Consider the following 57,487-nt stretch of genomic DNA (forward strand, 5'->3'; position numbering starts at 1 on the left):
GCCATCCACTCGATCGTCTTCGGCGGGTTCTCTCCCGATAGCCTGCAGAACCGTATTGAAGACGCGGGTTCGAAGTTCATCATCACCGCTGACGAAGGGGTGCGCGGCGGCAAGCCCGTAGCTCTCAAGAAAAACGCCGACGCCGCGCTCGCGAAATGCGCAGGCGATGAGAAGGTGCTTGTCGTTCGCCGCACAGGCAATCCCGTTCCCTGGACGCCAGGCCGCGATTTCTGGCTTCACGAAGAACTCATAACCGTGCCCGCCGAATGCGAGCCGGAAGAGATGCGGGCGGAAGATCCACTCTTCATTCTTTACACATCCGGTTCGACGGGAAAACCGAAAGGCGTCGTACACACGACAGGCGGTTATCTCGTTTACGCCTCTATGACCCACCAATACGTCTTCGACTGCCGCGACGACGACGTCTATTGGTGCACCGCCGACGTGGGTTGGGTAACGGGACACAGCTACATCGTCTACGGTCCGCTGGCCAACGGCGCGACGACACTGATGTTCGAAGGCATCCCGACATATCCATCCGCGTCGCGCTTCTGGGACGTCGTCGACAAATGGAAGGTGTCGATTTTCTATACCGCTCCGACCGCTATCCGCTCGCTCATGGGCGCGGGCGACTCGCTGGTCAAAAAATCGAGCCGCGCCTCGCTCCGTCTGTTGGGCTCGGTCGGCGAACCGATCAATCCGGAAGCCTGGGAATGGTATCACAACGTCGTTGGCGAAGGTCGCTGCCCGATCGTCGACACATGGTGGCAGACGGAAACAGGCGGCATCCTGATCTCACCGCTTCCCGGCGCCACGACGTTGAAACCCGGTTCGGCGACCAAGCCGTTCTTCGGCGTGCAGCCCGCGCTCGTCGATGACAAAGGCAAGATCCTCGAGGGCGATACGCAAGGCAACTTGGTGATTCTCGACAGCTGGCCAGGTCAATCTCGCACGGTCTATGGCGATCACGACCGCTTCGTTCAGACCTACTTTTCGGCGTACCCAGGCATGTATTTCACCGGCGACGGCTGTCGTCGCGACGCCGACGGCTATTACTGGATCACCGGGCGCGTCGATGACGTGATCAACGTCTCCGGTCACAGAATGGGTACGGCGGAGGTCGAGAGCGCTCTTGTCTCCCATCCTAAGGTCGCCGAAGCCGCAGTGGTCGGCTATCCGCACGACCTCAAGGGCCAAGGCATCTATTGCTACGTGACATTGAACTCTGGCGAAGATGGCAGTGACGCCTTGAAAAAGGATCTCGTCGCTCACGTCAGACGGGAAATCGGGCCGATCGCTTCGCCCGATCTGATCCAGTTCTCGCCCGGTTTGCCCAAGACCCGTTCCGGCAAGATCATGCGCCGTATCCTTCGCAAGATCGCCGAAGACGATTTTGGCAGCCTGGGTGATACGTCTACCCTCGCGGATCCCGCGGTGGTGGACGATCTGATCACCAACCGGCAGAACCGGCGAGCGATCTAAGGATCAGCGATCTCTGCTGGCAACGGCGCCGACAATATCGGCCGGCGCCGTTCCTGCCGTATATGTCGCGGGCACGGAGATTTCGCTGACGCCGCTAAGGCGGCTAACCGTCATCGCCACGACTCCCTTTGCGGTGACGGTGACTGAGGGAACCGTCCGATCGATGACAATCGCCGGCGTCTCGATTGTCCCAACTTGACGAGCGAACACCGAACTCTTGTCGAATTGGGACAACCCGAGTGTCCTGATTTGGTCATCCGACAGGCGACGGTCGTCAAGCGCGCGGAGCGCGACTTCCGAAGCACTACGCACGCCTTGATCGAGGCCCTCGCGCATGTTCACGACCCGCGCAAAATCGACCGCAGCGCCCGCTGCCAAGAGAAGGGCGATGGTCATCGCCACAAAGATACCTGTCGCTGAAAAGCGTTCATCACACCAGAAAGGCGCTTGAGTCAGCGTTCGCCGCTTGAGCATCCGTCCCTCCATGAAACACCCCGTTTCCTGTGAGAGACGCCATGCAACTCGGATGCCGAAAGCGTGTCATTCCGATGACCGAAAATCCGGCGAAAGATCTCCAGGTCCCTCGCGGGCTAGTCTAGAAATCGGACGTCAGCCCGCCCTTTTCCCAGTCGCCAAATCGAGTTGGTTCGGGTCCATCGCGTCCACCAACTTCAGTCGGTCGCACCGATTTATCGTTAAGGCGCTTCCGCCTCGCCTCAGCTTCCGCCAGTGCCCGTTGCGCTTCGGGCGTCAGAGCGCGCGCTTCCCCGGGTCCCGCAGTATCGTCGCTCATCATCCGATAGCATTCCGCAGCGATAAGAAGTCAGGGCTGAATTTTCGCCCCTCACCTTTATGATCTTTCAGGACACCATATATACGCGGCTGTAAGGTAGGTTGCCAGATGACGGACCACGTGTCGCGAGTACGCCCATGCCTCTGAACTATCTCAAAACAGCGATGCTCCTGGCATTGCTTACCGGCATTTTCCTCGTGCTCGGCGCTCTCGTCGGCGGCAAGACGGGCTTGGTGTTCGCGTTCTTCATCGCCCTCGCGATGAACGCGTTCAGCCTATGGAAATCCGATAGCGTTGTCCTTCACATGTTCAACGCCCACGAAGTAACGGATGCGACCGCGCCGGAACTGGTCGGCATCGTCCGCGACTTGGCGCGGCAGGCGGACCTGCCGATGCCCCGCGTCTACGTCATGAATAATCCGCAACCGAACGCGTTCGCGACAGGCCGCAGTCCTTCGCACGCTGCTGTTTGCGCCTCCACCGGTTTGCTCGATGCGCTCAACGCCCAAGAGGTCGCAGGCGTGATGGCCCACGAGCTTGCACACATCAAGAACCGTGACACGCTGACAATGGCTGTCGCCGCCACGATCGGCGGCGCGGTCTCTATGTTCGCGCAATATATGCAGTTCGGTATGCTGTTTGGCGGCAACCGTGACGGTGACCGCGGCGGGCTCGGCATTATCGGCACACTGGCTGCCGTCATAGTAGCGCCGTTGGCGGCTGGCCTCGTACAGATGGCGATCAGCCGTTCGCGGGAGTATCAGGCTGATCGCATGGGTGCGATGGTATGCGGCAATCCGATCTGGCTTGCGTCCGCACTTCGCAAGATCGATAGATCCGCACGACAGATCCCCAACGAAGAGGCCGAAGCCGTGCCGGCAGCAGCGCACATGTTCATTATCAATCCGCTGAACGGCCACGGCGTCGACAACCTTTTCTCCACCCACCCGAACGTCGAGAACCGCATCGCAGCTCTTGAAGCGCTAGCCCGCGAGATGAGCGTGAGCGGTGGGAGCATGGATCAACAGATGCCATCTCGGTCGAGCAGCGCACCGGGCGAAGTCTGGATTGGCGGACGAAATTACACGAAGCCCCCGAGCCCCTGGGGCTGATGTGCAAGACCATCGAAACCCGGTGAGATCCTCACCCCGGTCAGCCAAGTCCAATTCGAAAACTTCTGCTCCAGGCAAGCGGCCAGCGGGGCGGCGTCCCGTACCCGTGATCGAAGGGCTTAAGACCCGCGATGTGGCCGTCTCAGCCCTTTACACCGTGCTTGTCGAGCACCGGCCGTTCGACGACGCATTTGCGCGCGCTGCGGCGTCGAGAGATCTGCCGGCTCGCGACCGAGCGTTTGCTCGGCTTATTGCGACCACGGCGCTGCGATATCGCGGAGCGCTTCAGGCGGTCCTAAGCACCTATATCGCCAAGCCCTTGCCGGAGCGCATGGGCCGCCTCGACGAAATCCTTCTCGCCGCAGCGGCACAGCTTCTCCTGCTCGGCACCCCGCCGCACGCGGCGATCTCCTTGGCCGTCGACCAGTGCCGCGCAGACACGGCCGCAAAGCGATTTGCCAATCTTGCAAATGCCGTCCTTCGTCGTGTCAGCGAAAGCGGCCAGGGCCGGTTTGCGGATCTCGACAACGTCGCGTTGACGTTCCCGGGCTGGATACTCTCCCGCTGGACCGAAACCTACGGCGCAGGCGCTGCACGTCAGATCGCGCGCGCATCTCTTGTCGAACCCGCGCTCGATCTAACTGTAAAATCGAACCCCGAAGAATGGGCGTCGCGCATCGGTGCGGTGGTCCTGCCAACAGGCTCTATCCGATGCGCCGAGGCCGGGCGCGTCGATGAATTGCCGGGCTTTGTCGAAGGCGCTTGGTGGGTGCAAGACGCAGCCGCGGCGATTCCAGTGAAGATGCTGGGCGACGTCCGCGGGCTCTCCGTCGTGGATCTCTGCGCCGCGCCCGGCGGGAAGACCGCCCAACTCGCAGCCGCAGGCGCCGATGTCACTGCGGTCGATAAATCAGCCGGCCGGCTTTCACGCCTGAGCGAGAATCTGGCTCGCCTTAGCCTCACCGCCAGGACCGTCGTTTCGGATGCGCTGACATTCCGCCCCGAAACTCAATACGATGCCGTCCTGCTCGATGCACCCTGCACCGCGACCGGCACCATCCGCCGTCATCCCGATATACTTTATTTGAAGCGCCCTGAGGACGTCGCCGCACTGGCCGCCCTTCAGAAAAACCTACTTGAGAGTGCAGCCGAACTTTTAAAGCCGGGCGGCGTCCTGGTTTACTGCACCTGCTCGCTTGAACCGGAAGAAGGCGAGAGGCAAGTCTCGGCTTTCCTGGATCGTCATCAAGACTTCACGCGCCGTCCGATCATGCTGGACCAAGATACTGTCCCCATGTCCTGGCGCACACCCGAGGGCGATCTGCGTACCCTGCCAAGCCATTTCGCCGATCTGCCCGAGGGACTTCGAGGTCTTGATGGCTTTTTTGCCGCTTCACTTGTGAAGTCCTGTTGAGCGAACGGGCTATGGCGGGAGCTTGCCTTGTTTTGGCGCGTCTCGACCGCTAGTCATCCTGTAATGGCGGCATGCCGAAGGATGGGGAACTGGGCTTGAGCCTCAATGTCTCGGAACGGCTAAAAATTCGCTCGCTCTCCGTCGAACGATTGCGACGTCGCGCCGTGACGCTTACGCTATCGTCTCCGCTACTGCGCTGGCGCTACGCCGGCAACGGCGCCGATCAAATCCTCATCGTTCCGCAGGAATTGCGTGCTGCCGATCCGAGCTTTTGGACCGAGGTGGCTCACGGGCATTTCGGCCTCGCTTCGCAGATTGCCGATCTCAAGGGCGCATCCGCGTTCCGCATCACGCCGCCAAGCGTCGCGTGGGAACGCGAATTGCATGGCTTCGGCTGGCTGCGCCATCTCGCAGCGACCGAAGAACCCGAAGCCGCAGCCGTGGCCCGAGAGCTGGTTCTCGAATGGATCTCGCTCAAGAAGATTTCACAGGGTATCGCCTACGAGCCGGACGTCATCGGCCGCCGACTGATCTCCTGGATTTCGCAAGCCAACATGCTGCTGGATGAGCTCGATGCCCGCTCCTACACGCAGATCATGTCGAGCATCGGCCAGCAGATCGTCGCGTTGCGCACGACATGGCGCAATGCTCCCGACGGCGTGCCACGGATGGTTTGCCTGATCGCGCTCGTCCTCTCTGGGCTTTCCGTTTCCGGACACGACAAACAATTGAAAGAAGCCGAGGGCGCGCTCGTTGCCGAGTTGAAGCGGCAAATCCTCGACGATGGCGGTCATATCAGTCGTAGCGCAAGCGTACTGTCCGATCTTGTTCTCGATCTTCTCCCGCTCGGTCAATGTTTCGGCTCGCGAGCCCTGGCCGCGCCCGAGGAGATCAACATCGCGATCCGCAAATCCCTGAGTTTCCTTCGCTACATGCGCCTTGGCGATGGCATGCTGGCCCGCTTCAATGGTGTCAGCACGGGATCTCCAGCCGCGCTTGCGACTGTGCTCGGATACGCGAACGATGATCTCGACGTTATGCCAGCGGCCGAGGCCTCTCGCTATACGCGGCTGGAGCGCGGCCGGACGATCGTGATCGCCGACGTTGGCTCTCCGCCTCCGTTGGAGCTTTCGACGGAAGCGCAGGCTGGCGCTCTTTCCTTCGAAATGACGGTTCGTCAGTACCTGATGCTGGCGAACGGAGGCTTCCCTGGCCCTGCCGATCACGATTGGGATTCTGTCGCTCGTGCAACGGCCAGTCACAACACCCTCTGCCTAGCGGAAACCTCTTCATCGCGTTTGATCCGTCACGACCAGCTCGAAACGATGGTCGACGGCTTGCCTATCCGCGGGCCCGATACCGTCACGGCCGAATTCAACGATAGCGCGGCGCACGCCGAGTTGACCGCCGCCCACGACGGCTATCTCAAGCGCTTCGGATTGATCCACGGCCGCAAGCTCGTGCTGTCAACCGACGGCGAAAAGTTGGAGGGTGTCGACACCCTGGAGCCGCCCAAGGGTACCCTGCGTTTGAAGCAGGACCTTCCCTTCGCCATTCATTTCCACCTGCATCCTGACTGCCGCTGTCGCTCTGCCGGAACCGGGATCTGCCGGATCACACTTCCCGACGGACAGACGTGGCTCTTCACGTCCAACGAAGAGGCGCAACTGTCCATCGAAGAGAGCCTTTACTTCGTCGATAGCGCCGGACCACGGCCGAGCCTTCAGATCGTGTTGCGCGGGACCACCTTCGGCCAGACATCGGTTCAATGGTCGATCAGCGCTGAAAAGCCCGAAAAGGCTGAGATCCAGAGGCTTCCGGGCTAAGCGCGCGTCAGAATCGCGCGTTGCTGCCCTCGCGGGATGGCCACGGCGGATTGAGCATGATAACGGCCACAGCAAGAAAGCTGGGGTGAATATGGCTGACCAAAAAATCCGTCGCGCATTGCTCTCCGTCTCGGACAAGACGGGGCTAATCGATTTCGCATCCGCGCTTAAAGGCTACGGAATTGAGCTTGTGTCGACCGGGGGAACGGCCGCTGCTCTGAAGCAGGCCGGCCTGTCCGTCATGGATGTCTCCGAGCTGACCGGCTTTCCCGAGATGATGGATGGACGGGTAAAAACCCTGCATCCGAAAGTCCATGGCGGTCTTCTCGCCATCCGCGGCAACGACGTTCACGACAGCGCGGCCCGCGAGCACGGCATCCTGCCGATCGACCTTCTCGTCGTGAATCTCTACCCCTTTGAGGAAACCGTCGCTAAAGGCGCCTCATATGATGATTGCGTAGAGAATATCGATGTCGGCGGTCCCGCAATGATCCGGGGCGCGGCGAAGAATCACGACAGCGTCACCGTCGTCGTCGAGCCCTCCGATTACGAGCGCGTTCTGGCGGAACTCGCGTCGAACAATGCAGCGACGACGCTGGCCACGCGCAAATCCCTGGCCGCCAAAGCGTTCGCACGAACTGCGGCCTATGATGCGGCAATCAGCAATTGGTTTGCGCGCGAACTTCACACCTCCGCTCCGGAGTGGAGAGCATTCGGCGGTCATTTGGGCCAGGCGCTGCGCTACGGCGAAAATGCGCATCAGACGGCTGCGCTTTATCTAACCGCCGATGCGCGCGTCGGCGTTGCCACCGCCAAGCAACTCCAAGGCAAAGAACTCTCGTACAACAACATCAACGATACCGATGCAGCCTTTGAACTCGTCTCCGAGTTCGATCCCAAAGCACCCGCGGTCGCCATCATCAAGCACGCCAATCCCTGTGGCGTGGCCGTCAACGTCTCCCTGGCCGAAGCCTATCGTCAGGCCCTCGCCTGTGATCCCGTGAGCGCGTTCGGCGGTATCATTGCTTTGAACCGGACAATCGACGCCGCAACCGCGGAGGAGATGACGAAGATCTTCACCGAAGTTGTCATTGCTCCTGACGCGACGGACCAGGCCAAGGCAATTTTCGCAACCAAGAAGAACCTGCGTCTCCTGCTGACGTGCGGTCTCGCCGATTCGCGCGCCTCTGGGCTGAATTTCAAATCCGTCGCCGGAGGTTTTCTTGTGCAATCGCGCGACGCCAGCAACGCCGATGATCTCGACCTGAAGATCGTCACCAAGCGAGCACCGACGGAAGCGGAGCTGAAGGATTTGCGCTTCGCCTTCAAGGTGGCGAAGCATGTCAAATCCAATGCGATCGTCTACGCCAAGAACGAAGCGACGGTTGGCGTCGGCGCCGGACAGATGAGCCGCGTCGAATCTTCCCGCATCGCCGCCTGGAAAGCCGCAGAAGCAGCCAAAGCTTTAGGACGCGACAAGTCACTCACAATAGGCTCGGTCGTCGCTTCCGACGCCTTCTTTCCGTTCGCCGATGGCTTGATCACCGCAGCCGAAGCAGGAGTTACTGCGGTCATTCAGCCGGGCGGATCAATGCGAGACGAAGACGTGATCAAAGCCGCTGACGAGCGCGGTCTGGCCATGGTCTTCACCGGCGTTCGCCATTTCCGGCACTGAGAACCTTGAGCGGCCGCGTTACGAAGCGGACCGCGTGCGCACGAACAACATCATGACCACGCCTATTGCCAGGAACGCCAGAATGGCTCCCATGCCCATGCGCTGACTACCGGTCTCCTGCGTAATGAGCGCCACGCAGAACGGTGCAAGAAACGCCGTGACCTTACCGGAGAAGGCAAACAGACCAAAAAATTGCGTGATCTTATCGGCCGGCGCAAGCCGCGCGAGCAAGGACCGGCTCGCGGCCTGCACAGGCGCCGACACGACGCCGACGAGAATAGCGAAGGCCAGGAATACCTGCTCTCCGGGCGACGAGAAGGGTTTCGAGCCGACGACCTTTTCGACGACCTCCGTCGTGAAAAAAACGTGCGTCTTGTCGACGGAAAGAATTCCGACAGCTCCGACGATGAGCGCCAGAAGCGCGAGGATGATCACGGTCTTCGGCCCGATCGTATCGTCGAGCCAACCGCCGAAAAGCGCGCCGAACGCACCGACGAGCGTGAGAATGATACCGAACATGCCCAGTTCCAGTGGCCCCCAGCCGAACACGGATGCTCCGTAAATTCCACCGAAGGCAAAAATTGCCGACAGCCCGTCGGTGTAGAGCATTCTTGCTAGCATGAAGACCAAGAGGCTCGGCATCGACGGCAGCGACCTGATCGTATCCCATAGCTCCGCTACCGCAGATCGATCCGGATGGGTTGTCGATGCCCGATGCCGGTCGGGTACGAAAAGGAAGAACGGGATGATGAAGATCACAAACCAGATGGCCGCAAACGGCCCGGTGATACGGTCGCCTTCATGCGCAACGCCATTGAGCTTCAACAGCGGATCGAGCCCAAGGAGTGTCTTGGCCTCCCCGGGGATCGGAACCAGCAGACCGGCAACGAGAGCGAGGCTCACAAGCCCACCGAAATAGCCAACGGCCCACCCTGTGCCGGAAAGCCGCCCAAGTTCCTGCTTTGGCACGAGACCGGTCATGATTGCATTCGAGAAGACCGCCATCAGCTCCGCCGCCAAGGTCGCTGCGATGAACCCGCCAAGCACGATCAGGATCGTCGTCAAGTTGGCATCTGGAACGCCAAGCCAGAGGGTCGTGAGGCCTGCGAGAAAGACAAGCGACAGGCAGGCCATCCACGGCTTGCGCGAACCCCGACCATCGGCTGCGGCGCCCAGCAGCGGACTGAGAATGGCAATGAGCAGCCCCGCGATTGCGGCGGCATATCCCCATAGAGACTGACCGCAGGCCGCTTTCTCGCTTCCCTCCGCAATCATCGAGCCGCAGACCGAATTTTGCACGACGGCATTGGCGAAGTATGGCCCGAACAGAAAAGTCTGAACGAGCGTGTAGTGCGGCTGCACCGACCAATCGAAGAGCATCCACGATACGCGGGCTCGTAGCGGTGCGCGACCGCAAGCTCCATCGCTGGCCGCGGCTGACGCGTTTCCCTCGCCGAGTTCCAACGTCGACATGGCTTTCCCCCGTTTGACCGCGTTTACCGGTCAGTTCATCAGCTTCGTAAGACGATAAGATGATCGGGCAGCTCGTTGGGATCGACAGCACCCGGGGGAAAGTGCCGCGCTAGGTGTTCGCCAATGCGAGCGATGGCGCGCTCGAAACCTTCGACCGTATGCCCAGCGCTGATCTCCGCGGTGAAATCATCGACGATCTTCTGCCACGTGCCCTTCTCAACCAATGCGTCGATACCGCTATCCGCTATGATTTCGACCCGTTGCTCCGCCACCGAGACAAAAATGAGAACGCCTGTGCGACCGGTCGTCGTGTGCAGATTCTGGGCCAGGAACTGCTCACTCGCCCGCCGCCGCGTGTTCGCACGAAGGATGGCCTTCGGCACCAGCGACATGCGCACCTTCGGATGCCATGAAACTGCCAGAAGCCCCAGAAACACGAGCAGTTGGATCAGGAAGATCAACTGCACGTTCATCCAGGTGAAGTGAATGAGCGGCCACGGGATGATGAGCGCAAGCAGCGCCGCCCACATGAATGGGATGTGCTGATAGCGGCTGCTTTGATCGGCGACGACCGCGACGATCTCGCCGGACGTGCCCCGCTCGGCCTGCGTTATCGCAGCGGAAACACGCTCCGCATCTTTTGCGCTGATGAAGCTCATGTCCCGGTGTCACCTGCCTGCATTGCTGACTTCATAGCTACCAGCTTCCCGAGGCGCCGCCACCGCCGAAGTCGCCGCCGCCACCGGACCACCCTCCGCCGCCGCTGTCACTGCTGCCGCTCGACCAGCCGCCACCACCCCAATCGCTCGATCCTCCCGGAATGACGACAACCCCGCCGCGCCGCCGTGGACCGCCCGGCCCGCCGGCGCGCATCGCTTGCGCGTTTCGGTAATTGATCCAGATGATGAATGCGAAGATGAGGAGGAAAAGGATGATGTGAATGATCACCGTCGGATCGTTCTCCGGAGTTCGTGGTCCCCCTGCCCGCCGCTTCACCGCTTCCGCATCGCCGAGCAGCACGGTCTTGATATCGCGCACGCCATCCTTGATGCCGCCTGCATAATCGCCCCGCCGAAATTTCGGCAGGATGGCATTCTGAATGATCAGTGCCGACATGGTGTCGGTCATGAAGGGCTCGAGACGGCGTCCCACCTCGATCCGAACTTTGCGATCGTTCGGCGCCACGATTAAAAGGATGCCGTTGTCCTTGCCTTTTTGGCCGATGCCCCACTTGCGCGCGAGGCCGATGCCGTAGTCTTCGATGGAATACCCCTGCAGGGATTTCACCGTCACCACGGCAATCTGGTCCGTCGAGGTTTGTTCGAGCGACGCAAGATCGGCCGCGATGTCGGTCTTCTCGGCAGGCGTCAACAAACCCGCTTCATCGGTGATGCGTCCCTGAAGCTCGGGATAGGCGGGATCTGCCTTGGCAACCCCGCCAATCACCACGCAGATGAAAGCCAGAAAAAACGCGAAAAAGCGCAGCAAAGTTTGCACCTCGCTGCGCGGTGTAGAGAACCGAGCGGCGTTTGACGCGCCAAGCATCGGAGAAACTCCTGCCAGGATCAAGGCCGTGCTCAGGGCTTGCTGAAGTCGACCTTCGGAACCTTCTGCTCCTCGGGCGAGATGTCGAAGGTCGCCATGTCTTTCGCCTGCGGATAGAGCGCCATCTTCCATAGGCGACCCGGGAATGTATTGATCTCGGTGTTGTAAGCCTGGACCGCTGAAATGTAATCGCGACGCGCAATGGCAATGCGGTTTTCGGTGCCTGCAAGCTCGCTCTGGAGAGCCAGGAAGTTCTGTCCCGACTTGATGTCCGGATAGCGCTCGACCACCGCCATCAACCGCCCGAGCGCGCCAGAGAGCGTGGCCTGCGCATCCTGAAATTTCTTCATCGCATCAGGATTGGTCAGGATATCCGCGGGCAACTGCACGTTCGTTGTCTGCTCGCGCGCCTTGGTAACTTCCGTGAGCACACTCTTTTCCTGGTCGGCGAAACCTTTCACCGTCTCCACAAGATTGGGAATGAGATCCGAACGCCGCTTGTACTGGTTCAGGACCTCGCTCCAGGCGGCTTTCGCTTGCTGCTCCCTCGTCGGGATCGTGTTGACCCCGCAGCCCGCCAGCGACAGCGCCGCGGCTATGGCCGCGAGGAACATCATTGGACGGACGAAGAGCTTGGACGTTGTTGCGATCATGACGCGTATGCACCCTCGTGGCTGAACCAGACATCTTGCTAGACGGGAGCGGCCCCCAAAGGCCAGCCCTTGAACGATCCGTGCTATGATTTTCTTTTCGCCCGTTCAAGCGACGACGAAGTATTCCCGGGACTGGCACACACGAATTGGCCCGGCTGATCTGCTCTGCCGGATCGCGGCCGACCTCCCATGCCGGCTCCATTTCGAGACATTAGCCGCAAGTTTCTTAGCTTGATCTCGATCATCTGCTTACGCGTCCCAGATATGCGTAGATGTCAGCGAATTCTTGGAAACGGCGTTCATTACTCCCAAGTTATGTTTCGCCGGCAGTCGCAGAAAATAAGCGATACGGTTCTGATGGAGCTCAACATGAACAAATGGAAAAAAGCGCTTGCCGGAGCCGCCGCGGCGGTTGCCGCCCTTGGCTTCTCGGCGGTCGCAGAAGCCGGTCATCATGGCGGTGGCTTCCATGGAGGCGGCGGCTTCCACGGCGGTGGTTTTCACGGCGGATGGCACGGCGGTGGCGGCTGGCATGGGGGCGGTGGCTGGCGAGGCGGCCACTACGCCTACGGCGGTCATGGCTGGCACGGCCGCGGATGGCATGGCCATCGCGGCTGGCGCTATTATGGATGGGGACCAGGATTTTATTACGGTGGTCCTTACTATGCGTACTGGGGTGACTACGACGACGGCTACCTTTGTGACGATTACTATTATCGCCGGCGCCATCCCTACTGCTACTACTGAGATACGCGATGCCGGCCCCTCGCGGGGCCGGTTTTTCGTTCGAGTCCCGGCATCCTCAAAGCGCGTTATTGGCGCTGCCCCAATGCTCGCTGAGAAAACGAGCCGGATTGAGAACTGAGATGTCGAGATGGATCGGCGCGGCTGCCATGACGGCTGGAATACTGAAGATCAGGACCACCAGGAGCCCGCAGACGAGCGACGCTTGAAGAAACTGCACGAAGCGTTTCAAGAGAGTTGCACCCTTTCAAAGCCCAGCCCGGTGCATTTATCCTCCCTCTCGATGGCTTGGCGGAGTCCGAACCGAGTCGCCCCCGCGAAAGAAATACGGCGCCACCTGGGCGCCGTACCTGAGGCTTACCAGTAGCGGCAGTGGCGATAGCCATGGCGCCACCAGCAGTGGCGATGACGCCAATGACGCCAGTAGACGTGCTGCGCCGCCGGCGACTGTTCAGAGATGAGCTTAAGCGAATGAACATCACCGCTCACGGTCGCTGCGTTGGCGAGGCCAGCGCCGAGAACCATGAGCGTAGCGGCGAGCACCGCTCTCAAAGTCATTTTCATGAAGTATCTCCCCTGTTCGAGCGTCGTTTTGACGCCAAGTGAGGGGGCTAGCTATAATCGTGAGGAAACGGGCCTCGTCCATACGGTTTGGTAAAGCGCAGGCCTGCGCCCTAATATTCCGGCCGAGTGTTACTTGAGAGGTTCGTGCTGGCAGGCTCCACGTTGGGAAAGCCCGAAAGCATGATTTCAGGAGGTATGGCTGAAATCTTATGTGCCTGGAGCGGGCGAAGGGATTCGAACCCTCGACCCCGACCTTGGCAAGGTCGTGCTCTACCCCTGAGCTACACCCGCATGTCCAGATGCTTACGCCGCCTTGCGGCGGCGGAAGACCCGCCTTATGGCGCAAGTGCTCGACCAATGCAAGCCCTGTCTCAAGGCAGCAAAACCGGGCGTCCGGCACCATATATCGTGGCCCTAGCTACGGCTGGAGTACGGTGTGGATCAAAACCCAGTCGGAGAGTGTTTCAGCCAATGCCCGCGACCCGCGACCAACTATTCTCGACCCTGGCGGATCTTAAAATCGAGACGCAGACCATCGACCATCCAGCGGTGTTCACCGTGGCCGAAAGCGAAGACGTCAAGATCGACCTTCCCGGAGCGCATACGAAGAATTTGTTTCTGAAGGACGACAAAGGCGCACTTTTCCTCGTCGTCGCCAATACCGAGACGCGCGTTGACCTCAAGGCGCTATCGAAGCGATTGGGCGCCGGACGGTTCTCTTTCGGCAAGCCCGAGTTATTGATGGAAGCACTTGGCGTGACACCCGGCGCGGTGACCGCATTTTCCGCCATGAATGACACCAACAATCGTGTGAAGATCATCTTCGACGAAGCATTGATGACGGAAGACACGATCAACTGTCATCCGCTTGAAAATACGGCGACCACAAACATTGCACGCGACGATCTTTTGCGGTTCATTCGCGCCACCGGCCATGAACCCCGCGTCATGGTGTTGACGCAGCCTGAGGTCTGAGCGGGAGGAGATTGGCTCAAATGGAATTTGGCGCAAAAGGCACAGAGTTCGGCGCTCCCGGTGCCGCCGAGATGATCAAGGACGCCACGACGGCGACTTTCAAGGCGGACGTTATCGAAGCGTCTAAATCCGTGCCCGTGATCGTCGATTTCTGGGCGGCTTGGTGCGGCCCGTGCAAGCAGCTCACGCCCGTGATCGAGAAGGTCGTGCGCAGTTACGGTGGCAAGGTTCGTCTCGTCAAAGTGAACGTCGACGAAAACCAGGCGATCTCCGCCCAGCTTCGTATCCAATCGCTGCCGACGGTCTACGCGTTTCGCGATGGGCAGCCGATCGACGGCTTTGTCGGCGTCCAGCCGGAGAGCGCGGTCAAATCGTTCATCGATCGGCTCGTCGCCGATGACGCCGAGATCAGCATCGCCGACATTCTGAAAACCGGCGAAGAGTTGCTTGAACAGAACGATCTCCAGGGCGCCGCCGAAGTCTTTGCGAGCGTGCTCCAGGAAGATCGCACCAATGCCGAGGCACTAGCGGGCCTCGCCTCCTGCTACATGAAGAGCGGTGATGTCGAACGAGCCGGCCAGACCCTGGAGTTGGTGCCTCCGGATAAACGGGAACTTCCGGTGGTCAAAAGCGTCGAAGCCGCGATCCTCCTGGCTCAAAAAGGCGCCGATACCAGCGAATTGGCGCAACTGAGACAGCGCGTCGCGCAGAACCCTCAGGATTACCAGGCAACGCTAGACCTCGCCGTCGGACTGGGGGCTACAGGCGATCGGCAGGATGCCCTTGAACTTCTTCTTGATCTCGTCAGGATGGATCGCAAATGGAACGATGAGGCTGCGCGTAAGCAGCTCCTGCAGCTTTTCGACGCCTGGGGCCCGAAAGAGCCGCTAGTCGCCGAGGGGCGCCGCAGGCTATCATCGATCCTGTTCAGTTGATCTTACCGTTGTCTCGCGGAGACGATCGCTCTTGACGCTCACGGACCGCTACCGCCGCCCTGCGGACCTACCATCGAGGATCCCGGTCTTTCCGCTCCGCGGCGCCATCCTGCTGCCGCGTGCGACCCTGCCTCTCAATATCTTCGAGCCGCGCTATCTCGAGATGATCGACAACGTGATGTCGGGAGCGCGGATCATCGGCATCCTGCAACCGCTTCTCTCCAGCGATGACGAACAGGAAAGCCCGACGGAAAAATCCGCGGAGTTGCGCGCCGTGGGATGCGTCGGCCGGGTGACGTCTTATCAGGAACTCGACGATGGCCGCCTGATCATAACGCTGACAGGAATCACCCGCTTCCAGTGCGTCGGCGAAGCCGAAAGCGAAATGCCCTATCGCATCATGAGCGTCAGCTACGACAAGTTCGCGAGCGACTTGACGGAGGGCCTCGGCGAAGAAATGGTCGACCGGCCAAACTTGCTGCGTGTCCTGCGAACCTATCTCGAAGCCAATCGCCTCAAAACAGACTGGTCGACGATCCAGCGTGCTTCGAACGAGTTTCTAATCAATGCACTTTCGGTGATGTGCCCGTATGGGCCTGAAGAGAAGCAGGCTCTTCTCGAAGCGAAGGACCTCAGGTCCCGAGCCGAAGTCCTCGTCGCCCTTGCCGAGATCGACTTAGCGTCGAACGGCAGCAGTGGCACCACGCTGCAGTAACGGGCGGGAGCAAGCGGTGACCGAGGACATCGACGATACCCCGGCTGAGGACGCGACCGCGGTCGATCCGAAGTTGCTTGAGCTTCTGGTCTGCCCGTTCACAAAGACTCGGCTCGTCTACGATGCGGGCTCGCGCGAACTGTTGAGCAAAGCAGCTGGGCTCGCGTTCCCCATTCGCCATGGCGTACCCCTCATGATCGAGGAAGCCGCGCGAAAACTGACCGACGCGGATCTGCGCCGCCTGTAGTCGCCGAGGTGCGCAACATTTCAGACAAACGTGCACAGCGCCATCGTCTGGCGTCAGAGTCGCGCTTAACCAAGTCTCTTTAGACTCCGTAAAAGTACATTGGCCGACTGTCGCCCCGGGATTTGAGGGGCACGATGTTGTTAGGAAGAAAGACCAGCGCGCAGCCTGTTGCGACCGGTCATGACCGGGCGTCGCCAGATCAACGCGGCATGGGAAAAGTCACCAGACGGGCTATTGCGGCATTCGCTGCTGCAATCGGACTGCTGCTCGCATGTGTCGGCATCGCGCGAACCGGAGCCACCATCGATGCGGGAGTCGTTGTCGCGGTAGTTGGCGCAGCTCTGGCGGCCGCTGGAGTGAATTCCTTATTCCAGCGACCAAGCGCGAGGGGAGCCGATATCTCGACAAAAAGCCCCGCGGGTTATGGGATCGACGCCAGCATCGAGAACCTGAGAGATGCTCAATGGCGATTGGCCGACAGCGCCGCGCGCTATCGCCAGCTTCTCGATGCGCAAGCCGATTTCATCGTCCGCTATTCGCGTGAGGGCCGCGTGGTGTTTGCCAACACCGCATTCCTGGAAGCATTCCGTCTCCCCCTTGAGGAGGTGCTCGGTTCGCCATTCCGGCCCCGGGCAACACGGACCGAAACAACCGCCGGTTCGCCCGGCTCGCCCCGAAGAATTCTCGAGCTTCTCCCGATGTATAAGGGCAAGCGCTGGATTGCGTGGGACGAAACGGAAGTAATGACGCCCGAGGGCCGAATTGAACTCCAGCGCGTCGGACGCGACGTTACTTTGGACCGCGAAATCGGCGAGCAACTCCGCGCAGCGAGGGAAAGTGCAGAAACGGCCAGCCGAGAGAAATCGCGATTTCTCGCTGCTATGAGCCACGAGATACGTACGCCGATGAACGGTATCATTGGTATGATAAGCCTTCTGCGCGATACCGAACTTGATGCCGAACAGAGAAACCTCGCTCGCGTCGCCGACGATTCCGCCCGGGCCTTGATGGGCCTTCTCGACGGCATTCTCGACTTCTCGAAAATCGAAGCCGGCAAGCTCGAACTTGCAAGCGAAGTTTTTTCGCTGCGGGACTGCATCGCCCAGATGATGCAATTGATGGCGCCAGAGGCGGCCGCCAAAAATCTATCGTTCACCTCTTCGGTTTCTGAGAAGCTTCCCGAGTGGGTGCAGGGCGATAAAATGCGGCTCCGGCAGATCATCCTCAACCTGCTCTCGAACGCGATCAAATTCACCGATGCAGGCAGCGTCGCACTTCGAATAGACCTCGCAGACAGCCAAACGACAGCCGCCGGCGTTGCGCGCGTAGCGATCGAAGTCTCCGATTCAGGCATTGGCTTTTCGCCGGAGGCAGCATGCCTGCTTTTCGAAGAGTTCGAACAGGATCTGACCGCCGAGCATCGGAGCCGCGGCGGTGCGGGGCTCGGTCTCGCAATCTCGAAGCGGCTAGCCCAAGCCATGTCGGGCGAGCTTGTAGCCTCCGCAAGTGGTCCTCATAGAGGTGCTGTGTTTACCGCCATGCTGGAACTCCGGGTCGCCTCTGCGCCGAAGCATATCTCCGCCGAGCGAGCGGGCTCTCTTCCAAGCGATGCGGGAGAAACAGCGCGGCGACGGACCGGCGTTCCGAGGTTCAGTGCGCTGGTGGCCGAGGACAATCAGATCAGCGCCCTCCTGGCAACTAAGATCATCGAGCGGGCAGGCGGGCAGGCAACCGTGGTGCCAAACGGCAGATCCGCGATAACGGCAATATGGGAAACGCTAGAACGCAAGCGCCCCGCCTTCGACCTCATCCTTATGGATCTGCTGATGCCCGAGATCGATGGGCTGACAGCCACCAAGTCGATAAAGGCCCTCTTTGCCCGACGTCCGGATTCCAGCATGGCCTGCCCGCCGATCATTGCACTGACGGCAAACGCCTTCGCTGAGGATCGTGAACGCTGCCTGGCGGCGGGAATGGATGATTACCTCTCCAAGCCCTTTGAGCCGGACCAATTGCACGAGCTTCTGCTACGCTGGACGGCGCACCGAGTGGGGGCCGCGCCGCCCGCTGCCTGACGTTTGGATCTAAAAACTGTCACGGAATCGTGGTAGCCGCGTGCTTTGGAGCTCTGTTGGGATTTCCATCGATGTGGCAGGCAATCGCGGACCGCAGCAAACGTAAAGCAGGGGGACTGGGAAAGCTCCCGGCCGGCTTGGCGGCTTTCGAGGCGCTACGGGCGCCGGGTCGTCGGCTGAAAGCCATGACGCGCGAAATCGAGCCGAAAGTCTACGGTCGCGTAGGCAATCTCGAAGTGCGCTTGGCACGCACATGGTCCGAGATCAAACTCGCTCAGCGGCTGCGCTACCAGGTCTTCTTCGAAGAGATGTCCGCGGTCCCGAGCCGCCTCGCCCAATTTCGCCGTCGCGACGAAGACGCCTACGACGCCCTTTGCGATCACCTCCTCGTTGTCGATCTCGACAAAACCAAGCCGGGCCGACCAGGCAGGCCGGAGCGGCCCGCGGTCATCGGCACCTACCGCATCCTTCGCCAGGAAGTTGCTGAGCGCGGTCCAGGTTTCTATTCGGCCAGCGAGTACGACATTGCCCCTCTCTTGAAGCGCAAAGCTTCAACGCTCAGGTTCATGGAACTTGGCCGTTCGTGCGTGTTGGCCCCATACCGCAGCAAGCGCTCTGTCGAACTGCTCTGGCATGGACTTTGGACTTACGTTCGCGAAAACCGCATCGACGTCATGATCGGCTGCGCCAGCTTCGAAGGCGTCGATCTCGACGAACACAAAATGGCGCTGAGCTATCTGCACCATAAAGCGCTTGCGCCTGAGGAATGGCGCTGTCGGGCCCGCGAGCCGTTTGGCGTATCAATGGATTTGATGCCCCCCTCGGAGATTGATCAGAAGGCGGCGTTGAAGGCCATGCCTCCCTTGATCAAAGCCTATTTGCGCCTTGGCGCCTACTTCGGCGAGGGCGCCGTGATCGACAGGCAGTTCGGCACGACGGACGTGCTGGTGATCATGCCCGTCGCCAACATCGATCCCCGCTATTTTGAGCACTATGGCGCGCCCGCCGAAACGAAGAGCCGTATCGCCGTCGACGCTTAAGCGATCTTCTTTTATTCGCGGCCGGCGCCGTAGGCGGCGAGCGCCGCCATATTCACGATGTCTGCGTCGGTCGCTCCGAACGTGCAGATTTGCACCGGATGCGAAAGCCCCACGACGATCGGACCGATGAGCGTTGCGCCTCCCAATTCCTTGATCATCTTGGTGGAGATCGAGGCAGCGTGGAATGCCGGCATCACCAGCACATTCGCCGTGTCCGATAGACGGCAGAATGGATAATGTTCCATCAGCCGCCGGTTGAGCGCGACATCGGCCGCCATATCACCATCGTACTCGAAGTCGACGAGCCGCTCATCGAGGAGCCGCACCGCCTGACGCACCTGCTCGGAGCGCTCGCTTTTCGGCTGCCCGAACGTCGAATAGGCGAGCAGCGCCACGCGCGGCTCAATGCCGAATGCCCGCGCTGCCCGCGCGGCCTCAACTGCGATATTCGCCAGCTGTTCGCCCGTCGGAAGATCGTGAATGCTGGTATCGGCGATGAGCACCGCCCGGCCGCGGCTCAAAAGCAAAGAAACACCGATCACGTGGCGACCCGGCTTCTCGTCCAGAACGCGATGCACATCGGAATAGACGCTCGTCCAATTGCGCGTCACGCCCGAGACCAGTGCGTCGGCATAGCCGTGCGCCACCATCAATGCCCCGAATACATTTCGCTCGTTGGTCACCAGCCGTTCGCAATCCCGCTTCAGGTATCCGCGCCGCTGTAGGCGCGAATAAAGGAACTCTGAAAATTCCTCCAGGAACGGCGACTCGCTCGTATCGATCAGCTCGAACTCTGGACGCAACGGAATGCCGAGTTCGCGGAAATGATCGGCGACGACCTTCTTGCGGCCGATCAAGATCGGCTGACCGAACCCCTGCTGATAGAATGTATTCGCGGCACGAATGACGGCCGGCTCCTCGCCTTCGGCGAAGACAACGCGCTTCGGATCGTTGCGGACGGCGTCGAAAGTCGACTGCAGCCACCCCGCAACAGGATCGAGGCGAGCCGTCAGCCTCGCGACGTAACCTTCCATATCGACGATCGGATTGCGAGCAACGCCGGAGTCCATCGCGGCCTTGGCGACCGCCGATGAAACGTGCGGCAAGAGACGCGGGTCGAACGGCGCGGGGATAATGTAGCCGGGGCCGAAGGTCGGGCGTTCGCCAAGAAAGGCCGCCGCCACCTGATCGGGAACTTCCGCGCGCGCGAGCGCCGCGATCGCTTCCGCTGCGGCGATCTTCATCGCGTCGTTGATCGTGGTGGCGTGAACGTCGAGCGCTCCGCGGAAAATGAAGGGAAAGCAAAGAACGTTGTTGATCTGGTTTGGATAGTCCGATCGCCCGGTCGCCATCACCGCATCCGGGCGAACGGCCTTCACGTCTTCCGGCGTGATTTCCGGATCGGGATTTGCCATCGCGAAGATAAGTGGCCTCGGCCCCATCTGCGCAACCATCTCCCGCGACAGCACGCCGGCGGCGGACAGACCGAGGAAGATATCCGCGCCCCCGATGACCTCGGCAAGTGTCCGCGCGTTGGTCTTCTGCGCGAACGGCGCCTTGTAGGGGTCCATCAGCTCCTTGCGGCCTTCATACACAACGCCCTTGATGTCGCTGACGTAGATGTTTTCGCGCTTGATCCCGATTTTTACGAGCAGGTTGAGGCACGCGAGCGCCGCCGCACCCGCCCCCGCGCACACGAGCTTGACCTCGCCGATGTCCTTCTCGACGACGCGCAATCCATTGAGGACACCAGCCGCAACAACGATCGCGGTGCCGTGCTGATCATCGTGAAAAACGGGGATGTCCAGTAGCCCCTTCAGCGTTTCCTCGATGACGAAGCAATCCGGAGATTTGATATCCTCCAGATTGATCCCGCCAAAGGACGGCCCCAGATAGCGGACCGAATTGATAAACGCGTCAGGATCAGGCGTATCGACGAGCAGGTCTATTGCGTCGATGTCTGCAAATCGCTTGAAGAGCGCCGCCTTGCCTTCCATCACCGGCTTGGCCGCGAGCGCCCCGAGATTGCCGAGCCCAAGGATCGCCGTCCCGTTCGACACCACGGCCACGAAATTGCCCTTGCTCGTATAAACATAGGCGTCCCGGGGATTTTCCGCGATCGCCTGAACCGGAATGGCCACACCCGGAGAATAGGCGAGCGCCAGGTCGCGCTGAGTCGTCAAAGGCTTCGTCGGCGTGATTTCGAGCTTGCCGGGTTTGCCATTGGCATGAAAAGCAAGCGCTTCTTGAGCCGTCACGTGGGCTGCGCGGTGGAGGGATGGCATGTTGCTGACCGTTCAGGATACGTGTGCTCAGGCTGTGATTCCAAACCACACATCAGGGGATAAGGGCCGGCACGATAGGTTGCGAGAGCCGGGACGGCAACCTATGCATATCCGGCGCTGGTGAGGGGACGACGAGGCGCTCCAGATCGCATCATCCTTAAGGCCGAACGGGGCAATTTGAAACGCAATCTCTTGATGTCTAGATCCGACGAGCTGCGCAAGGGCAGGGTAGCCAAGCCGGAGCCCACCGCTCCGGCCGAAGTGTCGCACGACGGCGACGCTCCCTCAGCGATCGTCGAAGCGACCCCGTCGATGGCGCAATATCTCGAAATCAAGGCGGCAAATCCGGATAGCCTTCTTTGGTACCGGATGGGCGACTTCTATGAGCTCTTTTTCCAGGATGCGGTAACCGCCTCCGAAGCCCTGTCCATCGTCCTCACGAAGCGCGGCAAGCACAAAGGCGAGGACATCCCGATGTGCGGCGTACCCGTGCATCGCGCCGACGAATACCTCCAGCGCCTGATTAAGCAAGGCCATCGCGTCGCTGTTTGTGAACAGCTTGAGGACCCGGCTGAAGCGCGAAAGCGCGGTGCCAAAGCAGTCGTGAAACGCGACGTCGTTCGCCTTGTCACGCCCGGCACGCTCACCGAAGAAGCATTACTGGACGCCAAAGCCCGCAATTTTCTCACTGCCGTGTTTCTTGCGACCCCTGCCGAGATTGACCTCTCATCGTCTCAGTCGCGCGTTGCCCTCGCGTCTGTCGACATCTCAACAGGCGAGTTCGAGTTGTCGGAGCTCGCCGGCGCTGATCTGTCAGGCGAATTGATCCGCTTATCTTCGAGCGAAGTGCTCGCTGCGGATAATCTTCTCGGCAATGAGACTTTCGTGCGGGCGGTGGAATATTCCGGCGGCAAGACGACGCCCGTTCCGTCAGCTTACTTCGATCAAACGTCCGGCGCGCGCGATCTGAAGGCGTGCCTTGGCGTCGCCGACCTTTCGGGCTTCGGCACGTTCACACGCGGCGAACTTTCAGCCGCCGCCGCAGTGCTGAAGTACATCGACCTCACGCAAATGGGTCGAAAGCCGCTGCTTCGCGCTCCGCGCCGCGCGGGCGGTGGGTCGCTCTTTATCGATGCGGCCAGCCGCGCGAGCCTGGAACTCGTCAAGTCGACGTCGGGCGACAAGTCATCAACTCTTCTTGCCGCCATTGATAGGACGGTGACCGGCGCAGGCGCACGCGAGCTCCAGGCGCGCATTTCGAGCCCGCTTATCGCGCCGGCCGCGATCGAAGCCCGTTTGGACGCCATCGCTTGCCTTCTCGATAATCGCGGCCTGATGGACGATATGCGCTTCTGCCTGCGGGGAACGCCGGACCTCGCTCGCGCGCTCCCAAGGCTTACCTTCGGGCGTGGCGGGCCGCGCGATCTGGCCTCTGTGCGCGACGCTGTCGAAGCGGCCGGCGATGCGGCTCGCATGTTGAAGAGCGTCAGCCAGCCCCTACCGCTTCCGCCCGAGTTGCAATCGGTTTGCGAGCGCCTTGAAAGCGTACCGCAGAGCCTCGCGACAGCCCTCAAGAGCGCGCTCGTTGATGATCCCCCGCTCCTGCGCCGCGAAGGCGGCTTCATTCGCGAAGGCTTCAATCCCGATCTCGATGCGGCACGCGCAATGCGTAACGACAGCCGCCGCGTGATGGCCGAACTCGAGGCCCGCTATATCGAGGAAACCGGCGTCAAAACGCTGCGGGTCCGCCACAACAACATCCTGGGTTTCTTCATTGAGGTCACGCAGCTCAACGCCAAGCCCCTGCTCTCTCCACCGCTGTCGGAACGCTTCCGCCACCGTCAGACGATGGCCAACGCGGTTCGCTTCGCAACGGCCGAACTCCTGGAGACCGAAGGCCAGATCGCCTCGGCAAACGAACGCGCGCTGAATCTCGAACAAGAGATATTCACCACGCTGACAGAGGAGATTGCCGCCGCCACAGAGGCTTTGACCGCGGCTGCGGCAGCACTCGCCGAACTTGACGTCTATACGAGCCTCGCATCGCTTGCCCTCGAGCAAGGCTATGTCCGCCCAATCATCGATGATGCCGCGGTGTTCGAAATCCGGGGCGGTCGCCACCCTGTCGTCCAGCAGGCGCTTGGGCGGCAAGCTGCCGGACCGTTCATCGAAAATGACTGCGTTCTTGGCCGCGGCCCGTCCTCAGGCACAGCTGCACAAGAAGATGGCCTGCCGGATGCCCGCATCTGGCTCGTCACGGGCCCGAACATGGCGGGTAAATCCACGTTTCTTCGGCAGAATGCGCTGATTGCGGTGATGGCGCAGATGGGATCCTACGTGCCCGCTCGTTCTGCCCATATCGGCGTGGTCGATCGCTTGTTTTCGCGAGTCGGCGCCTCCGACGACTTGGCACGCGGCCGTTCGACCTTCATGGTCGAGATGGTGGAAACCGCGGCCATCCTCAATCAGGCGACGGAGCGATCGCTGGTCATTCTCGATGAGATCGGCCGGGGCACCGCTACCTTCGACGGTCTCTCGATCGCCTGGGCGACTGTTGAGTACCTGCATGGAGTAACCAAAGCGCGCGCGTTGTTCGCCACCCATTACCACGAACTGACGGCACTCGCCCGCCGGCTCGACGGCATCGCCAACGTCACTATGGAGGTGGCCGAATGGCAGGATAGCATCGTTTTCCTGCACAAAGTTAAGGCTGGAGCCGCCGACCGCTCCTATGGCATTCAGGTCGCGAAGCTCGCCGGCCTGCCTGAACCGGTCGTCGATCGGGCCCGCCAAGTGCTTGCCCGCCTCGAAAAGGCCGATCGCCGACCCAAGGCTGGCGACGAAAGTATCGATGATCTGCCGCTGTTCTCCGCAGCGCGGCCGAGAGGCGCATCGGCCACAGAGTCTCCTTCAGTCGTTGAAAAGCTGCTTCGAGATATGCATCCTGACGATCTCTCGCCGAAGGCAGCGCTCGAGAAGCTTTATGAACTCAAGGCTCTGGCCGAAAATCTGAAGAAGATGAAGCCTTGAACGACGAAACAGAGAACGTCCTTACACCGCCGCCCTACTTCGATCGCCTCGCAGCCCGCCGCGAGCTGACCGCGCTGTTCAACGAGAGCAACGCCACGCCCGCTGACGCTCGCCCAAAGGTGCTCGAAAGCCTGAAGTCGTTGGTCAAGACAGCGCGCGCGTCGGCACGCACGGCGCTCGACGTTGATGGCAATGGCCGTCGTTGCGCAGCGGGCCTCAGCCTCTTCCAGGACGAACTCATACGCCTGATCTACGATTACACCGTTGCGCACGTCTATCGAGCGACCAACCCGTCAGACGCAGAGCGCATGGCGATCGTCGCAACCGGCGGCTATGGCCGGGGTCTCTTGGCGCCGGGCTCGGACATCGATCTTCTCTTCCTGCTCCCCTACAAGCAGACGCCATGGGGAGAGAGCGTCGCCGAATACATGCTCTATCTGCTTTGGGATCTCGGGTTCAAAGTCGGCCACGCCACCCGCACCGTCGATCAATGCGTCAAGCTCGGCTACGCCGACATTACGATTCGCACGGCCCTTCTCGATTCTCGCCTCATTCTGGGCGATACCCAGCTGTTCGCCGAGTTCGAAGATCGCTTTCGGTCTGAAGTCGTCGCCGGCACCGCGCGTCAATTCATCGATGCCAAAATGGCCGAACGAGACGATCGCACGCGACGCGCCGGCGAAAGCCGCTACAAGGTCGAACCCAATATAAAGGATGGCAAGGGCGGTCTGCGCGACCTGCATACATTGCAGTGGCTGTCGAAATACATCTTCAATCAGGAAGTGGGTGCGGCGGCGGTCGAGGCCGGCATCTTCACGCCTGAGGAAGTTCAGACCTTCCGGAGGTGTGAGGACTTTCTCTGGCGCGTTCGCTGCTTCCTGCATTTCATGACGGGTCGCGCCGAGGAAGTGCTGTCGTTCGAAGTCCAGCCGGCGATGGCGAAAAACCTTGGCTATACGTCACGCGAAGGCCTGCGCGCCGTCGAGCGCTTCATGAAGCATTACTTCCTCATCGCCAAGGACGTCGGCGATCTGACGACGATTCTCTGCGGCGCTCTCGAGATGCAGCAGCTCAAGACGTCGCCGGGCTACAAGCGTCTGCTCAGTCCATTGAGCTGGAAGACGCGGCGCGAAGTGCGGGAGAAGACGGATTTCCGCATCGATAACGATCGTTTGAACGTCACCGACGCGCAGGTCTTTGCACGCGACCCCGTGAACCTGATCCGCTTTTTCGCGCAGGCCGCCAACACCGGCGCCTACCTGCATCCGGACGCCATTCGCTTGCTGCGCAGCTCGCTCCGCCTCATCGACGACAAGCTTCGCCACGACCCGGAAGCCAATGCCATCTTCCTTTCACTACTTACGGCGAAAGGAAACCCGGAAGCCTCGCTTCGTCACATGAACGACGCAGGCGTGCTCGGCCGCTTTATTCCGGAATTCGGTCGCATCGTCGCGATGATGCAGTTCAACATGTATCATCACTACACGGTCGATGAGCATCTCCTGCGTACTCTCGGGAATATCGTTGCCATTGAGCGCGGCGATCTCGCTTCCGAACTGCCGCTGTCGACAGCCATCTTCTCGTCGATCCAGAATCGACGGGCATTGCTCGTCGCAGCCTTCATTCACGATATCGGCAAGGGACGAAAGGAAAGTCACTCGCTGGTCGGTGCGCGCATCGCTCGCAAGCTTTGTCCGCGTCTCGGCATGACGCCGGCCGAAACAGAACTCGTCGCGTGGCTGATTGAAGAACATCTGACGATGAGCAATTTCGCCCACTCGCGCGACATCTCCGATCCCGACACCATTCGCGCCTTCGCCAATATCGTGCAAAGCCCGGAGCGTCTGAAGCTGCTGCTCCTCCTCACCTGCGCGGATATCCGAGCTGTCGGTCCGGGCGTGTGGAATGGCTGGAAAGGCCAGCTTCTGCGTACGCTCTATCACGAAACCGAACCGCTCGTAGCCGGCGGACACACACAGGTCGCGCGCGATGAGCGCATCGATAACGCTCAGGCGGCGCTGCGTCAGGCCCTCTCCGACTGGCCCGAAGATCGCATCGACGCCTTCATCGAGCGCCACTATCCCAACTACTGGCTTCGCACCGATCTCGCGACGCAACTCGTTCACGCGAACGTCGTGAACGAAGCCATGAATTCGCGCGCGAAGTTCGCAACCAACGTCAAGACGGATCAATTTACGGCCATCACCGAACTAACGGTCTTCGCGCCGAACCACGCGCGCCTGCTATCGCTCTTTGCAGGAGCTTGCGCGGCTGCCGGCGCCAACATCGCCGGCGCACACATCACGACCACGCGTGACGGCTATGCACTCGACACGTTCCTGCTCAACCGCGAATTTGCCAACGATGACGACGAGCTTCGTCGCGCACGGCGCATCACCGACACCATCGAGCGACTGCTGAACGGCAAGGAGCAGATTGCGGCGCTGCTCAAAAAGCGGCGCGTCGGGACGCGCGGTGTCGAGGCGTTCATCGTTGAGCCCGAGATCGTCATCAATAACGCACTGTCGGATCGCCTCACCGTCCTGGAAGTTTCCGGCCGAGACCGCCCCGGCCTCCTTTATGAGTTGACGTCAGCCCTTTCCGATCTGTCGCTCGACATCACCTCCGCACACGTGACGACGTTTGGAGAAAAGGCCGTCGACGTTTTCTACGTCACGGATCTCGTCGGCAAACAGATCGTCAACGAGACGCGTCAGGCCACACTGCGTTCGCGCCTGCAATCGATCTTGGACCCCGGGCGGCCTAAGGCGACCCCCGAAGCGGTCCGCGCATGATGAAATAGGCGTTCCTCACAAATTGGTATGGAAAACGGCGCCAAATCGAGTTCGCCGCGCCGTGACATCGCGGCCACGACCCACAAGACAGGCAAGAGCGACATCAAATTGCCGGATGTGTGCGGCCTCAACCCGGTCTATGAGGGCAATCTATTTCTGGGTCGAAATGCGAGCCGCAACCCGTCCATCCAATGAAGCTTTATAAATCATTCGCCACCGTCGGTGGTTTGACGCTGCTGAGCCGCGTGTTCGGCTTCATGCGCGATATCTTGATCGCCGCGACATTGGGGTCCGGGTGGGTCGCCGACGCCTTCGTTGTCGCATTTCGCTTTCCCAATCTGTTTCGCCGGCTCTTTGGCGAAGGCGCCTTCAATTCCGCGTTTGTCCCTATTTTCGCGAAGAAGCTTGAAGGCGATGGCCCCGAAGCGGCGCGTAAGTTCGCCGAAGACGCGATGGCCGGCCTGCTTTTCATCTTGTTGATCGTGACCATAGTCGCCGAACTAGCAATGCCGTTCCTGATGTACGGCCTCGCTCCGGGATTCGACGTCGTTCCGCAGAAGTTTGATCTGTCCGTTCTGCTGACGCGCATAACGATGCCCTACCTGCTCTGCATGTCGATCGTCGCGCTCATGTCGGGCGCGCTGAATTCGGTGGGCCGGTTTGCCGAAAGCGCCTCTGTCTCGATCGTCCTCAACGGCGTGATGATGATCGCGACGCTGATCTCGATGTGGATTGGCTACAAGGCCGAGCCAGAAGCGGGCATCATCCAGGCCTGGGCCGTCTTCGTCGCCGGCTTTCTGCAGCTTTTGCTGCTGATGTGGGGCATGCGTCGCGCTGGAATGCACCTTGGCATTCGCCGGCCGAGATGGACGCCCGATGTTCGTCACCTAGTGCGGCTCGGCGTGCCGGGCGTGATTTCCGGCGGCGTGACCCAGCTCAACATCGCCATCGGGACCATCATCGCATCGCTCCAACCTGGAGCTGTCTCGCACTTGTATTATGCCGATCGTGTTTATGAGCTCCCGCTCGCCATAGTCGGCATTGCTGTAGGCATTGTCTTACTGCCCGACGTCGCCCGCCAACTTCGCGCCGGCAATACGGCAGCGGTCATGGATAGCCAAAATCGCTCGCTCGAATTTGCACTGCTGCTGACGATCCCCGCGGCGCTGGCGCTTGCCGTGATCCCGACGGATATCGTGCGTGTTCTATTCGAGCGCGGCGCTTTCGGTCCGGCCGACACGCACGTCACCGCATCTGTCCTTGCGATGTTCGCGCTCGGACTTCCCGCCTTCGTGATGATCAAGGTGTTTTCCCCGGCCTACTACGCCCGCGAAGACACCAAAACACCGATGCGCTACGCCACGATCAGCCTAACCGCCAACACAGCAGGCTCGATCGGCCTCTTCTTCCTGCTTCGGCATATGGGAATGATGCCCCAGCTTGGCATCGCAATCGCCACCGCGCTCGGCGGTTGGCTCAACGCCTATCTGCTGTGGGCGACCTTGAGCAAGCAAGGCGACTTTGTTGCCGACAGTCGCCTGAAGCGGAACATTCCTCTGATCCTGCTGGCGAGCGCCGCGATGGTCGCCGCTTTGTTGGCAACAAGCCACGTGCTCTCACCCTATTACGATCACCATAGCGGCTTCTTCATCAAGGCTTCGATCCTGGGTCTCGAGATCGGCGTGGGCTTGACTGTATTTACCGTACTCATCCTGCTGACCGGCGTCATGAGCTTGGGCCAACTCGGCAGGTTGACCCGCCGACAACGGTAACGCCGGGGCTGCGGCCCTCCGGACTTGCGCCGCGGCCTTTCGCACGCGATAAGGCCGCAAATCTTTCCAACACGGACAGTCCAATGAAAATCACGCCACGCGTTTTTTCCGGCATGCAGCCGACCGGCAGCCTGCATCTCGGCAACTATCTTGGCGCGATGGTGAACTGGATCAAGATGCAGGATACGCACGAGTGCATCTACTGCGTCGTCGACCTTCACGCGATCACGGTCGCCCAGGACCCTGCCGAACTCCGCACCGCGATCCGCCAGGTCACGGCCGCTTATATCGCCGCTGGCCTTGACCCGAAGAAGAGCATTCTCTTCAATCAGAGCCAGGTTTCAGCCCACGCCGAACTTGCCTGGATCTTCAACTGTGTCGCACGGCTTGGCTGGTTGAACCGCATGACCCAATTCAAGGAAAAAGCCGGCAAGGACCGCGAGCAGGCGTCCGTGGGGCTGTACGCCTATCCGAACTTGATGGCTGCGGACATCCTGGCCTATCGCGCGACGCACGTGCCCGTCGGCGAGGACCAGAAACAGCACCTCGAACTCGCGCGCGACATCGCTCAGAAGTTCAACAATGATTTTGCCGCCTCGATCGTCGCCAACGGCTTTGAAGACGGAATCTTCTTCCCCCAGCCGGAGCCCGTCATCACCGGCTCATCGACGCGCGTCATGAGCCTACGCGACGGCACGAAGAAGATGTCCAAATCCGATCCGTCCGATCTTTCCCGCATCAACATGACGGATGATGCCGACACGATCGCCAAGAAAGTGCAGAAAGCCAAGACTGATCCCGAGCCTCTCCCAGGCGACGAGAAAGGCTTCGAGGGCCGTCCTGAAGCTGAAAACTTGATCGGCATCTACGCCACCATCGTCGATAAGCCCGTCGAGGCGGTTCTTGCCGAGTTTGGCGGGCAGCAGTTTTCAGCCTTCAAGAAAGTGCTGGCCGACGCGCTCGTCGCCCGCATCGAGCCGATCGCGAACGAGATCAAGCGGCTCTCGTCGGACCCCGCCGAGATCGACCGTATCCTCGGTGATGGTTCTGCGCGGGCGCGGGAGATCGCCTCGCCGATCATGGATAAGGTGAAGGACATCGTCGGCTTTATCCGCAGCTGATCGGGCGCAAACGAAATACGGGTTGCATCCGCCAGCCACCGCTTGCGGCCATTGCGAGCGCGCCCGCGGAATGGCAGCATCGTCTCCCATGAAGCCACGACGCTCATTCGAAGAAGGCCATCGCCGCAAGTTCCTGATCGTCGTGGACGAGAGTCAGGAAGTTGAGAGCGCACTCTACTATGCCGCAAGCCGGGTCCAGCGCTCATCAGGCCTCATCGTCATGCTCTACGTGATCGAGCCGAGCGAGCTTCAGAACTGGGCTGGCGTACGCCAGGTGCAGATCGAGGAAGAGACGACCAAAGCAAAGGCGCTGTTCCGACTTTTCCGCCGCAAGCTCGGCCATGCGGGTTTTGAGGTCGTCGAAACCGAAGACGTCATCCGCGAGGGGCGCACGGGCGAAGAAGTTAATAAGCTGATCGCCGAAGACGAGGACATCGCCATCCTCGTTCTCGGCGCTTCGAACGACGCAGCCGGCCCCGGACCACTGGTGGCTTCACTCGCCACGGCAAGGGCATCCGGAGGTTTTGCTGTACCCGTGACCGTCGTGCCTGGCCAACTATCCCTCGCTGAAATCAAGGCACTGGCCTAAATTGCCTCACGATTAGTACATGGCCCGCTCCTCGACATGGCGGGGACGAGAACCTATATCTGAGGCCTCCTGATCACCCCAGCGCGGGCGGTGCGCGCCAAGCACCGAGCACGAAGTGAGGCACCATGTTCATTCAGACGGAAGCGACGCCCAATCCGGCAACGCTGAAGTTCATCCCCGGGCGCGATGTTCTCGCTGACGGCACGGCCGACTTCCGCTCGAAGACGGACGCAGCCGTTTCCCCGCTCGCGACCCGCCTATTTGCTATCGACGGTGTCGATGGCGTGTTTCTGGGGTCCGACTTCATCTCCGTGACCAAGGGCGACATCGAGTGGCAGCACCTGAAGCCGATGATCCTTGGCGCCATCATGGATCATTACATGTCCGGCGCGCCTGCCACGGGCGCGGAAGATGCCAACGATGTCGCGACAGAAAGCTACGATCCCGGAGATGAATCGATCGTCGCGACGATCAAGGAGCTTCTTGAGACACGCGTCCGCCCGGCTGTTGCGCAGGACGGCGGCGACATCACCTTTGCGAGCTTCCGCGATGGCGTGGTCTATCTCCACATGCGGGGCGCCTGCTCTGGCTGCCCGAGTTCGACGGCCACGCTTCGCCACGGCATCGAGAATCTGCTGAAGCACTTCCTCCCCGAAGTGCAGGCGGTCCAGGCGGCGTGACGTAGATTTCCCACCTTTGAACCCCGCCTCGGCGGGGTTCTTCGTTTCTGGGCTCAAACATCATGGAAGCCGAAATGAACCAGCCTCTCGATCAAGCCGCGCTCGACCAGTTATTCGATAAGGCCCGCACCAACAACAAATGGCAGCCACGAGAGGTGCCAGACACGCTGCTGAAGCAGATCGTGGAGCATATGAGGTGGGGCCCGACGAGCGCCAACTGCTCGCCGGCGCGGATCGTGTTCGTCAAATCGGCGGAAGCGAAGGCGCGGCTGAAGCCCCACCTCAGCGCCGGCAATGTCGAAAAGACAATGGCGGCCCCCGCCACGGCAATCATCGGCTACGACCTGAATTTCTACGAGTACCTGCCCCGGCTCTATCCGCCGGCCGATGCAAAGAGCTGGTTTGTTGGCAAGAAGGCGCACGCCGACACGACGGCCTTCCGCAACGGCAGCCTCCAAGGAGGTTATTTCATTTTGGCGGCAAGGGCCCTTGGTCTGGATTGTGGCCCGATGTCTGGCTTCGACAACGCTGCCGTCGACGCTGAATTCTTTGCGGGCACTGAGATTAGGTCCAATTTCCTGTGCAATTTGGGTTTTGGTGACCCGGAAGGGGTTTATCCGCGTTCGCCACGATTTAGCTTCGACGAAATGGCTACGATCGTTTAAAAGCTGCGCCCGGAATGAATATTCTTTCTTTCGACACCTGTTTCGACGCTTGTTCAGTAGCTGCGGGCCGCGGACTGCGTTCGCTTACGCCGAGCATATCGTTCGCGTACGAACCGATGCAGAAAGGTCATGCCGAACGCCTCATGCCCATGATTGAGGCTGTGATGGCCGAGGTTGGTCTCGAGTTTACAGCTCTCGACCGGATAGCAGTCACCTTTGGTCCAGGAACGTTCACGGGTACGCGCATTTCGGTATCGGCCGCCCGCGCCTTTGCGCTCGCAACGGGAGCCGAATTCGTCGCGCTCTCGAGCTTGAGGCTGATGGCGATGAGCGCTCGTATTCCGGCCGCGCCCACTCCGTTGGTTGCGATCGCCACCGATGCGCGGCGGGACGAAGTCTATCTTGAGGTCTTTGACCGGCATACGCTGAGAACGGTCGTTCCGCCTCAATGCCTCCCCATCGCTGACGCCGCCCGTATGCTGGGCTCGGGCCCAATCGTCATTGCGGGGTCGGGAGGCCCTGCGCTTGCCGCCGCCGCAAAGATGGAAGGCGTCGACGCCGAGGCAATTCTCCCTGACCTTTTGCCCGATGCCCTCAATGTGCTGTTTCCAGCATGCGAAATGGCTGTGACCGACACGTTGCGGCCGCTTTACCTGCGCGCGCCCGATGCCAAGCCGCCCCCTCCAAGTCCCTTCATCGGAGCCGGCGCATGACGAATGTCACGCCGTTCCGGAACGTAAAGCACGCGAGCATGCTCTGGGCCTCCCCTGACCGCGCGGAAGAGATCGCGGCACTCCATGCAAAATTATTCAGTCCCGCCTGGGACGCCGCTGCCATCCAATCCTTCCTCGAACATCCCGCCGCGACATCCCTGATCGCTGTCGCCGGTGGACAAAAGAAGACCGTCATCGGCTTCTTGATCGGACAGCTCGCCGCCGACGAAGCAGAAATCTTATCGATTGGCGTTTCGCCCGATTGGCAGCGTGTAGGCCTCGCAACCGGCTTGCTGGAAGGCTTGACGCGGGCCGCTCGCCGAGGCGACGCAAAGCGGATCTTTCTGGAAGTTGCAGAGGACAACACAGCGGGGCTCGCGCTCTACCGCAAGCTGGGATTCACCGAGGCCGGCCGCCGAAAACGCTACTATGAGCGGCCGGGAAGCGCTGCCGTTGACGCGCTGACCCTTGTTCTCGACCTCGATTTGCCGAACCAGGCCGGCTGATATGGACGCGGAGCCTTGTCACTGCCTATAAGGCCGCCATACTCGGGCGACGCGAAATCGTCCTCAGCAAAGCTTCATCGTCATGACCGCACCTTCGGGGAAATCCGAAACATCCATCGAAATGCGATGCGCGGAGTGCGGCCTCAGGATGACCGGGCAAAGACGCGTTATCGCGCAGGTTCTGTCGGCCGCGAAAGACCATCCGGATGTCGACGAAGTCCACCGCCGCGCCCACGCAGTCGATTCCCGGATTTCTCTTTCGACGGTCTATCGAACGCTCAAGCTTTTCTCTGAGAAAGGCATCCTGGAGCGGCACGATTTCGGCCATGGTCGCGGCCGATATGAACCCGCGCCAAGAGAACATCACGATCATCTGGTCGATATCGAAACCGGTCGCGTGATCGAGTTCTCGAATTCGGATATCGAAGCGCTGCAGGAGCGGGTCGCCAAGGATCTCGGGTTCGAACTCGTCGGGCATCGGCTAGAACTTTACGGCGTGCCGTTGACGAAGAAGAGATCTTCCGGCCGGAAAGGCTGATTGACACGATGGCAAACGGATCGCTTCGCGCTTCGGCGGTTCTGGCAGGCTTCTTCGCCTTCACTCTGCCATTGATGCCGGTCCAGGCGCTGCTGCTGAAGACCGCGCAGAAATCCGCCCGCCGGTTTCCGAACTGGTACCACAAGAATGTGTGCCGAATTCTGGGCATCACGCTGAAGATCGAGGGCCAGGTTGTCGAGAACAAGCCGGTGCTGCTTGTTTGCAATCACACATCTTGGCTCGACATCCCGGTGCTTTCGGCCCTGGCGCCGGTGTCTTTTGTTGCCAAGCTCGAGGTTGGAAGCTGGCCGTTCGTATCCGCGCTCGCGCGTCTTCAGCGCTCCGTTTTCGTCGATCGCACGCGGCGGCACGCGACCGGCGAGGCCGCCACCGCGATCACCTCACGTTTGAAGCAAGGCGACACGATCGTTCTATTCGCTGAAGGCACATCGAGCGACGGCAATCGCGTGCTGCCGTTCAAGACCTCTCTGTTCGGCGCTGTCGCGAGCCAGGATGGAGCAGCCAGGACCGATATCGTCGTACAGACGGCAGCCGTCGTCTACACGCACGTCCGGGGCGTCCCTTTGACCCGTGCCGATCGCCCGCGCATCGGCTGGTACGGCGACATGGAAATGACGTCTCACGCCTGGGGCGTTCTGCGCTCCGGCCCGATCACCGTCACGATCAAAGTTGATCCGCCCGTGCCGTTGTCCGAGTTCAAGGACCGCAAGGATCTAGCCCTCAGGACCGAACGCGCTGTCCGCACCGCTGTGCTCGGCATTTTGCGCGGACGCCCCGGCGATCCGAGGCTCGTCCCCGTTGAGCCAAGCCCCGAAGTTCGCCGCCAGAAAGTCGCCGTGGCCCTCGCCCGCAGCGAGAAATGGACATAAAAGCCACATTCTGTGCTATGCGCATGCCGGCAAAATGCCTTGAGCGAAACCCCTTATTTGACCGGCCGAGACGACGTGCAGCGCCCGAGTACCAAAAGCTATTTCCTGAAGACGTTCGGCTGCCAGATGAACGTCTACGACAGCGAGCGTATGACCGAGTCGCTGACGCGCGACGGCTACAGCGAAACGGCCGAAATAGCCGACGCCGACCTTGTCATCCTCAATACCTGCCACATTCGCGAGAAAGCCGCTGAAAAGGTCTATTCGGACCTAGGGCGCATCCGCGACATGAAAGATGCTCGCAAACGCGACGGCAAGGATACCGTGATCGCCGTAACGGGTTGTGTCGCTCAGGCGGAAGGACGCGAGATCACGACTCGGCAGCCCGCTGTTGATCTCGTAATCGGACCGCAAAGCTATCACCGCCTGCCGGAGCTGATCGCCCGTGTGGGAAACACGCGTGAGCGCATCGTCGAAACAGAGTTTCCTGGTGACGAAAAATTCGATCGCATGAGCGCGCCGCGGCGCGTGGTTTCCCCATCCGCATTTCTCACGGTCCAGGAAGGCTGCGATAAGTTTTGCACTTTTTGCGTCGTTCCATATACGCGCGGCGCTGAGTTCTCGCGCCCGCTTGCAAAGATTGAAAACGAAGCGCGGGAGCTGATTGCGGCCGGTGCGCGCGAATTGGTTTTGCTCGGCCAGAACGTCAATGCCTACCACGGTGAAGGCCACAGCGGACGTTCGATCGGACTTGCCGAATTGATCCGCAGATTGGCCGATATCGATGGCCTTGAGCGCATCCGCTATACGACGAGCCACCCGCGCGACATGGACGACGATTTAATCGCCGCCCACGGCGAAGTCCCGCAGTTGATGCCATTCCTGCACCTGCCGATCCAATCGGGATCGGATCGCATGCTCGCAGCTATGAACCGCAAGCATAAGACGGGAGAGTACATCGATATTATCGATCGCATTCGAAGTGCGCGACCTGATATCGCCCTGTCGAGTGATTTCATTGTCGGCTTCCCGGGAGAGACCGCAGACGAGGCCGAAGACACCCTCAAACTGGTGGCGGCCGTGGGTTTTGCTCAGGCATATTCTTTCAAATACAGCCCGCGCCCCGGCACCCCGGCCTCATCGCTAGGTGACCAAGTCCCTGATGAGGTGAAATCCGAGCGCCTCCAGCGTCTACAAGCCCTCCTCGAAGACCAGCAGACTGAATTCAATCAGCGAAGCCTGGGCGCCACGGTGCCCGTCCTTTTCGAGCGCAAAGGCCGCCAGCCAGGTGAGTTCGTCGGCCGCACTCCCCATCTACAGCTTGTACATGCAGTTGCGGATGGCGATATTGTTGGGCGGACGATGGGCGTGACCGTTACGGAAGCCCGTCGCGCCAGCCTGTCCGGTGTCATCGCGTCGGCATAAAGGAGCGATAATGGCTCGCGTCGGTTTGTTGTGCGTTAACCACGCCGAGCGGTCCCGAACCTTCAACTGCGTGATAACGTGACTAGACGGTCGATTCGCTTTTGAACGCTACGGGTAGAAAAACCGCAAGCAAGGGAGTGTCAGGATTGGCAGCATTCCGCGGGTCTTCCGCGTCGGCATCTCGGCGGCCTTCCAAGGCCGAGCTTGAAACCGCTCGCGTCGTTGTACCCTTCGAAGACAATCGGCTGCTCACGCAGCTGCTTGGGGAATACGATAGCCACCTGGCCCTCATAGAAGACCGATTGGGCATTGATGCCCACGCCCACGGCAACGTGGTAATCCTGACTGGCCCGGCTGCTGCCTGCGATATCGCAAGAAACGTGCTCGAACGACTCTACGCTCGCATTCGCAAGGGCGAGGCGGTCGGCGCCGGCGACATCGATGGGCTGATCCGACACGCTCGGGCGGAAGGCACGGTTGCCGAGGGCCAAGCGCAGATCGCCACCCGGCGCAAAGTCGTCAAAGCGCGCACGCCGACCCAAAGCGAGTACATGCGGGCCATCCAAAAACACGACCTCGTGTTTGGCGTCGGCCCCGCCGGTACCGGCAAGACTTATATTGCCGTTGCTTTCGCCGCCCATTGCCTGGAGCGCGGCGTTGTCGAGCGCATCATCCTTTCCCGCCCGGCCGTCGAGGCTGGCGAGCGGCTCGGTTTCTTGCCGGGCGATATGCGCGACAAGGTCGATCCTTACCTCCGACCGCTGTATGACGCCCTTTACGACGTCCTGCCGCCGGAAAAGGTCGAGCGTGACATCGAAACCGGCGTCATCGAAGTTGCGCCTCTGGCCTTCATGCGCGGACGAACGCTGTCGAACGCTTTCGTCATCCTCGACGAAGCTCAGAATACGACGTCGATGCAAATGAAGATGTTTTTGACCCGCATCGGCGAAGGCTCGAAAATGATCGTGACGGGAGACCCCTCCCAGGTCGACCTCCCGCTCGGCACGAAGTCCGGACTGGTCGAGGCGGTCGATCTTCTGGCGAACGTCGATGACATTTCGATCATCCACTTCGCAGCAGCTGACATCGTCCGACGCGATCTGGTCGCCAAGATCGTCGATGCCTACGAGAAGCCGAAGTAGTCTATGCCGGCTTCCCCCCAGGCGACGGCTTCGACCTTCGAAGTTGAGATCATCGAAGACGACGGCGAATGGCCGGACGTTGCCGCCCTCGCCACTTTGATCGATCGCGCGGCGCTCGCAGCCGTTGACGCCGCCAATGGGCCGGTTCCCGGCCATGTCTCGGTGGCGCTTTCCTCCGACGCCGTTGTGACAGATCTCAACGGCCGCTTCCGTGGGAAACCCAAGCCCACGAACGTCCTGTCCTTCCCCGCCGGCCCCGGGTCACCTGGAGGTCAGATCGGCGATATTATTCTGGGTTTTGAGACCGTGAAACGCGAGGCGGTCGAGCAGGACATCTCCCTCGATCACCACGTGCAGCATTTGGTCGTCCATGGCGTACTGCACCTTTTGGGCTATGATCATGAGGCCAAGGCTGATGCGGAGCGCATGGAAGCTCTTGAAATAGAAATACTTTCCAAATTAGGCATAGCAAATCCCTACACGGGCGAGCTGGAAACCGGTACAAGTAGCTGACCGGGTTTCAACCCAAAGCCATGACTGACAACGCACATACCAAGACAGTGTCCGACACCTTCGCAGACGACCCACGGTCGTACGGCACGCTCAACTGGCTTCAGGCGCTTGGCGCCAAGCTCGGGCTCGTCGTACCCCAAAATGTTCGCGACGCCCTCGAGGGCGCGCTGAAAACCGGCAGCACCGATAATTTCACCGACGCCGAACGCAAGATGCTGGAGCGCCTGCTCCAGTTCGGCTCGAGCCGCGTCGCCTCCCTGATGGTGCCGCGCGCCGACATCACCGCGCTCGATGAGAACGAGCCGATTTCCGAGCTGCTCCAGACGTTCAATGAAGCAGGAGTTTCGCGTATTCCACTGTTCCGGGAAACGCTCGACGATCCACGCGGCATGATCCACATTAAGGATGTGCTGCGTTGGCTCATGACTGAAGCGACCGGCCAACCGCTGAAAAGCGCGAAGGTCGATCCTGACGCCGAACCGCCTGCGGCAAACCTCTTCGACTTGCGCTCCATCGATCTCAATAAACCGATCACCACCGTGAAGATCAGGCGGCAGATCCTGTATGTGCCGCCTTCGATGCCTGCCGTCGACCTTCTCATCCGCATGCAGACGACACGCATTCATATGGCGCTGGTTGTCGATGAATATGGTGGCACCGACGGCCTCGTCACCATCGAAGATTTGATCGAGCAAGTCGTCGGCAATATCGAAGACGAACACGACGACGATGATGAGACAAACATCATCCTCGACCCCAAACTCGGCATCGTCGCTGTTGCGCGCACGCCAATCGAGGAGCTGGAGAAGCACCTCGGCGTCAAGCTCGTGCCAGATGACGAAGAGACCGAGGTGGATACAATCGGCGGCCTTATCTTCTCCATGCTCGGGCGCGTTCCCGCCCGCGGTGAGTTGATACGTCACCCGACCGGCGTCGAATTCGAAGTGCTCGATGCCGATCCGCGTCGCGTGAAGAAGCTGAAGGTTCACCCGCCTCGCCCGCCCGCGACCAACACCAAGACGTTGCCTGAAGCGCCGAAGGCGTGATGGACGCGGCATCACCCAGCGCGCAAATGAACCCCGCGCTTCTCGCCCGCATTCGCGGAGCCGTTATGGAGCTGCGCGGTTGGCGGCGAGCGCTTGTAGCGATTGGCGCCGGCGGCTTGTCGGCCTTGGCATTCGCGCCGATGTTCGCTGCGCCGGTTCTATTCATAACGCTCCCGGTCTTCGTTTGGCTGCTCGACGGCAGCCCGACATGGCGGCGCGCCTTCAGCGCCGGCTGGCTCTTTGGCTTCGGCTACTTCTTCTGCAATCTCTTCTGGATCGGCGAAGCCTTCCTCGTCGAAGCCGACAAGTTTGCGTGGCTGCTGCCGTTTGCCATCACCCTCTTGCCAGCGGGGCTTGCCCTCTTCTGGGGCATAGGGGCCGCCGCCGCGCATGGGCTTTGGACGAACGGCTTCTCGCGCGTTTTTGTATTCGCGATCGTGTTATCGACCGTTGAATGGCTGCGCGGCCATATCCTCACCGGCTTTCCATGGGATTTGCCGGGCTACGCTTTGACGTATCCGTTGCCATTGATGCAGAGCGCCGCGCTCGTTGGAGCCTACGGCCTCACGGCAATCGCGCTCGTCGTATTTCCAGCCCCGCTTGTCTTCATTGGCGACACGCCGGGCAGGCCAACGATCCGCAGAATGATCGACGGTATCCTTCTCGCTGCCGCACCGATCAGCCTCATGTTTGCCTATGGCAACTGGCGGCTCCAGGAACCGCAGGAGTTTGTGCCGGGGGTGAAGCTGCGCATCGTGCAGCCCAGCGTACCTCAGCGCGAAAAGTGGCTGCCTGAGTTTCAGCGTCGGATCTTTGACGATCACGTCGCCCTGTCGCTGACAAGTCCTTCGGGAGAAAAGGATTCGCTGGCGGGCATCACGCACGTCATATGGCCGGAAGCGGCAATGCCGTTCTTTCCACTTGAAGCCCCGGTCGCGCTGGACATCCTGGCCAACGTCATCCCCGCAGGCACCACGCTGATCACCGGAGCGCTTCGCCACGATCCAGTGCTTGCGCCCGGTGCTCCGCCTACAGAGACGACGCGAACGCTGAACAGCATCCTCGTGCTCGACGAGCACGCTCGGCCGGTTGCGACGTACGACAAAACGCATCTCGTGCCGTTCGGCGAGTATATGCCCTACGAGAAAACGCTCTCATCCATCGGCATCGAAAAGCTGACGCACGGTCGGGGCTCGTTCGCCACCGGACCAGAGCCGCGTCCATTGATGCATATTCCCGGTCTGCCCCCCGCGCTTGGCCTCGTTTGCTACGAGGCTCTCTTTCCCGGCAACGTGGTCCAAGGGCGCGACCGCCCAGGCGTGATTATCAATGTGACCAACGATGGCTGGTTCGGAGAATCCACTGGGCCGTTCCAACATTTCCATCAAGCCCGCGTCCGCGCAGTGGAAGAGGGCGTACCGATCGTCAGAGCCGCCAACAACGGCATTTCTGGCGTCGTCGACCCGTTCGGACGGATACTTAAATCGCTCGGACTTGACGTCCGTGGCGAGGTGGACAGTCTCTTGCCAAAAGCCATAACACCACCACCCTATTCCCGCTTCGGCGACTGGATGCTGGCCGGAATTCTCCTCGCGTTCGGCGCCCTTGCTGCAGTCTTCCGGAAAAACGCACGTTAATCAAAGTCTTGAAGTCAACTTGTCGCGGCGGCTGTCGGACATTGACGCTTTGCGCGCGCGCACCTAGGAAGTGCAGACGCGTAATCCCTGGAACTGCTGGCTGTACGAGTGATGGTGGACAACATATCGATCGAAGACGAGTCGAGCGAAGAAGCTCCCAAGGGATCTCGGCGCGCCAATCCCATGGATGTTCACGTCGGCTCCCGCGTCCGCTTACGGCGTATGCTGCTTGGCATGAGCCAGGAAAAGCTAGGTGAGCACCTGGGGCTGACCTTCCAGCAGGTTCAGAAATACGAAAAGGGCGTCAATCGAATCGGCGCCAGCCGTCTCTTCGATCTCGCCAAGGTACTCGGCGTCCCCGTACAATTTTTCTACGATGAAGCCCCGTTGGGCGTGCAAGGCGCCGGCGCAGCGATGCCGGGCTTCGCCGAACAGCCCGACGAGAGCTACGTCGTGGATTTCCTCGGCACGCGCGAAGGCCTTGAGCTGAATAAGGCATTCGCCCGCGTAACCGATCCGAAGGTGCGCCGGTCGATCGTCGATCTCGTCCGCGCCCTGGCCGGGGAAGAAAACTGATCTTTTCAGTTCTGTGACAACGACGGTATTCGTTTGCTTTAGCGGAAGGGTCGCTAGGTCGCGGATCAATTCCGGTATCTGGGCGCGCCGTCGCTTGACCGAATCCAACAAGATTGCGACAAACCGGCGCTTTTCATCGGGCGCGGTGTCGTCGAACCCGCATAAAAATCATCGGCAAACCCGGACCAAGTTTTCCAACATTGGGGGCCAACGTGGCACGCAAGTCCTTCTTATTCACGAGTGAATCGGTCTCCGAGGGTCATCCCGACAAGGTTTGCGACCGGATCTCCGATGAAGTCGTCGACGCTTTCTATCGTGAAGGCACCAAGGAAGGTCTGGACCCTTGGAACATCCGCGCCGCTTGCGAGACGTTGGCAACGACCAACCGAGTGGTGATCGCCGGTGAATCACGCGGCCCAAAAGGCGTCACCGTTGCCGCCATTGAAGACCTGACCCGCAAAGCCATCAAAGACATCGGTTACGAGCAGGAAGGTTTCCATTGGGCCAACTGCAATATCGAAGTCCTTTTGCACTCGCAGTCCGCCGACATCGCTGCGGGCGTCGATGCCAAGCAGCCTAGCAATCAGGAAGAAGGCGCGGGCGACCAGGGGATCATGTTCGGCTACGCCTGCAATGAAACTCCGGAGCTGATGCCGGCACCGATTTTCTATGCTCACAAGATCCTTTTCGATTTGGCCACCGCCCGCAAAGCCAAGCAGGGCGATGCAGCAAAACTTGGCCCCGACGCCAAGAGCCAGGTCACCGTCCGCTACGAGAACGGCAAGCCCGTCGGCGTGACGCAGATCGTTGTTTCCCACCAGCACATCGTTGAAGATCTGAGCTCGCGCCAGGTCCGCGATATCGTCGAGCCGTACGTCCGCAACGCACTTCCCGATGGCTGGATCGGCAAGGATTGCGTCTGGCACATCAATCCGACAGGAAAGTTCTTCATTGGCGGTCCCGATGGCGACACCGGCCTCACCGGACGCAAGATCATCGTCGATACCTACGGCGGCGCAGCTCCTCACGGCGGCGGCGCGTTCTCGGGCAAGGACCCGACCAAGGTCGATCGTTCGGCCGCATACGCGGCGCGTTATCTCGCAAAAAACGTCGTGGCTTCCGGCATAGCTGATCGCTGCACGATTCAGTTGTCGTACGCCATTGGCGTCGCCAAGCCGCTGTCGATCTACGTCGACACCTATGGCACGGGCAAAGTCGATGAAGCGGCCATCGAGAAAGCACTCGGAGACGTGATGGATCTGACCCCGCGCGGAATCCGTAGCCACCTCGATCTCAACAGGCCGATCTACGCGCGCACGTCGGCCTACGGCCATTTCGGGCGTCCCGCAGACAATGAAGGCGGCTTCTCGTGGGAGAAGACGGACCTCGCGCCCAAGATCGTCAAGGCGGTCGCTTGATCTCCCTGCCTATTGCAAACCCGTAGAACGGTCGCGAAAGCGGCCGTTTTCGTTTTAAGAAAACGCTTGATGTCTGAGCGGGACCACGAACTGAGATCTTACGGACGCCGCCGTGGCCGCAAGCCGAGCGCGCGGCAGTCCCAGTTGCTGGTCGAGGATCTTCCTCGCCTCACCTTCGATCCTGCAACGCCGCCTCAAGGCTATAGACAGACCTGGCTTGAGATCGGTTTTGGTGGCGGGGAGCATTTATTATGGCAGGCCCGGCAAAATCCCGACGTCGCTCTTATCGGCTGCGAACCCTTCGAAGACGGAGTCATCAAAGTCCTGACGGCGGTGACCACCGAGGAATTGAAGAATATTCGCCTGCACATGGGTGACGCGCGCGAAATCGTTCGTGCGATTGCGCCGGCCAGCATCGACCGCACCTTCATCCTGTTCCCCGATCCGTGGCCGAAACGCAAACATCGCAAACGACGTCTGGTTAATGCGACCTTGCTTGCGCTGCTCGCCCGTGTAATGCGACCGGGAGCCGAGCTGCGCATCGGGACCGACAGCGGCGACTATGCCCGCACGATGCTTGAGGCGTTCGCGCTTGAGCCGCGCTTCAGATGGACAGCAGCAAGCCCGGAAGACTGGCGCATCCGGCCGGCGGACTGGCCGGAGACCCGCTACGATGCCAAGGCCGTCCGCGAGGGGCGGCCGCGCTATTATTTCCGATTTCTGCGCATCTAGCGGGTGCTAAGCCTTGCGTAAGAGGCGAAACTCGCCTATTTAGCTCTTATTCCAATAACACGACGTACTTGATTGGGTGGACCGAAAGGCCCGCTCCGAACGGACTTTAGGCATAGGAACGCCATTGCAAGAAACGATCGCCAGCGATCAGGCTTCGTCCGCGAGCGAAAGCGCCGATACCGCGCGCTTCATTCGTGAGACCGGTGTTGCGGCCGACATAGCCGCCATCGTCGAGCCCGTGCTTGGCGATCTCGGCTTCCGCCTCGTCCGCGTGAAAATTCAAGGCGACGGTCGCGATCGCATCGTGCAGCTGATGGCGGAACGTCCCGATGGCTCAATCACAGTCGATGACTGCGAGATCATTTCCAAAGGGATCTCCCCTGTTCTCGACGTTGCCGATCCGATTTCCGGGGCTTACCGCCTCGAAGTCTCGTCGCCAGGCATCGACCGTCCCCTGGTGCGCCCGAGCGATTTTGAAGATTGGGCAGGCCACGAGGCAAAGATCGAACTGAAAGAGCCGATTGACGGCCGCAAGCGTTTCAAAGGCGTGCTTGAAGGCTTCGAAGACGGCGAAGTACGCATCAAAGCCGACACCGGAGAGCATGGCGTGCAGCACCTGGGTCTGCCCGTTCACCTGATTTCCGATGCCAAACTCGTTCTCACCGACGAGCTTATTCGCGAAGCACTTCAACGCGCCAAAGAGCGCCATTCCACGCGGCCCGGCGACGGCGCCGAACTCGACGAAGACGATCTGGAGGATTGACCCCATGGCCATGGCAGGCATCAGTGCCAACCGGCTCGAGCTTCTGCAAATCGCAGATGCCGTCGCGCGCGAAAAGACGATCGACAAAAAGATCGTGATCGAAGCGATGGAAGACGCGATCCAGAAGGCCGCCAAGTCGCGCTATGGAGCGGAAAATGACATCCGCTGCGAAATCGATCCGAAGACCGGCGAAGCCAAGCTGACGCGCGTGCTCGCTGTTGTCGAGGAGGTCGAGAACGACGCAACGCAAATCAACGTCGAAGACGCCAAGAAGCGCAATCCGGATGCGAACGTCGGCGATATGATCGCCGAGACGTTGCCGCCTCTCGAGTTTGGCCGTGTCGCCGCTCAGAATGCGAAGCAGGTTATCGTCCAGAAGGTGCGCGAGGCCGAACGCGACCGCCAGTTCTCCGAGTATAAAGACCGCATGGGTGACGTCATCAACGGCACCGTGAAGCGCGTCGAGTACGGTAACGTCATCGTCGATCTGGGCCGCGCGGAAGGCATCATCCGTCGCGATGAAATGATCCCGCGCGAGAACGTTCGCCTTGGCGATCGCATCCGCGCCTATATCTACGAAGTCCGCCGCGAGCAGCGCGGCCCGCAAATCTTCCTGACGCGCGCCCGCCCCGAGTTCATGTCGATGCTCTTCCGCTCGGAAGTGCCCGAAATCTACGATGGCGTCGTCGAGATCAAGTCGGTCGCCCGCGATCCGGGCAGCCGCGCCAAGATCGCGGTTATTTCTAAGGATTCTTCGATCGACCCCGTCGGTGCCTGCGTCGGTATGCGGGGCGCGCGCGTCCAGGCGGTCGTCAACGAACTGCAAGGCGAGAAGGTCGATATCATCCAGTGGAACCCGGATGCCGCGAGCTTCATCGTCAACGCCCTCGCGCCTGCGGAGGTCACGAAGGTCGTTCTCGACGAAGATTCAAACCGCATTGAAGTGGTCGTTCCGGAAGCCCAGCTCTCGCTGGCGATCGGCCGCCGCGGCCAGAACGTCCGCCTCGCGTCACAGCTGACCGGCTGGGACATCGACATTCTCACGGAACAAGAAGAGAGCGAGCGCCGCCAGAAGGAATTCGCCGAGCGCACTCAGCTGCTGATGGATTCGCTCGACGTCGACGAAGTCATTGCGCAGCTTCTCGTTACCGAAGGCTTCGCGACGATCGAAGAAGTCGCTTACGTCGATCTTGCTGAAATCGCCCACATCGAAGGCTTCGACGAGAACACCGCCGAGCAGATCCAGAGCCGCGCCCGGGAGTTCCTGGAGCAGCAGGAAGCCGAGCGCGACGCCAAGCGTCGTGAGTTGGGCGTGGCCGACGACATGGCCGAAATCCCCGGCATGACGACGGCGATGATGGTCGCTCTCGGTGAGAACGGTGTCAAAACCGTCGAAGACTTCGCCGACTGCGCCACCGACGAGCTTGTCGGCTGGACCGAGCGCAAGAAGGAGAAGGACTCCGAGGCCGTCCGTCACAAGGGCTACCTTGACGGTTTCGAGCTGTCGCGCACCGACGTCGAGAACATGATTATGGCCGCCCGCGTTCAGGCGGGCTGGATCAAGGCAGAAGATCTCGAAAAGCCTGCAGAGGGTGAACCTGAAGCAGCCGATGCCGATGGCGTCGGCGCCGAAGGCTAACGGAAATGTTTGGAAAGGCGACCGACGCGCGTGATGGCAAAGCGGCAAGATCAGGCATCGCTGGGGAGCACGGATTCGACATCCGATGCCGCACCCGAGCGCATGTGCGCGGTCACGCGTGAAAGCGGTGACGCTCGCGATCTGATCCGCTTTGTGCTGTCGCCGGACGGGATCGTCGTTCCGGATCTCGAGCGCAAGCTTCCTGGCCGTGGCGTTTGGGTTGGTTGCAGCAGAATGCTTGTTGAAAAGGCCATTCGGACGCAGGCCTTCTCAAAAAGCTTAAAGACTAAGGCTGATGCGCCCGCAGACCTTGCAGAACGCGTCGATAACCTTATCCTTAAGCGGACAACTGGAGCCCTGTCTCTGGCCAACAAGGCTGGGCTTGCAGTGGCTGGTTTCGAAAAGGTTTTCGCCGCTCTCGAAAAGGGACCGGTGCGTGTCGTTCTCCACGGCGCTGATGCAGCGGCCGACGGGCGATCGAAAATTGATCGAAAATACAAGGCAATTCAAGCCGACCGGGGCCAACCGGCCGCAATCGTCGATGTTCTGACGATTGCGCAAATGAGCTTGGCCATTGGGCGCGGAAGTGTGGTACATGCTGCGCTCACACCCGGAGGACTGTCGGATCGGTTTCTGGAGGAAGCGGAGCGTCTTGCGCGCTACCGGCACTCCACTATTGAAGCCGCCCCTGGTGGCGGCGAACGAATTTCTGATTTTCTAGCTGAAGGCTAACGGATAACGCATGACGGATTCGAACGACCAGACCGATAAGACCATCCGGGTCGGAGCGCGAAAGCCGCTATCGCTGCAGCGTACGGTCGAGTCTGGCCACGTGAGGCAGAATTTCAGCCACGGACGGTCCAAGTCCGTCGTCGTCGAGAAGAAGAAGACGCGTAGACTTGGGAACGAAGGCGACGCCCCACCTGCCGCCGCAACCCCGGTAACGGTCGAGAAGACACCACAGCCCTCTCGCATTCCGCCGCCGCCGCAGAACCAATCCTCAAGCTCGGATCGCTCCGCCGGTCGCGTTCTCTCCAACGAGGAGCGCGCCGCCCGCGAGCGCGCGCTCGCCGCTGCCCGTGCTGAGGATACGACGCGCACGCCAGAACCTGAGCCTGTGCGTTTCGAGCCGATCGCACGACCGCCTGAGCCGCAACCGCGCGCCGAGGAAAAATCCCGCGTTGAACAGGCCGCGCCGGCTCCAGCCGCACAAGCAGCGCCCGCCGCCCAAGCGCCGGCATCAGCAGCAGCCCCGGCGGTCGCTCCGCAGCCAGCTGCCGCGCCTCCACAGTCGCAGCCAGTATCTCGCGATCGCGATCATGCGCCTCAACGCGAAGGTCGCCGTGACGGCGGCCGCGAAGGTGGGCGCGAAAGTGGCCATGGGTCGCCCGCACGCGGCGACAGTGGCCGGCCATCGTTCCAACGCGGCCCGCGCCCGTCCGGCAACACGGCTTTCATGCCGCGCGAAGCTGGACGTCCCCGGGAAATCGAACTTCCTCTTCCCGCCCGTCGCGGAGCGTCGCCAACTCCCGCTGACTCAACGACCATCGAAAAGCCGAGCCGGCCCGTACGTCCCGCAGTGGCACGTGAGCAGGTCGAGGATGATGACGTCCGCAAGCGTGGTCCCGGTGGCGTCAAAGTTCCGCGCCCGGCCGTAAAGACCCCCGACGACGGCCGCCAGCGTCAGAAGCTGACGATCACCAACTTCGATCGTGAAGCCCAAGTTCGCTCGCTTGCTTCGCTGAAGCGCAAGCGCGAGAAGGAAAAGCTGAAGGCCATGGGCATTCAGCAGCCGCGCGAGAAGATTGCGCGCGAGGTCGTTATTCCTGAGGCCATCACGATTCAGGAACTGTCGAACCGTATGGCCGAGCGCGCCGTCGATCTCATCAAGTACCTGATGCAGCAAGGCGCGATGCATAAGATCACCGATGTCCTCGATGCGGACACCGCCGAGCTGATCGTCCAGGAATTTGGCCACACCTCGAAACGTGTGTCGGAATCGGACGTCGAAATCGGCTTCGTCGGCGATAAGGATGCGGACGATTCTGCGCTGGAATCGCGTGCGCCGGTCGTCACGATCATGGGTCACGTCGACCATGGCAAGACATCGTTGCTCGATGCCATACGTCAGGCGAACGTCGTTTCAGGTGAGGCCGGTGGCATCACGCAGCATATCGGCGCCTATCAGGTGACGGCGAAGGACGGCAGCAAGATCACCTTCATCGACACGCCAGGCCACGAAGCCTTCACGGCTATGCGTGCGCGCGGCGCCAAGGTGACGGACATTGTCGTGCTCGTTGTCGCGGCCGACGACGGCGTCATGCCGCAAACGGTCGAAGCCATCAATCACGCGAAGTCGGCGAATGTGCCGATCATCGTTGCGATCAATAAGATCGACAAGCCGCAAGCCGAACCGAATCGTGTGCGCACTGAACTCCTCTCGCACGAGATTGTCGTGGAAAGCATGGGCGGTGACACGCTCGAGGTTCCGGTTTCGGCTTTGAAGCACACGAACCTCGATAAACTTCTCGAGGCGATCCACCTGCAGGCCGAAATCCTCGACCTCAAGGCCAATCCGGTCCGCACAGCTGAAGGCGTCGTCATCGAAGCCAAACTGGAACGGGGCCGTGGTCCGGTGGGCACTGTGCTCGTCCAACGCGGCACGCTGCACGTCGGCGATATCATCGTGGCCGGCATGGCCTGGGGTCGGGTCCGCGCCCTGCTCGATGATCGCGGAGCCCAAATCCAATCGGCTGGTCCATCAGTTCCCGCCGAAGTCTTGGGCTTTGACTCAGCTCCGGAAGCCGGTGATCAGTTCGCCGTCGTCGAGAATGAAGCACGCGCTCGCGAGCTGACCGATTATCGCGTCAGGAAGCGTCGCGAGACGCTGGGATCCGCCGGCACGAAGAGCACGCTCGAGCAGATGATGCAGCAGCTCAAGGATGCGGGCCGCAAGGAATTCCCGCTTGTCGTCAAAGGCGACGTGCAGGGTTCTGTTGAAGCAATCGCCGGCGCCTTGAAGAAGGTCGGCAACGATGAGGTCGAAGCCCGTCTCGTTCACTCGGGCGTGGGCGGCATCACCGAGTCCGATATCGCTCTTGCAGCCGCTTCGAGAGCTGTTGTGATCGGGTTCAACGTCCGTGCCAACGCCCAGGCCAAACAGGCCGCGGACGCGCAGGGAGTCGAGATCCGCTATTACAACATCATCTACGATCTCGTGGATGAAGTGAAAGCGGCGATGTCCGGCCTTCTTGCGCCGACCAAGCGCGAGGTGTTCCTCGGCTATGCATCGATCAAGCAGGTCTTCAACATTTCGAAGGTCGGCAAGGTCGCCGGTTGCGTCGTCACGGAAGGCAAGGTCGAGCGCGGCGCCAAGGTGCGTCTGCTCCGCGACAACGTCGTGATCCACGAAGGCACGCTTTCGATCCTCAAGCGCTTCAAGGATGACGTGAAGGAAGTTGTCGCCGGTCAGGAATGCGGTATGTCCTTTGCGAACTATCAGGACATCCGAGAGAACGACCAGATCGAATGCTTCCAGGTTGAGACGATCGCTCGTTCGCTCTAATCCATTTGCACATGGCCCTGCGCGACTCTCGCCGCGCAGGGATTTCGTTGCGGTGGGAGTTCCTCCGTCGGCTGAGCCGGCCCCACCCGCAGTAATCAATCGCATGAAAGAGGCCGCGCGCGGTCCCATCCCGCGGCGGAAGAGAAATGGCAAAGAAACCAGCCCATTCGGGCGTCAAGGGCCCGTCGCAACGCATGTTGCGCGTCGGTGAACTCATTCGGCACAAGCTCTCCGAGATGCTATCGCGTGGCGATGTGCACGATGATGTGCTTGCATCGCACGTGATCACCATTCCAGAGGTGCGTCTTTCACCGGACCTGAAATTGGCAACTGTCTACGTCATGCCGCTCGGCGGCAGCGACGTTAAACCGGTCATTGAAGCGCTCACGCGGAACCGGAAATACCTCCGCGCTGAAGTCGCTCACACTCTGAACTTGCGCTACGCACCCGATCTTCGTTTTCGCGAGGATGAAACGTTCGAAGAGGCAACCCGCATCGACCGGCTGCTCGACAGTGACCGGGTTCGTCAGGATACGCAGAAGAAATAAGAGACATGGCACGACGCAAAAAAGGCAACGCCGTTCACGGCTGGCTTATTCTCGACAAGCCGATCAACATGACGTCTACGCAAGCCGTAGGCGCGGTGCGGCGTGCATTCAACGCGCAAAAAGCCGGCCACTCCGGCACGCTTGATCCTCTCGCAACGGGCATCCTGCCGATCGCCCTCGGCGAAGCCACGAAAACGGTTTCGTTCGCGGTCGAGGGTGAGAAAGCCTATCGCTTCACGGTTCGTTGGGGCGCTGAAACCGAAACGGATGATACGGAAGGCGCCGTCAGCAAATCGAGCGACAAGCGTCCTGCCCGCGCCGAGATCGAAGCGCTTCTGCCGCGCTTTCATGGCGAGATCATGCAGGTTCCTCCCGCCTATTCGGCGATCAAAATCGACGGCGCCCGCGCCTACGATCTCGCCCGCGATGGCGAGACGGTCGTTCTCGAGCCGCGACCCGTCGTGATCGAAAGCCTGAAGCTCGTCGATATGCCCGATGAGGCAACGAGCGTCTTCGAGGCGCGATGCGGCAAGGGAACGTATGTCCGCGCGATCGCACGCGACCTCGGCCGCCTGATCGGCTGCTATGGCCATGTCATCGCCCTTCGCCGCACTGAAGTGGGACCATTCGATGAAGCCCGCGCCATCAGCATGGATGCGCTGCTTGCGGCTGCGCAGTCCGACGACCCGGAAGCGATTGCCAAGTTGCTGCTCCCGGTCGAAGCCGCCCTCGCGGATCTACCGGAACTGCTCGTTTCGCAGAGCGACGCCGCAACGCTTGCTCGCGGACAAACGGTCCTCATTCGCGGGCGCGACGCCCCGATCCTGACCGGCCCTGCCTATGCGACTTCGAAGGGCCGTCTGATCGCCCTCGGAGAACTGGCGAAGGGGGCTCTGCACCCCACCCGCGTCTTCAATCTCGGCCCATAGCTGGAGCAGCCAACCAACTATATGAATTTAAACGATAATATACGCTCGAAATCTGCCTCGCCTTTGCAGCGGGTTCGTGTATAAGTAGCGCACCCGCGCGGGCTCGTTCCCGCGCGGCTTTCATTTGCGACCCCGCTGGACGACATCCCGGCTGCGGCCGCGCTATCTCAAACTCCAATTCGAAAGGAGCATTCGATGTCGCAGATTGCACCTCACCGTCGTGAGGCAAAGACCGCTGTTATCAAGGACAACGCGACCAAATCCAACGACACCGGCTCGCCGGAAGTCCAGATCGCCGTGTTGACCCACCGCATCAACGAACTGACCGAACACTTCAAGACCCACAAGAAAGACAATCACTCTCGTCGTGGTCTTCTGAAGATGGTCAGCCAGCGTCGTCAGCTCCTTGACTACGTCAAGGCGAAGGACAACGGCCGCTACCAGAAGATCATCGAGAAGAACGGCATCCGCCGCTAGTCGCGCGCTGAGATCCGCGCTCAAGACAGGACGGCCCTCAATGGCCAGTCACTCTCATCTGATCAAGACGAACAACGTCGGCGCCGCCGTGGCGCCGGCGCCAAGTGTGCTCACTCGGCACGAGGCCGCTTGAGCTGACCGACCGAAAAGAAAAAGCGAAAACGAAAGATCCAACATGTTTGACATCCATCGCGTCGAAATTGACTGGGGTGGCCGCAAGCTGAAGCTCGAAACGGGCCGCTATGCACGCCAGGCCGACGCTGCCGTCTTGGCGCAGTACGGCGACACAACGGTGCTTGCGACCGTCGTCGGCGCCCGCTCGGCGAAACCCGGCATCGACTTCTTCCCCCTTACCGTGAATTACCAGGAACGCACCTACGCTGCCGGCAAGATCCCCGGCGGGTATTTCAAGCGCGAAGGCCGTCCCAGCGAGAAGGAAACGCTGGTATCGCGTCTCATCGACCGCCCGATCCGCCCCCTGTTCGTCGAAGGCTTCAAGAACGAAACGCAGGTCGTAGTAACCGTTCTCTCGCACGACCTTGAAAACGATCCTGACATCCTGGGCATGGTCGCAGCGTCCGCAGCGCTGACCCTTTCGGGACTGCCCTTCCTTGGACCCATCGGCGCGGCTCGCGTTGGTCTCATCGGCGGCGAGTTCGTGCTCAATCCGATGGTCGACGAGATGGCGGAGACGTCGTTGGATCTCGTTGTCGCCGGCACCACCGACGCGGTGATGATGGTCGAATCGGAAGCCAAGGAGCTACCCGAATCGCAAATGCTCGAGGCCGTTATGTTCGGCCACAAGCACATGCAGCCCGTCATTCAGGCGATCATCAAGCTCGCCGAAACGGCAGCAAAAGAGCCTTGGGACATCAAGATCGCCGATAAGGCGAAGTACGCTGCCGATGTCAAAAAGGTCGCGGAAAAGACCCTGAAAGAAGCCTTTTCGACGAAAGAGAAAGGCAAGCGCCAGGATCTCGTCAGCGCCGCGAAGAAGGCCATCACCGAAGGTGTCCAGCTCGCAGAGGATACGCCGGATGAGAAGGTTCTTCTGACAGACGCATTCAAATCACTCGAGATGGACATCATGCGCGGCGACGTCCTCAAGACGAAGCGGCGTATCGATGGCCGCGACTTGAAGACGGTTCGTCCGATCCTCTCGGAAGTGCACGTCCTGCCGCGGACGCACGGTTCGGCGCTGTTCACGCGCGGAGAAACCCAGGCGCTTGTCGTCGCCACGTTGGGTACAGGCGAGGATGAGCAGTTCGTAGACAGCCTCGAAGGCACCAAGAAAGAGCGCTTCCTGCTGCACTATAATTTCCCGCCCTACTCGGTCGGCGAAGTCGGCCGCATGGGCTCGCCCGGCCGCCGCGAAATCGGCCATGGCAAGCTCGCTTGGCGCGCTATCCACCCGATGCTGCCCTCGCAGGAAGAGTTCCCCTATACGCTCCGCGTCGTCTCGGAAATCACCGAGTCGAACGGCTCCTCTTCGATGGCGACGGTCTGCGGCTCTTCGCTGGCTCTGATGGATGCCGGCGTTCCGTTGAAGTCTCCGGTCGCTGGCATCGCGATGGGCTTGATCAAGGAAGGCGACGACTTCGTTGTTCTGTCCGACATTCTCGGCGACGAAGACCATCTGGGCGACATGGACTTCAAGGTGGCAGGCACCGAGAAGGGCGTCACCTCGTTGCAGATGGACATCAAGATCACGGGCATCACCGAGGAGATCATGCGCGTTGCTCTCGAGCAGGCGCACGAAGGCCGTATTCACATTCTCGGCGAAATGTCGAAGGCCCTCACCGGCGCTCGCAGCGAGCTCGGCGAGTTTGCCCCGCGCATCGAAACGATCAAGATCCCGGTCGACAAGATCCGCGAGGTGATCGGTTCGGGCGGCTCCGTCATTCGCGAGATCGTCGCCGAATCCGGCGCCAAGATCGACATCGAGGACGACGGCACCGTGAAGATCGCCTCGGCCAACCGCGAGTCGATCGAGAAGGCTCTGGGGCGCATCCGCGGGATAACCTCGGAACCCGAGATCGGCCATATCTACAAAGGCAAGGTCGTCAAGATCATGGAGTTCGGCGCCTTCGTGAACTTCTTCGGCTCCAAGGACGGCTTGGTTCATATCTCGCAACTGTCGCAAGGCCGGCCTGAAACCGTTGGCGAAGTCGTGAAGGAAGGCCAGGAAGTCTACGTCAAGCTTCTGGGCTTCGACGATCGCGGCAAGACCCGCCTGTCGATGAAGATTGTCGATCAGACGACCGGTCAGGAAATTCCGCGCGCTGAAGGCGAGCCGGAAGAAGTTTTCGAGAGCCGTCCGCCGCGGCGTGAAGGCGGACGTGGCGGCGACCGCGGGCGCGATCGCGGGCCGCGTCGCGAACGAGGCTGATCCGTCCTAACATTCAAAAACGAAAAAGCCGCCGGAACCCGCAGTCCGGCGGCTTTTTTGCCCGCATTCACATGCGTGACCGAGGTACCCGGTCACGCCATGAATGAGAATCAGAACCAGCGGCAGCGGCGAATGCCCCAGCTGTTTGTCCAGCACTTGCGCGCGGTGCATTGAACGCGGCCAACGCCCGGAACGTGCCGATGATAGCCATTGAGGCCACGACGGCATGTCCGATGCCATCCATGTGTCTTTTCAACGCTCGACTGCGCAGCGCCGACGTCCTTGAGCGCGCCGAGCGATCCCGCCGTGGTCGCCATGCCAGCCGACCCGGCCAGCAGCATCCCCGCTGCCAATGTCGCCGCCGCAAATGTCAGTTTCTTGATCATCTGGTTTTCTCCCCTTTGCCCGCCGGCACGTATCGCGATTGACGCTAGCAGCGACCTCTCTTCTGAGACAATGGAAGGATGCGAAAATCCAAACGAAAGCCTTGCAGCGTTGCAGCTACGCTTCAGGCACTCTCGAACGACGGCACGTCCGGCCAGAAAACACGCGCTTTTTCGCTGACATCGCGGTGATCGCCTGTTGTCAGCAACGTGAGCTTGCCGTGCTCACCAGCGTTCAGATAGTTCGCTCGCCGCGCGAGATAATCTTCGAAGCTGTCTGCGACCACTTCGGGCTGGGAAAGTATCCGCGTGAATGGCGGCAAATATTTCCGGAACAGATGTTCGACCAGCGGAAAGTGCGTGCATCCGAGAATAGCGCGGTGCGGCGGCATGTTGCCGGTGTTTGCTAGCATCGACTCGACGCCCTCTCGAACGAGCACGTCGAGCTCACCTTCAGGCCGCTTGTTCTCGATCGCGCCCGCAAGTTCGGAACAGATCTGCTGCACGACCGTGACCTTGGGGCAGCGCTTGCGGATTTCTTCAGGATAGACGCCCGACGCGATGGTCCGTGTCGTGCCGAAGACCGCTATCGTGTCGGTATTGTACTTTTGAGGATATTGCGGTGACGTCACCGCCCAAGGTGTCTGAGTCGCGCCCTCGACCGTCGGAGCGACGATGCCGAGCACATTGTGTGCGCCTGCCCATCTGCTCTGCGGAAGCCAATCCTGCTGAAGCCTCCGCAGCGCCACCGCAGTCGCGGTGTTGCAGCCCAGAAGCGCAAGCTTCGCTCCGCGTGAGAAAAGTTCCTCCACGCAATCTCGCGTGTAGTCGATCACCTCTTCGGACGGCTTATTACCGTAAGGGACGTGCGCGTGATCGGCGATATAAACGAAGTCGACGGTCTGGAAACGCGCGACGAGTGCGCGAAGTACCGTCAGTCCGCCCAGCCCTGAATCAAACACTCCGATCATGGCCGGAGTGTTTGCGGCTTCGAATTGAGATCGTCAACGCCTAAGCCGTGTCACTCCGCAGCAGCCGACGGAGACGCGCTCGGCGCCTTCGGCTTACCTTCGGTGTCCTGCTCCTTGAGGCTCTGGAGCGAGGGCATCGACACGGTATTATAACCGCAGTCGACGAAGTGGACTTCGCCAGTAACAGCGCCCGACAACGGCGAAAGCAGATAAAGCGCCGAGCCCGCGACTTCATCGAGCGTTGGCGTGCGCTGCAGCGGCGAGTGATCGCGCTGGAAGTTAAAGATGACTCGCGCATCCGACACACCCGCCCCCGACAGCGTGCGCATGGGACCAGCAGAGAGCGCGTTGATGCGGACACCCTGAGGACCAAGGTCTGCAGCGAGGTACCGAACCGACGCCTCGAGCGCAGCCTTCGCCACGCCCATGACGTTGTAAGACGGCACCCAGCGCGTCGCGCCACCATAAGACAGCGTGATGAGCGATCCACCGTTCGGCATCAGTGCCGAGGCCCGCTTCGCGATTTCCGTAAACGAGAAGCACGAGATCACCATCGAGTTGATGAAGTTTTCGCGCGTCGTGTCGGCGTAGCGGCCAGCCAGCTCCTTGGGATCCGAGTAGGCGAGAGCGTGCACAACGAAATCGAGCCCACCCCATTCCGATTTGATGCGCTCGAAAACGCGGTCCACACTTGCGAGATCAAGCACGTTGCATTCTTCGATGATTTTCGAGCCGATCGATTCCGCCAAGGGAACGGCACGGCGGCCGAACGCGCCGCCCTGATAGGTGAACGCCAGTTCAGCGCCCTGGCCGTGAAGAACACGCGAGATGCCCCACGCGATCGAACGATCGTTCGCAACGCCCATCACAAGGCCCCGCTTGCCAGCCATGATCGGACCAGGCTTAGCGATATCGAAGTCGGTCATAGGAAGCCTCGTTTTGTCACCAAAGGTACGCCCGCGTACATCAAACCAACCTGCACCGCGCTTGTATACTCTCATCACTCTCAACCGTTCGCCGCTGCGCAGTCCTAGCGGCGACCAGGAAAGCTTCAGTTAATCAGGCATCATGCCGGCAGAATATGAGAGTGGCATTGGTGCCGCCGAATCCGAAGCTGTTCGACATCACACAGTTAAGCTTAGCGTTGTCGATGCGACTGCGAGCGATTGGCACATCGGCGAATGCAGGGTCAAGCTCCTCGATGTTGGCGCTTTCGGCAATAAAGCCGTTGTTCATCATGAGAAGCGAGAAGATCGCCTCCTGAACGCCAATAGCGCCCAGCGAGTGCCCCGTTAACGATTTTGTGGCGGAAATCGCGGGGATTTTGCTCCCGAAGACCGAACGGATGGCTTCGATTTCCTTGACGTCGCCGACGGGCGTCCCGGTACCGTGCGGATTGATATAATCGACCGGCGGCAATCCCTTTCCGTTGAAGCCCTTGAGCGCCAGCCGCATGCAACGCTCGGCGCCTTCGCCCGAGGGAGCGACCATATCAAAGCCGTCGGACGTCGCAGCGTAACCGGTCAGTTCGCCATAGATCTTCGCGCCTCGTGCCTTCGCGCGTTCGAGTTCTTCCAGCACGACGACGCCCGCGCCGCCCGCGATGACAAACCCATCGCGGCTCTTGTCGAAGGGCCGGCTCGCCCGTTCCGGAGTTTCGTTGAAGTGCGTCGACATCGCGCCCATGGCGTCGAATAGGTCGGAAAGCGTCCAGTCGAGCTCTTCGCAACCGCCCGCGAACATGACGTCCTGCTTGCCCCACTGGATCATTTCGGCGGCATTGCCGATGCAGTGGGAACTCGTCGCGCATGCCGACGCGATGGAATAGTTAACGCCCTTGATTTGGAAAGCTGTGGCGAGCGCCGCGGATGGACCTGAGCACATGGCCTTTGGTACTTCGAAGGGCCCGACTTTCTTGGGGCTCCCCGATCGGATCGTCGTTTCCGCCGCATCGACGATGGCGCGCGTCGAGGGGCCTCCAGAGCCGACGATGATGCCGGTGCGCTCATTGACCACGTCCGAGGGTTCAAGCCCTGCATCGCGGATCGCCTGGTCCATCGCGATCCAGTTCCAGCCGACACCTGCGCCCATGAAGCGCTTGGGCTTGCGCGGCACCATGCTCTCCCATTCGAGCTGAGGTGCGCCATGAACTTGGCACTTGAATCCAAGCTCGGCGTATTTCTCGGCGCGAGAAATGCCGGACTTTGCTTCCCTTAATGAAGCCAGAACTTCCTGGGTGCTGTTCCCGATCGAGGACACCACACCCATTCCAGTCACAACTACGCGCCGCATGCGCTCCTTCACTCCTGCGGTTCCTGCCGCCGCTCGCCTGACAAGCCGGGCCTTTTCGAAGAAAAAAGGCTTAAGTGCCTTCGCTCGACTTGAGTAGGACCCTTAAGTCCTTGGCTGTGTATATCACTTCGCCGTCGGCTTTCAGAGTTCCGTCCGCCTCGGCGAGCTTGAGTTTGCGAGCGATCACTCG

53 protein-coding genes and 1 tRNA gene (2 of these 54 cut by a window edge) are annotated in these 57,487 nt (G+C 60.6%); 39 read left to right on the forward strand and 15 right to left on the reverse strand.

The features are described 5' to 3' along the window. A protein-coding gene (acs, locus tag EKK30_RS02780) for an acetate--CoA ligase (RefSeq protein ID WP_290979933.1) crosses the window boundary here: on the forward strand, positions 1-1,482 show its 3' portion. 465 nt of this gene lie to the left of the window's left edge; the window shows 1,482 of its 1,947 coding nt (coding positions 466-1,947); the start codon falls outside the window, past its left edge; its stop codon occupies positions 1,480-1,482. 3 nt (positions 1,483-1,485) lie between these two features. On the opposite strand, the gene EKK30_RS02785 is transcribed toward acs, so the two are convergent. Both EKK30_RS02785 and EKK30_RS02790 read right to left on the reverse strand, forming a co-directional pair. Then, positions 1,486-1,956, reverse strand: a complete 471-nt coding sequence (locus tag EKK30_RS02785) for a hypothetical protein (protein WP_290979935.1) — start codon at positions 1,954-1,956, stop codon at positions 1,486-1,488. Positions 1,957-2,077: 121 nt separating this feature from the next. Beyond that, complete coding sequence (locus tag EKK30_RS02790) at positions 2,078-2,278, reverse strand: DUF1674 domain-containing protein (protein WP_366927315.1); 201 nt, start codon at positions 2,276-2,278, stop codon at positions 2,078-2,080. A gap of 140 nt (positions 2,279-2,418) precedes the next feature. On the opposite strand from EKK30_RS02790, the gene htpX reads away from it, so the two are divergent. From htpX to purH, 4 genes are all read left to right on the forward strand, one after another. Next, positions 2,419-3,387 (forward strand): zinc metalloprotease HtpX, encoded by a 969-nt coding sequence (gene htpX / locus EKK30_RS02795; RefSeq protein WP_290980612.1) that lies wholly within the window; start codon positions 2,419-2,421, stop codon positions 3,385-3,387. Between the two features lie 106 nt (positions 3,388-3,493). Then, on the forward strand, positions 3,494-4,801 hold the full coding sequence (locus EKK30_RS02800; RefSeq protein ID WP_290979938.1) for an RsmB/NOP family class I SAM-dependent RNA methyltransferase: 1,308 nt from the start codon (positions 3,494-3,496) through the stop codon (positions 4,799-4,801). Positions 4,802-4,872: 71 nt separating this feature from the next. After that, on the forward strand, positions 4,873-6,627 hold the full coding sequence (locus tag EKK30_RS02805) for a heparinase II/III family protein (RefSeq protein ID WP_290979941.1): 1,755 nt from the start codon (positions 4,873-4,875) through the stop codon (positions 6,625-6,627). Between the two features lie 91 nt (positions 6,628-6,718). Next, positions 6,719-8,302: a bifunctional phosphoribosylaminoimidazolecarboxamide formyltransferase/IMP cyclohydrolase gene (purH, locus tag EKK30_RS02810; RefSeq protein ID WP_290979945.1), complete on the forward strand. Its 1,584-nt coding sequence runs from the start codon at positions 6,719-6,721 to the stop codon at positions 8,300-8,302. An 18-nt stretch (positions 8,303-8,320) separates the two neighbouring features. On the opposite strand, the gene EKK30_RS02815 is transcribed toward purH, so the two are convergent. Genes EKK30_RS02815 through EKK30_RS02830 form a run of 4 tightly spaced genes read right to left on the reverse strand, consistent with a single transcriptional unit; the run spans position 8,321 to position 11,937 of the window. Further along, positions 8,321-9,775, reverse strand: coding sequence for an MFS transporter (locus tag EKK30_RS02815; protein WP_290979947.1), 1,455 nt, complete (start codon positions 9,773-9,775; stop codon positions 8,321-8,323). Between the two features lie 38 nt (positions 9,776-9,813). Continuing rightward, entirely contained in the window at positions 9,814-10,434 is a 621-nt protein-coding gene (locus EKK30_RS02820; RefSeq protein WP_290979950.1) for a TPM domain-containing protein, read from the reverse strand. Between the two features lie 37 nt (positions 10,435-10,471). Next, on the reverse strand, positions 10,472-11,320 hold the full coding sequence (locus EKK30_RS02825; RefSeq protein ID WP_290979953.1) for a TPM domain-containing protein: 849 nt from the start codon (positions 11,318-11,320) through the stop codon (positions 10,472-10,474). 32 nt (positions 11,321-11,352) lie between these two features. Continuing rightward, a complete protein-coding gene (locus EKK30_RS02830) occupies positions 11,353-11,937 on the reverse strand; it encodes a LemA family protein (RefSeq protein ID WP_290980615.1) in 585 nt (194 codons plus the stop codon). Between the two features lie 405 nt (positions 11,938-12,342). Here EKK30_RS02830 and EKK30_RS02835 point away from each other — a divergent pair, with 405 nt between their 5' ends. Continuing rightward, the gene (locus tag EKK30_RS02835; protein ID WP_290979956.1) at positions 12,343-12,720 is read left to right on the forward strand and encodes a hypothetical protein; all 378 of its coding nucleotides are present in this window, start codon (positions 12,343-12,345) and stop codon (positions 12,718-12,720) included. Positions 12,721-12,775: 55 nt separating this feature from the next. On the opposite strand, the gene EKK30_RS02840 is transcribed toward EKK30_RS02835, so the two are convergent. The 3 genes from EKK30_RS02840 to EKK30_RS02850 all read right to left on the reverse strand — a co-directional run bounded on the left by EKK30_RS02840 (position 12,776) and on the right by EKK30_RS02850 (position 13,572). Next, positions 12,776-12,949, reverse strand: a complete 174-nt coding sequence (locus EKK30_RS02840; RefSeq protein WP_290979959.1) for a hypothetical protein — start codon at positions 12,947-12,949, stop codon at positions 12,776-12,778. A 125-nt stretch (positions 12,950-13,074) separates the two neighbouring features. Next, the gene (locus EKK30_RS02845; RefSeq protein WP_290979961.1) at positions 13,075-13,281 is read right to left on the reverse strand and encodes a hypothetical protein; all 207 of its coding nucleotides are present in this window, start codon (positions 13,279-13,281) and stop codon (positions 13,075-13,077) included. A gap of 216 nt (positions 13,282-13,497) precedes the next feature. Continuing rightward, positions 13,498-13,572: transfer RNA gene (locus EKK30_RS02850), tRNA-Gly, on the reverse strand. A 180-nt stretch (positions 13,573-13,752) separates the two neighbouring features. Here EKK30_RS02850 and EKK30_RS02855 point away from each other — a divergent pair. The 6 genes from EKK30_RS02855 to EKK30_RS02880 all read left to right on the forward strand — a co-directional run bounded on the left by EKK30_RS02855 (position 13,753) and on the right by EKK30_RS02880 (position 19,268). Next, on the forward strand, positions 13,753-14,256 hold the full coding sequence (locus EKK30_RS02855; RefSeq protein ID WP_290979964.1) for a prolyl-tRNA synthetase associated domain-containing protein: 504 nt from the start codon (positions 13,753-13,755) through the stop codon (positions 14,254-14,256). 20 nt (positions 14,257-14,276) lie between these two features. Next, positions 14,277-15,191: a thioredoxin gene (gene trxA / locus EKK30_RS02860; RefSeq protein WP_290979967.1), complete on the forward strand. Its 915-nt coding sequence runs from the start codon at positions 14,277-14,279 to the stop codon at positions 15,189-15,191. Between the two features lie 31 nt (positions 15,192-15,222). Further along, a complete protein-coding gene (locus EKK30_RS02865) occupies positions 15,223-15,906 on the forward strand; it encodes an LON peptidase substrate-binding domain-containing protein (protein ID WP_290979970.1) in 684 nt (227 codons plus the stop codon). Positions 15,907-15,934: 28 nt separating this feature from the next. Further along, positions 15,935-16,153 carry a Trm112 family protein gene (locus EKK30_RS02870; protein WP_290980618.1) on the forward strand — a complete coding sequence of 73 codons (219 nt, stop codon included), beginning with the start codon at positions 15,935-15,937 and terminating at the stop codon, positions 16,151-16,153. 209 nt (positions 16,154-16,362) lie between these two features. Then, positions 16,363-18,228: an ATP-binding protein gene (locus tag EKK30_RS02875; protein ID WP_290979973.1), complete on the forward strand. Its 1,866-nt coding sequence runs from the start codon at positions 16,363-16,365 to the stop codon at positions 18,226-18,228. 71 nt (positions 18,229-18,299) lie between these two features. Beyond that, positions 18,300-19,268: a GNAT family N-acyltransferase gene (locus tag EKK30_RS02880; protein ID WP_290979976.1), complete on the forward strand. Its 969-nt coding sequence runs from the start codon at positions 18,300-18,302 to the stop codon at positions 19,266-19,268. A gap of 11 nt (positions 19,269-19,279) precedes the next feature. Here the strand turns inward: EKK30_RS02880 and EKK30_RS02885 are convergent, their stop codons facing one another. After that, on the reverse strand, positions 19,280-21,553 hold the full coding sequence (locus EKK30_RS02885) for an NADP-dependent malic enzyme (protein ID WP_290979978.1): 2,274 nt from the start codon (positions 21,551-21,553) through the stop codon (positions 19,280-19,282). 195 nt (positions 21,554-21,748) lie between these two features. Between EKK30_RS02885 and mutS the strand changes: the two genes are divergently transcribed. The 27 genes from mutS (at position 21,749) to pnp (ending at position 53,651) form a co-directional block, all read left to right on the forward strand. Beyond that, complete coding sequence (mutS, locus tag EKK30_RS02890; protein WP_290979981.1) at positions 21,749-24,583, forward strand: DNA mismatch repair protein MutS; 2,835 nt, start codon at positions 21,749-21,751, stop codon at positions 24,581-24,583. After that, positions 24,580-27,378, forward strand: a complete 2,799-nt coding sequence (locus EKK30_RS02895) for a [protein-PII] uridylyltransferase (RefSeq protein ID WP_290979984.1) — start codon at positions 24,580-24,582, stop codon at positions 27,376-27,378. Before mutS ends, EKK30_RS02895 begins: the two co-directional genes overlap by 4 nt. Positions 27,379-27,569: 191 nt before the next feature. Next, positions 27,570-29,150, forward strand: coding sequence for a murein biosynthesis integral membrane protein MurJ (murJ, locus tag EKK30_RS02900; RefSeq protein WP_290979986.1), 1,581 nt, complete (start codon positions 27,570-27,572; stop codon positions 29,148-29,150). 83 nt (positions 29,151-29,233) lie between these two features. After that, positions 29,234-30,271 (forward strand): tryptophan--tRNA ligase, encoded by a 1,038-nt coding sequence (trpS, locus tag EKK30_RS02905; RefSeq protein ID WP_290979988.1) that lies wholly within the window; start codon positions 29,234-29,236, stop codon positions 30,269-30,271. A gap of 70 nt (positions 30,272-30,341) precedes the next feature. Next, positions 30,342-30,860, forward strand: a complete 519-nt coding sequence (locus tag EKK30_RS02910) for a universal stress protein (RefSeq protein ID WP_290979990.1) — start codon at positions 30,342-30,344, stop codon at positions 30,858-30,860. A 125-nt stretch (positions 30,861-30,985) separates the two neighbouring features. After that, positions 30,986-31,540 carry a NifU family protein gene (locus EKK30_RS02915; RefSeq protein WP_290979993.1) on the forward strand — a complete coding sequence of 185 codons (555 nt, stop codon included), beginning with the start codon at positions 30,986-30,988 and terminating at the stop codon, positions 31,538-31,540. Positions 31,541-31,614: 74 nt separating this feature from the next. Then, positions 31,615-32,205: a malonic semialdehyde reductase gene (locus tag EKK30_RS02920; protein WP_290979996.1), complete on the forward strand. Its 591-nt coding sequence runs from the start codon at positions 31,615-31,617 to the stop codon at positions 32,203-32,205. Between the two features lie 14 nt (positions 32,206-32,219). Then, positions 32,220-32,918 (forward strand): tRNA (adenosine(37)-N6)-threonylcarbamoyltransferase complex dimerization subunit type 1 TsaB, encoded by a 699-nt coding sequence (tsaB, locus tag EKK30_RS02925; protein WP_290979999.1) that lies wholly within the window; start codon positions 32,220-32,222, stop codon positions 32,916-32,918. Further along, positions 32,915-33,424, forward strand: a complete 510-nt coding sequence (gene rimI / locus EKK30_RS02930) for a ribosomal protein S18-alanine N-acetyltransferase (protein ID WP_290980002.1) — start codon at positions 32,915-32,917, stop codon at positions 33,422-33,424. Before tsaB ends, rimI begins: the two co-directional genes overlap by 4 nt. Before the next feature lie 82 nt (positions 33,425-33,506). Next, positions 33,507-33,962, forward strand: a complete 456-nt coding sequence (locus tag EKK30_RS02935; RefSeq protein WP_290980005.1) for a Fur family transcriptional regulator — start codon at positions 33,507-33,509, stop codon at positions 33,960-33,962. Between the two features lie 8 nt (positions 33,963-33,970). Beyond that, a complete protein-coding gene (locus EKK30_RS02940; RefSeq protein ID WP_290980008.1) occupies positions 33,971-34,852 on the forward strand; it encodes a 1-acyl-sn-glycerol-3-phosphate acyltransferase in 882 nt (293 codons plus the stop codon). A 75-nt stretch (positions 34,853-34,927) separates the two neighbouring features. Beyond that, positions 34,928-36,277 (forward strand): tRNA (N6-isopentenyl adenosine(37)-C2)-methylthiotransferase MiaB, encoded by a 1,350-nt coding sequence (gene miaB / locus EKK30_RS02945; protein ID WP_290980621.1) that lies wholly within the window; start codon positions 34,928-34,930, stop codon positions 36,275-36,277. A gap of 146 nt (positions 36,278-36,423) precedes the next feature. Beyond that, positions 36,424-37,419, forward strand: a complete 996-nt coding sequence (locus EKK30_RS02950; protein ID WP_290980011.1) for a PhoH family protein — start codon at positions 36,424-36,426, stop codon at positions 37,417-37,419. A 3-nt stretch (positions 37,420-37,422) separates the two neighbouring features. Next, on the forward strand, positions 37,423-37,932 hold the full coding sequence (ybeY, locus tag EKK30_RS02955; protein ID WP_290980014.1) for an rRNA maturation RNase YbeY: 510 nt from the start codon (positions 37,423-37,425) through the stop codon (positions 37,930-37,932). A gap of 20 nt (positions 37,933-37,952) precedes the next feature. After that, positions 37,953-38,978 carry a hemolysin family protein gene (locus tag EKK30_RS02960; RefSeq protein WP_290980017.1) on the forward strand — a complete coding sequence of 342 codons (1,026 nt, stop codon included), beginning with the start codon at positions 37,953-37,955 and terminating at the stop codon, positions 38,976-38,978. Beyond that, the gene (gene lnt, locus EKK30_RS02965; RefSeq protein WP_290980020.1) at positions 38,978-40,615 is read left to right on the forward strand and encodes an apolipoprotein N-acyltransferase; all 1,638 of its coding nucleotides are present in this window, start codon (positions 38,978-38,980) and stop codon (positions 40,613-40,615) included. The genes EKK30_RS02960 and lnt overlap by 1 nt, the downstream gene beginning before the upstream one ends. A 111-nt stretch (positions 40,616-40,726) precedes the next feature. Further along, on the forward strand, positions 40,727-41,191 hold the full coding sequence (locus EKK30_RS02970) for a helix-turn-helix transcriptional regulator (RefSeq protein WP_290980022.1): 465 nt from the start codon (positions 40,727-40,729) through the stop codon (positions 41,189-41,191). Positions 41,192-41,403: 212 nt separating this feature from the next. Further along, on the forward strand, positions 41,404-42,609 hold the full coding sequence (gene metK, locus EKK30_RS02975) for a methionine adenosyltransferase (RefSeq protein ID WP_290980024.1): 1,206 nt from the start codon (positions 41,404-41,406) through the stop codon (positions 42,607-42,609). Positions 42,610-42,753: 144 nt separating this feature from the next. Further along, positions 42,754-43,341: a tRNA (guanosine(46)-N7)-methyltransferase TrmB gene (trmB, locus tag EKK30_RS02980; RefSeq protein WP_290980026.1), complete on the forward strand. Its 588-nt coding sequence runs from the start codon at positions 42,754-42,756 to the stop codon at positions 43,339-43,341. 124 nt (positions 43,342-43,465) lie between these two features. Next, a complete protein-coding gene (gene rimP / locus EKK30_RS02985) occupies positions 43,466-44,104 on the forward strand; it encodes a ribosome maturation factor RimP (RefSeq protein ID WP_290980029.1) in 639 nt (212 codons plus the stop codon). A gap of 4 nt (positions 44,105-44,108) precedes the next feature. Continuing rightward, complete coding sequence (gene nusA, locus EKK30_RS02990; protein ID WP_290980032.1) at positions 44,109-45,743, forward strand: transcription termination factor NusA; 1,635 nt, start codon at positions 44,109-44,111, stop codon at positions 45,741-45,743. 33 nt (positions 45,744-45,776) lie between these two features. Further along, on the forward strand, positions 45,777-46,475 hold the full coding sequence (locus EKK30_RS02995) for an RNA-binding protein (RefSeq protein ID WP_290980035.1): 699 nt from the start codon (positions 45,777-45,779) through the stop codon (positions 46,473-46,475). A 10-nt stretch (positions 46,476-46,485) separates the two neighbouring features. Next, positions 46,486-49,308 carry a translation initiation factor IF-2 gene (infB, locus tag EKK30_RS03000; RefSeq protein WP_290980038.1) on the forward strand — a complete coding sequence of 941 codons (2,823 nt, stop codon included), beginning with the start codon at positions 46,486-46,488 and terminating at the stop codon, positions 49,306-49,308. Between the two features lie 146 nt (positions 49,309-49,454). After that, complete coding sequence (gene rbfA / locus EKK30_RS03005) at positions 49,455-49,856, forward strand: 30S ribosome-binding factor RbfA (RefSeq protein WP_290980041.1); 402 nt, start codon at positions 49,455-49,457, stop codon at positions 49,854-49,856. Between the two features lie 5 nt (positions 49,857-49,861). Next, the gene (truB, locus tag EKK30_RS03010) at positions 49,862-50,785 is read left to right on the forward strand and encodes a tRNA pseudouridine(55) synthase TruB (RefSeq protein WP_290980044.1); all 924 of its coding nucleotides are present in this window, start codon (positions 49,862-49,864) and stop codon (positions 50,783-50,785) included. A 195-nt stretch (positions 50,786-50,980) separates the two neighbouring features. Beyond that, on the forward strand, positions 50,981-51,262 hold the full coding sequence (gene rpsO, locus EKK30_RS03015) for a 30S ribosomal protein S15 (protein WP_290980047.1): 282 nt from the start codon (positions 50,981-50,983) through the stop codon (positions 51,260-51,262). Positions 51,263-51,437: 175 nt separating this feature from the next. Then, positions 51,438-53,651 carry a polyribonucleotide nucleotidyltransferase gene (gene pnp, locus EKK30_RS03020; RefSeq protein ID WP_290980050.1) on the forward strand — a complete coding sequence of 738 codons (2,214 nt, stop codon included), beginning with the start codon at positions 51,438-51,440 and terminating at the stop codon, positions 53,649-53,651. A 110-nt stretch (positions 53,652-53,761) separates the two neighbouring features. Here pnp and EKK30_RS03025 read toward each other — a convergent pair whose 3' ends face one another. The 5 genes from EKK30_RS03025 to fabA all read right to left on the reverse strand — a co-directional run. Continuing rightward, positions 53,762-54,037, reverse strand: a complete 276-nt coding sequence (locus EKK30_RS03025) for a hypothetical protein (RefSeq protein WP_290980053.1) — start codon at positions 54,035-54,037, stop codon at positions 53,762-53,764. Between the two features lie 122 nt (positions 54,038-54,159). Then, complete coding sequence (locus EKK30_RS03030; protein WP_290980056.1) at positions 54,160-55,005, reverse strand: aspartate/glutamate racemase family protein; 846 nt, start codon at positions 55,003-55,005, stop codon at positions 54,160-54,162. A 50-nt stretch (positions 55,006-55,055) separates the two neighbouring features. Next, positions 55,056-55,931: an SDR family oxidoreductase gene (locus EKK30_RS03035; protein ID WP_290980059.1), complete on the reverse strand. Its 876-nt coding sequence runs from the start codon at positions 55,929-55,931 to the stop codon at positions 55,056-55,058. Between the two features lie 133 nt (positions 55,932-56,064). Then, positions 56,065-57,297, reverse strand: coding sequence for a beta-ketoacyl-ACP synthase I (fabB, locus tag EKK30_RS03040; protein ID WP_290980062.1), 1,233 nt, complete (start codon positions 57,295-57,297; stop codon positions 56,065-56,067). Positions 57,298-57,367: 70 nt separating this feature from the next. Then, on the reverse strand, positions 57,368-57,487 hold the final stretch of the coding sequence (gene fabA / locus EKK30_RS03045; RefSeq protein WP_290980065.1) for a 3-hydroxyacyl-[acyl-carrier-protein] dehydratase FabA. It continues 405 nt past the right edge of the window; only the last 120 of its 525 coding nucleotides appear in the window; the start codon falls outside the window, past its right edge — the gene reads right to left on this strand; it ends in the stop codon at positions 57,368-57,370.

Source organism: Hyphomicrobium sp., assembly GCF_003987855.1.
GTDB lineage: Bacteria > Pseudomonadota > Alphaproteobacteria > Rhizobiales > Hyphomicrobiaceae > Hyphomicrobium_B.

What these genes read in the sequence shown, in the direction of transcription:
- EKK30_RS02910 (WP_290979990.1), top strand. Translation starts at nt 30,342, where the DNA reads ATGGCAGCATCGTCTCCCATGAAGCCACGACGCTCATTCGAAGAAGGC.
- EKK30_RS03030 (WP_290980056.1), bottom strand. Translation starts at nt 55,005, where the DNA reads ATGATCGGAGTGTTTGATTCAGGGCTGGGCGGACTGACGGTACTTCGC.
- EKK30_RS02845 (WP_290979961.1), bottom strand. Translation starts at nt 13,281, where the DNA reads ATGAAAATGACTTTGAGAGCGGTGCTCGCCGCTACGCTCATGGTTCTC.
- purH (WP_290979945.1), top strand. Translation starts at nt 6,719, where the DNA reads ATGGCTGACCAAAAAATCCGTCGCGCATTGCTCTCCGTCTCGGACAAG.
- EKK30_RS02805 (WP_290979941.1), top strand. Translation starts at nt 4,873, where the DNA reads ATGCCGAAGGATGGGGAACTGGGCTTGAGCCTCAATGTCTCGGAACGG.
- tsaB (WP_290979999.1), top strand. Translation starts at nt 32,220, where the DNA reads ATGAATATTCTTTCTTTCGACACCTGTTTCGACGCTTGTTCAGTAGCT.
- nusA (WP_290980032.1), top strand. Translation starts at nt 44,109, where the DNA reads ATGGCCATGGCAGGCATCAGTGCCAACCGGCTCGAGCTTCTGCAAATC.
- EKK30_RS03025 (WP_290980053.1), bottom strand. Translation starts at nt 54,037, where the DNA reads ATGATCAAGAAACTGACATTTGCGGCGGCGACATTGGCAGCGGGGATG.
- EKK30_RS02995 (WP_290980035.1), top strand. Translation starts at nt 45,777, where the DNA reads ATGGCAAAGCGGCAAGATCAGGCATCGCTGGGGAGCACGGATTCGACA.
- rimI (WP_290980002.1), top strand. Translation starts at nt 32,915, where the DNA reads ATGACGAATGTCACGCCGTTCCGGAACGTAAAGCACGCGAGCATGCTC.
- EKK30_RS02830 (WP_290980615.1), bottom strand. Translation starts at nt 11,937, where the DNA reads ATGATGTTCCTCGCGGCCATAGCCGCGGCGCTGTCGCTGGCGGGCTGC.
- murJ (WP_290979986.1), top strand. Translation starts at nt 27,570, where the DNA reads ATGAAGCTTTATAAATCATTCGCCACCGTCGGTGGTTTGACGCTGCTG.
- EKK30_RS02940 (WP_290980008.1), top strand. Translation starts at nt 33,971, where the DNA reads ATGGCAAACGGATCGCTTCGCGCTTCGGCGGTTCTGGCAGGCTTCTTC.
- EKK30_RS02915 (WP_290979993.1), top strand. Translation starts at nt 30,986, where the DNA reads ATGTTCATTCAGACGGAAGCGACGCCCAATCCGGCAACGCTGAAGTTC.
- truB (WP_290980044.1), top strand. Translation starts at nt 49,862, where the DNA reads ATGGCACGACGCAAAAAAGGCAACGCCGTTCACGGCTGGCTTATTCTC.
- EKK30_RS02790 (WP_366927315.1), bottom strand. Translation starts at nt 2,278, where the DNA reads ATGATGAGCGACGATACTGCGGGACCCGGGGAAGCGCGCGCTCTGACG.
- trxA (WP_290979967.1), top strand. Translation starts at nt 14,277, where the DNA reads ATGGAATTTGGCGCAAAAGGCACAGAGTTCGGCGCTCCCGGTGCCGCC.
- EKK30_RS02970 (WP_290980022.1), top strand. Translation starts at nt 40,727, where the DNA reads ATGGTGGACAACATATCGATCGAAGACGAGTCGAGCGAAGAAGCTCCC.
- EKK30_RS03035 (WP_290980059.1), bottom strand. Translation starts at nt 55,931, where the DNA reads ATGACCGACTTCGATATCGCTAAGCCTGGTCCGATCATGGCTGGCAAG.
- EKK30_RS02815 (WP_290979947.1), bottom strand. Translation starts at nt 9,775, where the DNA reads ATGTCGACGTTGGAACTCGGCGAGGGAAACGCGTCAGCCGCGGCCAGC.
- EKK30_RS02820 (WP_290979950.1), bottom strand. Translation starts at nt 10,434, where the DNA reads ATGAGCTTCATCAGCGCAAAAGATGCGGAGCGTGTTTCCGCTGCGATA.
- rbfA (WP_290980041.1), top strand. Translation starts at nt 49,455, where the DNA reads ATGGCAAAGAAACCAGCCCATTCGGGCGTCAAGGGCCCGTCGCAACGC.
- EKK30_RS02835 (WP_290979956.1), top strand. Translation starts at nt 12,343, where the DNA reads ATGAACAAATGGAAAAAAGCGCTTGCCGGAGCCGCCGCGGCGGTTGCC.
- EKK30_RS02885 (WP_290979978.1), bottom strand. Translation starts at nt 21,553, where the DNA reads ATGCCATCCCTCCACCGCGCAGCCCACGTGACGGCTCAAGAAGCGCTT.
- EKK30_RS02935 (WP_290980005.1), top strand. Translation starts at nt 33,507, where the DNA reads ATGACCGCACCTTCGGGGAAATCCGAAACATCCATCGAAATGCGATGC.
- fabB (WP_290980062.1), bottom strand. Translation starts at nt 57,297, where the DNA reads ATGCGGCGCGTAGTTGTGACTGGAATGGGTGTGGTGTCCTCGATCGGG.
- mutS (WP_290979981.1), top strand. Translation starts at nt 21,749, where the DNA reads ATGTCTAGATCCGACGAGCTGCGCAAGGGCAGGGTAGCCAAGCCGGAG.
- EKK30_RS02875 (WP_290979973.1), top strand. Translation starts at nt 16,363, where the DNA reads ATGGGAAAAGTCACCAGACGGGCTATTGCGGCATTCGCTGCTGCAATC.
- EKK30_RS02855 (WP_290979964.1), top strand. Translation starts at nt 13,753, where the DNA reads ATGCCCGCGACCCGCGACCAACTATTCTCGACCCTGGCGGATCTTAAA.
- lnt (WP_290980020.1), top strand. Translation starts at nt 38,978, where the DNA reads ATGGACGCGGCATCACCCAGCGCGCAAATGAACCCCGCGCTTCTCGCC.
- pnp (WP_290980050.1), top strand. Translation starts at nt 51,438, where the DNA reads ATGTTTGACATCCATCGCGTCGAAATTGACTGGGGTGGCCGCAAGCTG.
- EKK30_RS02920 (WP_290979996.1), top strand. Translation starts at nt 31,615, where the DNA reads ATGAACCAGCCTCTCGATCAAGCCGCGCTCGACCAGTTATTCGATAAG.
- infB (WP_290980038.1), top strand. Translation starts at nt 46,486, where the DNA reads ATGACGGATTCGAACGACCAGACCGATAAGACCATCCGGGTCGGAGCG.
- ybeY (WP_290980014.1), top strand. Translation starts at nt 37,423, where the DNA reads ATGCCGGCTTCCCCCCAGGCGACGGCTTCGACCTTCGAAGTTGAGATC.
- rpsO (WP_290980047.1), top strand. Translation starts at nt 50,981, where the DNA reads ATGTCGCAGATTGCACCTCACCGTCGTGAGGCAAAGACCGCTGTTATC.
- EKK30_RS02880 (WP_290979976.1), top strand. Translation starts at nt 18,300, where the DNA reads ATGTGGCAGGCAATCGCGGACCGCAGCAAACGTAAAGCAGGGGGACTG.
- EKK30_RS02785 (WP_290979935.1), bottom strand. Translation starts at nt 1,956, where the DNA reads ATGCTCAAGCGGCGAACGCTGACTCAAGCGCCTTTCTGGTGTGATGAA.
- trpS (WP_290979988.1), top strand. Translation starts at nt 29,234, where the DNA reads ATGAAAATCACGCCACGCGTTTTTTCCGGCATGCAGCCGACCGGCAGC.
- EKK30_RS02825 (WP_290979953.1), bottom strand. Translation starts at nt 11,320, where the DNA reads ATGCTTGGCGCGTCAAACGCCGCTCGGTTCTCTACACCGCGCAGCGAG.
- EKK30_RS02960 (WP_290980017.1), top strand. Translation starts at nt 37,953, where the DNA reads ATGACTGACAACGCACATACCAAGACAGTGTCCGACACCTTCGCAGAC.